At 71.9% G+C, this 56,358-nt stretch carries 52 protein-coding genes (2 of these 52 running past the window's edge); 22 read left to right on the top strand and 30 right to left on the bottom strand.

Going from position 1 to position 56,358, the window contains the following annotated elements; translation table 11 throughout:
* The 4 genes from ACBR40_RS15550 to ACBR40_RS15535 form a co-directional block, all read right to left on the bottom strand.
* A protein-coding gene (locus ACBR40_RS15550) for an acyl-CoA dehydrogenase family protein (RefSeq protein WP_371249149.1) crosses the window boundary here: on the bottom strand, window positions 1-520 show its 5' portion. The gene continues 587 nt to the left of window position 1, outside the view; only the first 520 of its 1,107 coding nucleotides appear in the window; the start codon lies at window positions 518-520; its stop codon lies off the left edge, out of view.
* Window positions 517-1,557, bottom strand: a complete 1,041-nt coding sequence (locus tag ACBR40_RS15545; protein WP_371249148.1) for an acyl-CoA dehydrogenase family protein — start codon at window positions 1,555-1,557, stop codon at window positions 517-519. Before ACBR40_RS15545 ends, ACBR40_RS15550 begins: the two co-directional genes overlap by 4 nt.
* A gap of 263 nt (window positions 1,558-1,820) precedes the next feature.
* On the bottom strand, window positions 1,821-2,162 hold the full coding sequence (locus tag ACBR40_RS15540; protein WP_371249147.1) for an ATP-binding protein: 342 nt from the start codon (window positions 2,160-2,162) through the stop codon (window positions 1,821-1,823).
* A gap of 95 nt (window positions 2,163-2,257) precedes the next feature.
* On the bottom strand, window positions 2,258-3,163 hold the full coding sequence (locus tag ACBR40_RS15535; RefSeq protein ID WP_371249146.1) for a universal stress protein: 906 nt from the start codon (window positions 3,161-3,163) through the stop codon (window positions 2,258-2,260).
* A gap of 257 nt (window positions 3,164-3,420) precedes the next feature.
* On the opposite strand from ACBR40_RS15535, the gene nhaA reads away from it, so the two are divergent.
* Window positions 3,421-4,707: a Na+/H+ antiporter NhaA gene (nhaA, locus tag ACBR40_RS15530; protein ID WP_371249145.1), complete on the top strand. Its 1,287-nt coding sequence runs from the start codon at window positions 3,421-3,423 to the stop codon at window positions 4,705-4,707.
* Window positions 4,708-4,723: 16 nt separating this feature from the next.
* Here the strand turns inward: nhaA and ACBR40_RS15525 are convergent, their stop codons facing one another.
* A complete protein-coding gene (locus tag ACBR40_RS15525; protein WP_371249144.1) occupies window positions 4,724-5,206 on the bottom strand; it encodes a DUF2231 domain-containing protein in 483 nt (160 codons plus the stop codon).
* Between the two features lie 21 nt (window positions 5,207-5,227).
* Window positions 5,228-6,160 (bottom strand): ferritin family protein, encoded by a 933-nt coding sequence (locus tag ACBR40_RS15520; RefSeq protein WP_371249143.1) that lies wholly within the window; start codon window positions 6,158-6,160, stop codon window positions 5,228-5,230.
* A 143-nt stretch (window positions 6,161-6,303) separates the two neighbouring features.
* Between ACBR40_RS15520 and ACBR40_RS15515 the strand changes: the two genes are divergently transcribed.
* Entirely contained in the window at window positions 6,304-6,945 is a 642-nt protein-coding gene (locus ACBR40_RS15515; protein ID WP_371249142.1) for a DUF305 domain-containing protein, read from the top strand.
* A gap of 29 nt (window positions 6,946-6,974) precedes the next feature.
* Here ACBR40_RS15515 and ACBR40_RS15510 read toward each other — a convergent pair whose 3' ends face one another.
* The 13 genes from ACBR40_RS15510 to ACBR40_RS15450 all read right to left on the bottom strand — a co-directional run bounded on the left by ACBR40_RS15510 (window position 6,975) and on the right by ACBR40_RS15450 (window position 19,099).
* A complete protein-coding gene (locus ACBR40_RS15510) occupies window positions 6,975-7,853 on the bottom strand; it encodes a GerMN domain-containing protein (protein WP_371249141.1) in 879 nt (292 codons plus the stop codon).
* Window positions 7,854-7,973: 120 nt separating this feature from the next.
* A complete protein-coding gene (locus ACBR40_RS15505) occupies window positions 7,974-8,546 on the bottom strand; it encodes a rhodanese-like domain-containing protein (protein ID WP_371249140.1) in 573 nt (190 codons plus the stop codon).
* Between the two features lie 12 nt (window positions 8,547-8,558).
* Window positions 8,559-9,869, bottom strand: a complete 1,311-nt coding sequence (locus ACBR40_RS15500) for an MBL fold metallo-hydrolase (protein ID WP_371249139.1) — start codon at window positions 9,867-9,869, stop codon at window positions 8,559-8,561.
* A gap of 71 nt (window positions 9,870-9,940) precedes the next feature.
* Window positions 9,941-10,210: a metal-sensitive transcriptional regulator gene (locus tag ACBR40_RS15495; protein WP_344204074.1), complete on the bottom strand. Its 270-nt coding sequence runs from the start codon at window positions 10,208-10,210 to the stop codon at window positions 9,941-9,943.
* Between the two features lie 7 nt (window positions 10,211-10,217).
* Window positions 10,218-11,447: a cytochrome P450 gene (locus ACBR40_RS15490; protein WP_371249138.1), complete on the bottom strand. Its 1,230-nt coding sequence runs from the start codon at window positions 11,445-11,447 to the stop codon at window positions 10,218-10,220.
* Between the two features lie 63 nt (window positions 11,448-11,510).
* A complete protein-coding gene (locus tag ACBR40_RS15485; RefSeq protein WP_344204070.1) occupies window positions 11,511-12,275 on the bottom strand; it encodes an ABC transporter permease in 765 nt (254 codons plus the stop codon).
* 9 nt (window positions 12,276-12,284) lie between these two features.
* Window positions 12,285-13,049, bottom strand: a complete 765-nt coding sequence (locus ACBR40_RS15480; protein ID WP_371249137.1) for an ABC transporter ATP-binding protein — start codon at window positions 13,047-13,049, stop codon at window positions 12,285-12,287.
* A complete protein-coding gene (locus ACBR40_RS15475) occupies window positions 13,046-13,447 on the bottom strand; it encodes a DUF1048 domain-containing protein (RefSeq protein WP_371249136.1) in 402 nt (133 codons plus the stop codon). Before ACBR40_RS15475 ends, ACBR40_RS15480 begins: the two co-directional genes overlap by 4 nt.
* Complete coding sequence (locus ACBR40_RS15470) at window positions 13,444-13,779, bottom strand: PadR family transcriptional regulator (RefSeq protein WP_371249135.1); 336 nt, start codon at window positions 13,777-13,779, stop codon at window positions 13,444-13,446. The genes ACBR40_RS15475 and ACBR40_RS15470 overlap by 4 nt, the downstream gene beginning before the upstream one ends.
* A gap of 95 nt (window positions 13,780-13,874) precedes the next feature.
* The gene (locus ACBR40_RS15465) at window positions 13,875-14,099 is read right to left on the bottom strand and encodes a hypothetical protein (RefSeq protein WP_344204062.1); all 225 of its coding nucleotides are present in this window, start codon (window positions 14,097-14,099) and stop codon (window positions 13,875-13,877) included.
* A 10-nt stretch (window positions 14,100-14,109) separates the two neighbouring features.
* The gene (locus ACBR40_RS15460; protein WP_371249134.1) at window positions 14,110-16,233 is read right to left on the bottom strand and encodes a hypothetical protein; all 2,124 of its coding nucleotides are present in this window, start codon (window positions 16,231-16,233) and stop codon (window positions 14,110-14,112) included.
* Window positions 16,230-17,810: a peroxidase family protein gene (locus ACBR40_RS15455; RefSeq protein WP_371249133.1), complete on the bottom strand. Its 1,581-nt coding sequence runs from the start codon at window positions 17,808-17,810 to the stop codon at window positions 16,230-16,232. The genes ACBR40_RS15460 and ACBR40_RS15455 overlap by 4 nt, the downstream gene beginning before the upstream one ends.
* Window positions 17,811-17,812: 2 nt before the next feature.
* Window positions 17,813-19,099 (bottom strand): cytochrome P450, encoded by a 1,287-nt coding sequence (locus ACBR40_RS15450; protein ID WP_371249132.1) that lies wholly within the window; start codon window positions 19,097-19,099, stop codon window positions 17,813-17,815.
* A gap of 210 nt (window positions 19,100-19,309) precedes the next feature.
* Here ACBR40_RS15450 and ACBR40_RS15445 point away from each other — a divergent pair, with 210 nt between their 5' ends.
* Entirely contained in the window at window positions 19,310-20,287 is a 978-nt protein-coding gene (locus tag ACBR40_RS15445) for an acyl-CoA desaturase (RefSeq protein ID WP_371249131.1), read from the top strand.
* Between the two features lie 66 nt (window positions 20,288-20,353).
* Here the strand turns inward: ACBR40_RS15445 and ACBR40_RS15440 are convergent, their stop codons facing one another.
* Genes ACBR40_RS15440 through ACBR40_RS15425 form a run of 4 tightly spaced genes read right to left on the bottom strand, consistent with a single transcriptional unit; the run spans window position 20,354 to window position 25,652 of the window.
* Window positions 20,354-22,096 carry a CocE/NonD family hydrolase gene (locus tag ACBR40_RS15440; protein WP_371249130.1) on the bottom strand — a complete coding sequence of 581 codons (1,743 nt, stop codon included), beginning with the start codon at window positions 22,094-22,096 and terminating at the stop codon, window positions 20,354-20,356.
* Window positions 22,096-23,085 carry an ABC transporter permease gene (locus tag ACBR40_RS15435; RefSeq protein ID WP_371249129.1) on the bottom strand — a complete coding sequence of 330 codons (990 nt, stop codon included), beginning with the start codon at window positions 23,083-23,085 and terminating at the stop codon, window positions 22,096-22,098. The genes ACBR40_RS15440 and ACBR40_RS15435 overlap by 1 nt, the downstream gene beginning before the upstream one ends.
* Window positions 23,078-24,589: a sugar ABC transporter ATP-binding protein gene (locus tag ACBR40_RS15430; protein WP_371249128.1), complete on the bottom strand. Its 1,512-nt coding sequence runs from the start codon at window positions 24,587-24,589 to the stop codon at window positions 23,078-23,080. The genes ACBR40_RS15435 and ACBR40_RS15430 overlap by 8 nt, the downstream gene beginning before the upstream one ends.
* Window positions 24,579-25,652, bottom strand: a complete 1,074-nt coding sequence (locus ACBR40_RS15425; RefSeq protein ID WP_371249127.1) for a sugar ABC transporter substrate-binding protein — start codon at window positions 25,650-25,652, stop codon at window positions 24,579-24,581. The genes ACBR40_RS15430 and ACBR40_RS15425 overlap by 11 nt, the downstream gene beginning before the upstream one ends.
* Before the next feature lie 225 nt (window positions 25,653-25,877).
* On the opposite strand from ACBR40_RS15425, the gene ACBR40_RS15420 reads away from it, so the two are divergent.
* Together ACBR40_RS15420 and ACBR40_RS15415 are read left to right on the top strand one after the other, a co-directional pair.
* The gene (locus ACBR40_RS15420) at window positions 25,878-26,891 is read left to right on the top strand and encodes a LacI family DNA-binding transcriptional regulator (RefSeq protein ID WP_371249126.1); all 1,014 of its coding nucleotides are present in this window, start codon (window positions 25,878-25,880) and stop codon (window positions 26,889-26,891) included.
* Between the two features lie 38 nt (window positions 26,892-26,929).
* Window positions 26,930-27,250 carry a DUF6624 domain-containing protein gene (locus tag ACBR40_RS15415; RefSeq protein WP_371249125.1) on the top strand — a complete coding sequence of 107 codons (321 nt, stop codon included), beginning with the start codon at window positions 26,930-26,932 and terminating at the stop codon, window positions 27,248-27,250.
* A 24-nt stretch (window positions 27,251-27,274) separates the two neighbouring features.
* Here ACBR40_RS15415 and ACBR40_RS15410 read toward each other — a convergent pair whose 3' ends face one another.
* Window positions 27,275-27,805 carry a hypothetical protein gene (locus tag ACBR40_RS15410; RefSeq protein WP_371249124.1) on the bottom strand — a complete coding sequence of 177 codons (531 nt, stop codon included), beginning with the start codon at window positions 27,803-27,805 and terminating at the stop codon, window positions 27,275-27,277.
* A 459-nt stretch (window positions 27,806-28,264) separates the two neighbouring features.
* Between ACBR40_RS15410 and ACBR40_RS15405 the strand changes: the two genes are divergently transcribed.
* Entirely contained in the window at window positions 28,265-30,010 is a 1,746-nt protein-coding gene (locus tag ACBR40_RS15405) for an acetolactate synthase large subunit (RefSeq protein WP_371249123.1), read from the top strand.
* Window positions 30,011-30,015: 5 nt separating this feature from the next.
* Here ACBR40_RS15405 and ACBR40_RS15400 read toward each other — a convergent pair whose 3' ends face one another.
* Complete coding sequence (locus ACBR40_RS15400; protein ID WP_371249122.1) at window positions 30,016-30,765, bottom strand: DeoR/GlpR family DNA-binding transcription regulator; 750 nt, start codon at window positions 30,763-30,765, stop codon at window positions 30,016-30,018.
* Between the two features lie 100 nt (window positions 30,766-30,865).
* Here ACBR40_RS15400 and ACBR40_RS15395 point away from each other — a divergent pair, with 100 nt between their 5' ends.
* A complete protein-coding gene (locus tag ACBR40_RS15395) occupies window positions 30,866-31,543 on the top strand; it encodes an NUDIX domain-containing protein (protein ID WP_371249121.1) in 678 nt (225 codons plus the stop codon).
* Window positions 31,540-32,145, top strand: coding sequence for a GNAT family N-acetyltransferase (locus ACBR40_RS15390; protein WP_371249120.1), 606 nt, complete (start codon window positions 31,540-31,542; stop codon window positions 32,143-32,145). Before ACBR40_RS15395 ends, ACBR40_RS15390 begins: the two co-directional genes overlap by 4 nt.
* Here ACBR40_RS15390 and ACBR40_RS15385 read toward each other — a convergent pair.
* Window positions 32,131-32,808 (bottom strand): helix-turn-helix domain-containing protein, encoded by a 678-nt coding sequence (locus ACBR40_RS15385; protein ID WP_344219750.1) that lies wholly within the window; start codon window positions 32,806-32,808, stop codon window positions 32,131-32,133. The genes ACBR40_RS15390 and ACBR40_RS15385 overlap by 15 nt on opposite strands.
* Window positions 32,809-32,879: 71 nt before the next feature.
* Here ACBR40_RS15385 and ACBR40_RS15380 point away from each other — a divergent pair, with 71 nt between their 5' ends.
* Entirely contained in the window at window positions 32,880-34,202 is a 1,323-nt protein-coding gene (locus ACBR40_RS15380; RefSeq protein ID WP_371249119.1) for an aminoglycoside phosphotransferase family protein, read from the top strand.
* A 49-nt stretch (window positions 34,203-34,251) separates the two neighbouring features.
* Here ACBR40_RS15380 and ACBR40_RS15375 read toward each other — a convergent pair whose 3' ends face one another.
* Complete coding sequence (locus ACBR40_RS15375; RefSeq protein WP_371249118.1) at window positions 34,252-36,201, bottom strand: WD40 repeat domain-containing protein; 1,950 nt, start codon at window positions 36,199-36,201, stop codon at window positions 34,252-34,254.
* A gap of 740 nt (window positions 36,202-36,941) precedes the next feature.
* On the opposite strand from ACBR40_RS15375, the gene ACBR40_RS15370 reads away from it, so the two are divergent.
* Window positions 36,942-37,913, top strand: coding sequence for a helix-turn-helix domain-containing protein (locus ACBR40_RS15370; RefSeq protein ID WP_371249117.1), 972 nt, complete (start codon window positions 36,942-36,944; stop codon window positions 37,911-37,913).
* Between the two features lie 37 nt (window positions 37,914-37,950).
* Here the strand turns inward: ACBR40_RS15370 and ACBR40_RS15365 are convergent, their stop codons facing one another.
* Both ACBR40_RS15365 and ACBR40_RS15360 read right to left on the bottom strand, forming a co-directional pair.
* Entirely contained in the window at window positions 37,951-39,135 is a 1,185-nt protein-coding gene (locus tag ACBR40_RS15365) for a DUF2786 domain-containing protein (protein WP_371249116.1), read from the bottom strand.
* Window positions 39,136-39,279: 144 nt separating this feature from the next.
* On the bottom strand, window positions 39,280-40,971 hold the full coding sequence (locus tag ACBR40_RS15360; protein WP_371249115.1) for a carbohydrate binding domain-containing protein: 1,692 nt from the start codon (window positions 40,969-40,971) through the stop codon (window positions 39,280-39,282).
* Window positions 40,972-41,438: 467 nt separating this feature from the next.
* On the opposite strand from ACBR40_RS15360, the gene ACBR40_RS15355 reads away from it, so the two are divergent.
* The 11 genes from ACBR40_RS15355 (at window position 41,439) to ACBR40_RS15305 (ending at window position 54,682) form a co-directional block, all read left to right on the top strand.
* A complete protein-coding gene (locus tag ACBR40_RS15355; protein WP_371249114.1) occupies window positions 41,439-42,692 on the top strand; it encodes a hypothetical protein in 1,254 nt (417 codons plus the stop codon).
* Between the two features lie 202 nt (window positions 42,693-42,894).
* Entirely contained in the window at window positions 42,895-45,114 is a 2,220-nt protein-coding gene (locus ACBR40_RS15350) for a hypothetical protein (RefSeq protein ID WP_371249113.1), read from the top strand.
* A 102-nt stretch (window positions 45,115-45,216) separates the two neighbouring features.
* The gene (locus ACBR40_RS15345) at window positions 45,217-46,332 is read left to right on the top strand and encodes a GntR family transcriptional regulator (RefSeq protein ID WP_344219734.1); all 1,116 of its coding nucleotides are present in this window, start codon (window positions 45,217-45,219) and stop codon (window positions 46,330-46,332) included.
* A 56-nt stretch (window positions 46,333-46,388) separates the two neighbouring features.
* Window positions 46,389-47,681 carry an extracellular solute-binding protein gene (locus ACBR40_RS15340; RefSeq protein ID WP_371249112.1) on the top strand — a complete coding sequence of 431 codons (1,293 nt, stop codon included), beginning with the start codon at window positions 46,389-46,391 and terminating at the stop codon, window positions 47,679-47,681.
* On the top strand, window positions 47,678-48,610 hold the full coding sequence (locus ACBR40_RS15335; protein WP_344219730.1) for a sugar ABC transporter permease: 933 nt from the start codon (window positions 47,678-47,680) through the stop codon (window positions 48,608-48,610). The genes ACBR40_RS15340 and ACBR40_RS15335 overlap by 4 nt, the downstream gene beginning before the upstream one ends.
* On the top strand, window positions 48,603-49,415 hold the full coding sequence (locus ACBR40_RS15330; RefSeq protein ID WP_329581483.1) for a carbohydrate ABC transporter permease: 813 nt from the start codon (window positions 48,603-48,605) through the stop codon (window positions 49,413-49,415). Before ACBR40_RS15335 ends, ACBR40_RS15330 begins: the two co-directional genes overlap by 8 nt.
* A 29-nt stretch (window positions 49,416-49,444) precedes the next feature.
* Window positions 49,445-50,452 (top strand): Gfo/Idh/MocA family oxidoreductase, encoded by a 1,008-nt coding sequence (locus tag ACBR40_RS15325; RefSeq protein ID WP_344219726.1) that lies wholly within the window; start codon window positions 49,445-49,447, stop codon window positions 50,450-50,452.
* Window positions 50,449-51,219, top strand: a complete 771-nt coding sequence (locus ACBR40_RS15320; RefSeq protein ID WP_371249111.1) for a sugar phosphate isomerase/epimerase family protein — start codon at window positions 50,449-50,451, stop codon at window positions 51,217-51,219. The genes ACBR40_RS15325 and ACBR40_RS15320 overlap by 4 nt, the downstream gene beginning before the upstream one ends.
* Window positions 51,216-52,661: a beta-N-acetylhexosaminidase gene (locus ACBR40_RS15315; protein WP_371249110.1), complete on the top strand. Its 1,446-nt coding sequence runs from the start codon at window positions 51,216-51,218 to the stop codon at window positions 52,659-52,661. Before ACBR40_RS15320 ends, ACBR40_RS15315 begins: the two co-directional genes overlap by 4 nt.
* Window positions 52,648-53,673, top strand: a complete 1,026-nt coding sequence (locus ACBR40_RS15310) for an NAD-dependent epimerase/dehydratase family protein (protein ID WP_371249109.1) — start codon at window positions 52,648-52,650, stop codon at window positions 53,671-53,673. The genes ACBR40_RS15315 and ACBR40_RS15310 overlap by 14 nt, the downstream gene beginning before the upstream one ends.
* 1 nt (window position 53,674) lies before the next feature.
* Window positions 53,675-54,682, top strand: coding sequence for a dihydrodipicolinate synthase family protein (locus ACBR40_RS15305; protein WP_344219718.1), 1,008 nt, complete (start codon window positions 53,675-53,677; stop codon window positions 54,680-54,682).
* Between the two features lie 46 nt (window positions 54,683-54,728).
* On the opposite strand, the gene ACBR40_RS15300 is transcribed toward ACBR40_RS15305, so the two are convergent.
* On the bottom strand, window positions 54,729-55,874 hold the full coding sequence (locus ACBR40_RS15300) for a mandelate racemase/muconate lactonizing enzyme family protein (RefSeq protein ID WP_371249108.1): 1,146 nt from the start codon (window positions 55,872-55,874) through the stop codon (window positions 54,729-54,731).
* Between the two features lie 179 nt (window positions 55,875-56,053).
* Between ACBR40_RS15300 and ACBR40_RS15295 the strand changes: the two genes are divergently transcribed.
* A protein-coding gene (locus tag ACBR40_RS15295) for a DUF1707 domain-containing protein (protein ID WP_371249107.1) crosses the window boundary here: on the top strand, window positions 56,054-56,358 show its 5' portion. It continues 292 nt past the right edge of the window; 305 of the gene's 597 nt are visible here — the first part of the coding sequence; the start codon lies at window positions 56,054-56,056; its stop codon lies beyond the right edge, outside the window.

The raw sequence follows: 56,358 nt of genomic DNA, 5'->3' as shown, positions 1-56,358 counted from the left end.
GCGGCCTCGCCTCCGGATCGGTGCGGACGTACAGCGCGCACCACCGGGCCTCGTCCGCCTGCGTCGTCCACACCTTCTGCCCGTTGACGGTGAACACCCCGTCGGCGAGCGTCGCCGTCGTGCGCAGCGCGGCCAGGTCCGACCCGGCGCCGGGCTCCGACATGCCGAGCGCCCACCACTCGTCCCCGCGCGTCGCCGGCCGCAGCAGCCGCTCCCGCTGGGCGGCGGTGCCGTACGACCTGATGGCCGGCGCCGCGACCCCGGCGCCCTGGATGTTCATCAGCCGCGGCACCCGGCGGCGCGCGCCGGCGAGCTTGACGGCCAGCGCGTCGGGGACGCTCAGGCCGCGCCCGCCCTCACCCCGGTCCCATTCGGGGACCAGCCAGCCCGCGTCGAACGCGGCGGCCTGGTACTCGGTGCGGAGCCGCACGTCGCGGCGGTAGCGCCGGTAGTTCTCCGCGTAGTCCGCGGGCAGGAAGCCGTCGAGGAACGCCTCGAACTCGGAGGTCACGTCCGTCATCGGGAGATCCGCCTTTCGATCCGCGCCGCCGCCAGATAGAGGGCGTCCGGCTCCCCGAGCAGGCCGGCCGTCTGGTGGGCGCGCCGCAGGAACAGGTGACAGTCGGCCTCGAAGGTGACCCCCATGGCACCCATGAGCTGGGTGTACAGCGAGGTGACCCGCACGGCCGTCTCGGCCGCGACCGCGTTGGCCAGCAGACAGTCCTTGGCGGCGAGGCTCAGGGCCGCACCGTAGACGAGACCGCGCGCCCGCTCCACCGCCGTGTAGGCGTCCGCGAGCTGATGCTTGACCGCCTGGAAGCCGCCGACGGCCCGCCCGAACTGCCTGCGCTGGAGCACATGCTCGACGGCCCCGTCCAGAGCGCCCGCGGCGGTCCCGACCAGGTCGGCGGCGACACAGACCCGAGCCCCCGACAGCACCCGCTCCAGATCCCCGAGCGCCAGCTCCCGCCACTCTGCGGCGGCCACGCCCGTCTCGTGCCCGAGCCGGAAGGCCGGGAACGGCCGGGAGGGATCGATCAGGGTCTCCTGCCCCACCGCCTCGACCCCCTCGGCCCCCGGATCGACCACGACGACCCACACCTGCTCCGGACCCTTCACGACCAGGGTGAACGCGGCGGCGCCATGCCCGCCCAGAACGTGCACCCGCTCGACACGGCACCGGCCGCCCCCGTCGACCACCCCCTCGGCGATCCCGAACCCCGCGGGCGCCCGCCGGAAGTCCTCCCGGTGCACGCCGGCCGCGACCTGCGTACGGAACGCCAGCGCCGACGCCAGCAGGGGAGCGGTGAGCAGGGCGCGCCCGGCTTCTTCGAGCATGACGACCAGGTCGATCACCCGGCCGATCCCGCCGAGCTCCTCGGGTATCCCGATGTCGGCGTAGCCGCCGTCCGCGACCGTCTCCCACCCGCCCGGATCGCCGCCGTGGAGCGCGGCCCGCATGACCGCCGGGCCACGCAGCGATCGGAACTGGGCGCGGGCGGTGTCGGCGAGGGCGAGGCTGTCCTCGTCCGGGGCTAGAAGCTGCCAGTCCGTCATCTTTGTCCGGGTTCTCCTCGCTGGAGTGGGATCGCCGTCACGGCCGATCGTACCGGATTTTCGCCTTTACCTGCATATGATTTAGATGTTAAACGCGACGCAGCCCCGCCTCGCGAACCTTGCGGCTGCCGATCAACCGGGAGCGCCCCCAGCCACTTCATGGGATCGGTCGTCCTCGCCCCCGGCCCGGAGCCGGCGCCGAACCGCTCCCAGTGGATCAACGAGCTGCGCCTGATCAACAAGTTCCAGCAGGGCGAACTGCGCTACCAGCTCCTGCCCATGCGAGGCGACCGAGCGGCGTTCAAAGCGGGCGTGGACGGCGCAGTCACATTTTGCCCTCTCCTCGGGGCTCGCGTCCGGTCAGCCGGAACCACACCGTTCCGCGGTTGTCGTCGTCCAGGGTTGGGGGCCCGTACTGCGGGGGTGGTGGTGGACGAGCCGGCGTCGGCCACCTCAACCTGGACGGCCGTACCGATGCGGGCGATCTGGACTGTCACCATGCCGATGGGGGCGCGACTGGAGTCGGAGTGGGTGACGGCGTTGGTGACGACTTCGCTGAGCAGGAGGAACACGTCGTCGAGTACGGGGCACGAGGAACCTGTCACGCTCCGACACGCGGCCCTCCTGCCCGGCCGGCCATCCGTTCCACCGGCGCCGACGGTCCCCGGTTCCTCGCTCCTGGCCGCTCGCTCGGCGGAGGTCAGTCCGGCGGGATCCTCGGTCGCAGGACGGACGCCGGGGTCACCGCGACCGGGCAGCCGGCTTCGGCCAGTGCGCTCTGCGTGACCGGCCCCAGGAGCAGGCACGGACGGGACTCGTTCCCCCGGTTGCCGAGGACGAGCAGCGCGGCGTCCTCGGCGGCGGCGAGCAGCGCGCGCTGCGGGCGTTCCGGCACGAACTCGGTGGTCACCGGCACGCCCGGGCGACGACCGGCCAGGCGCGCCACGACCTCGCGGAAGCGGTCCTCGGCTCCTCTGCGCAGCGCGTGGGAGTCCACGAAGGGCAGCGGATCCGGCCAGGACGACGATCCGCACTCCGTCCAGCAGCACAGCGCCGTCACGGTGCCGAGGCGCAGCGCGGCCTCGTCCAGGGCGAAGTCCAGGGCCGTACGGCAGGCGGGCGAGCCGTCCAGGCCGGCCACGACCCGGACGGCGCCGGCGGCGGGCGGCCGGAGCTCCGGGCGTACGACGACGACCGGGGTGACGCAGTGGGCGGGCACCTGGACGGCCGCCGATCCCACCCGCAGGTCGTCGAACCCGCCCTGCCCGCGCGATCCCAGCACCGTCAGCTCCGCCTCCCGCCCGACCTCCAGGAGCACCGCGGCGGGGGTGCCTCGCGTGAGGAGCCCCCGTACGTCCACCTCGGGGGCGAGCTCGCGCGCACGGTGGACGCCCTCGTCCACGACCCCCTGCGCCACCTGCTCGATCTGCGCCATCATCTCGGCGGAGACGGGCTTGGTGGCGTACGGCCAGTGCAGGGCATGACAGACCAGCACGGGCAGCCTCCGTAGCCGCGCCTCCTCGACCGCCCAGCGCAGCGCGTGCCGGCTCTCGGTCGAGTCGTCGTAGCCGACCAGGACGGGCCGGCCGGCCTGGCCGTCGTTCACCGCCACCTCCGGGAAGGAACCCTCTGGTCCTGCCTGCCCCGGGGCCGGTGGGACCAGCCCACGGGAGGGCAAAGGCTCGGCCCGCCGCGCTGGTATCTGAGCCTGGTGCGCCGGGAAGCCCACGGCGGGCCCGCGTCCGCGTAGCCACGGCACCCGCCGAACCTCGTTGTTTGCCCGTTTTGATACGTTGTTACCAGGTGTGCCGGGAAGTCTGGTCGGCAGGTGATCGACCCGTACCCTCTCACGAGCGGAGACCCATGCCCGGCACCCCGACCCGTAACGCGCCACGCCTGCTCCGCCGGAGCAGCTGGCCCGAGGCGCGCCGCATCGCCGACATCCTGCGCAAGGAGACCATCGGCGGCGCGCTGTTGCTGGCCGCCGCGCTGGCCGCGCTCATCTGGGCCAACTCGCCGTGGGCGCAGACGTACCAGGAGCTGCGGGCGATCGAGGTCGGGCCCGCCGCGCTGCACCTGAACCTCGATCTGGCCACCTGGGCCGCGGACGGCCTGCTGGCGATCTTCTTCTTCGTGGCGGGGCTGGAGCTGAAACGCGAGTTCGTCGCCGGCGACCTGCGCGACCCGTGGCGGGCCGCGGTGCCGGTGGCGGCGGCCTTCGGCGGGGTCGTCGTGCCCGCCCTGGTGTATCTGGCGATCGCGGGTCCGGCCGGGGCGGGAGAGGGGTGGGCGATCCCCACGGCCACCGACATCGCGTTCGCGCTGGCGGTGCTGGCGGTGATCGGCCGCTCCCTGCCGGACGCGCTGCGTACCTTCCTGCTGACCCTGGCCGTGGTGGACGACCTCATCGCCATCGTCGTCATCGCCGTTTTCTACACCTCGCACCTGGCGGTGCTGCCGCTGCTGGGCGCCCTCGTCCCGCTCGCGGTCTTTGGCGCGCTGGTCCAGCGGGGAGTGCGGGCGTGGTGGCTGCTACTGCCGCCGGCGCTCGCCACCTGGGGGCTGGTGCACGCCTCTGGCGTGCACGCCACCGTGGCCGGGGTGCTGCTGGCGCTGACCGTCCCCGTCCTGTCGCGGAAGAACGGACACGGGGCCGGGCCGGCCGAGCACTTCGAACACCGGTTCCGGCCGATCTCGGCGGGGATCGCCGTCCCCGTCTTCGCGTTCTTCTCGGCCGGGGTCGCGCTCGGCGGGCTGAGCGGCCTGGCCGGGACCCTGACTGAGCCGGTCGCCGCCGGGATCGTGGCCGGGCTGCTCGTGGGCAAACCGCTCGGCATCCTGGCCGCGACCTGGCTGGTGGCCCGCTTCACCCGCGCCACCCTGGCCGAGGGCCTGGCCTGGATCGACCTGCTGGGACTGGCCGTCCTGGGCGGCATCGGATTCACCGTGTCGCTGCTGATCGGGGAGCTGGCGTTCGGCGCGGCCGGCGCGGAGCCGGTCAAGGTCGCCGTACTGGCCGGATCGCTCGCCGCCGCGCTCTTCGCGACGGTGATCCTGCGGCTGCGGGCCCGCGCCCACCGGCGCGTCCACGAGGCGGAGAGCGCCGACGCCGACGGCGACGGCGTCCCCGACCTCTACCAGACCTCCTGAACGCCGGCGCGGAGCCTCACTTGGTCCAGACGGACTGGGCTCCGCTGTGGCCCGCCCGCACGATGGCGACGGTGCCGCCCACCCCGCCGACCAGGGCCAGGAGCGCCAGAACGATGATCGCGCCGGCGTGCCACCGCGGTCGCGCGACGGCCCCGTCGGGGGCTGCCGAGCGCCCGCGGTGTCCCCTGAACCGGGTCGCCAGAGAGAGGCCCAGCGCGGCCAGCCAGAGCACGACGACGAACGGCAGCACCTGCTCGCCCTGCTCCTCGTGGGCCTCGATGAGCTCGTTCTCCCCGACCGTGTCCGCCAGCGTCTCGCCGCTGCTGATCGCCAGCGGTACGGCGATCAGCGCGATGGTGGCGACGAACAGCACCGCCGGCCACAGCCGGCGGGCCGCCGCGGGCCAGAACGCCATCATGATGGTGCCGAGCGCCGCGAGCGGCAGGCAGACCACGGCGGCGTGCACGACCAGCGGGTGCAAGGGCAGTCCGAAGAACATGTTCCGTTTCCTGTGGAGTGATCAGGACAGTTCGTCCAGCGCCTGCTGGAAGGCGCGGGCGTGTCCGGCCTCGTCCTCGGCGTCGTTCGAGAAGCGCTCGGCCGCCTGGGTGTCGCCCGCCGCCTCGGCGCGCTTGGCGAAGGTCGGGTACATGGTCTCGGACTCGTAGCGTTCGCCGGCGACGGCCTTGGTGAGGTTGGCGCGCGTGTCGCCGACCAGCCCGGCGAGCTTGGCCTCACCGGCGAAGTGCTCGTGCAGCTCCACGTCGGCGGTGCCGCGGAACAGTTTCGCCACGGCCGGGTTCTCGGCGTGCTCGGCGTACTGCCGGTACTTGGCGTACGCGAAGGCCTCGCCGTGCAGCGCCTTGTCCAGGGCGGTCCTGGTCCGCTGCGCGCGGACCTCGGGTGGCCCCTGCGGGACCTGCTCCGCCTCGGCCTTCGGCGGTTTCGGCAGCGTGCCCTTGCCGGACTCGACGGCGCGCAGCGCGGCGCCGAACGCCCGCGCGTGCCTGCCTTCGTCGCGGGCGACCTCGGAGAAGCGTGCGGCCGCCCGGCTGTCGCTCCCTGCCTTGGCCTCCTTGGCGAAGCCGGGATACATGGTGCGGGACTCGTAGATCTCCCCGGCCTGCGCGGCGCGCAGGTTCTCGGCGTCGCCGTGCACGAGGCCGGCCAGCTCGGCCGATTCCCTGAAGTGCTCGCCCAGCTCGACGTCGGCGGTGCGCTCGAACAGCCGGGCCACCGACGGCAAGTTCTCCCGCTCGGCCTGGGCCGCGTACAGACGGTAGGAGGCGTTGGCGAACGCCTCACCGCGCATCGACTGGTCGAGATCCTTCTGGGTCTGTGGACTGGGCGGGTCCACCGGTGAGGCGGACGCGGTCAGTGCGCCGCCCATGGGCGTGCTCAGTGCGATGGTGAAAGCGCCGGTGATGAGGGCGCGTGCGGACAAGGTGATCATTTCGACCTCCCCGGCCGGGTACGGATACCTACGGCCATCAGGGGAGGGCTTGCCTGGACCGGGTAGTCGATAACGGTCGATACGGCAAAACCAAGTGAAGGATGAGGGCCCGGGCAGGTGGGGGATCGGCGTCAGGGGGACGCATGAAGCGACGCTGTACGAAGACCGCGATGGCCGCCGGAGCAGTCCTGGCCGCCGTCGCCGTGGGTCCCGGGGGCACGGCGACGGCCCAGGCTCCTTCGTGCCAACCTACCTGCCCGGGAGCCGGGCAGCCGCATCCCGTCACCAGCGAGTACGACTACCTGTCGCGGATGGTGCCGCACCACGAGGACGCCATCACGGCGGCCCGTCAGTTGCGGCGTTCCGAGCGGCCCGAGATGCGGCAGCTCGGGCAGTCCATCGTCACGACGCAGACCGCCGAGGTCGGCAACATGAAGGGCTGGCTGGAGCGGTGGTATCCGGGAAGCCCCGCGCCGAGCCCGCGCGCGACCACGATGCCCGATCTGTCAGGGCTTTCCGGGGATCAGCTCGACCAGACGTTCCTGCGGCACATGATCCCGCACCACATGATGGCGATCATGATGTCGCAGCAGCTCCTCATGCACGGCGAGGCGCAGCATGCCGAGGTCGCCGGCTTCGCCCGCAAGGTGCGCGACGACCAGCGGGCGGAGGTCCGGACGATGTGGCGGTACCTGACCCAGTGGTTCGGGGAGCAGAGCCTGCCCTGCTTCCCGCGAGGGCCCGGAATGCCCGATATGACACCGGGGTCGCGCGGGCCGGACTGACCTGTCGTCCCAGGCCGTGGCCTGCGCGGTCACGGCTCCAGGGACTGCGGGACGGAGTCCGTCGGGCCGTCCGGCTGCTGCGTCGTGCCCGCCGCGTCGTAGATCTTCACCCACTTGACGGACGGGAACTGCTTGAGCGTCGGCCTGATCTGGTCGGCCACCGTGAACGCCGCTCCGCCGCCGGTGACCCGGCCCGTCAGGTAGACCCTGGCGATGCCGTTCCTGATGGTGAGCTTGCTGAAGCCGGTGGCCTTGGAGCTGACGAAACGCAGCCCCTGCGCCTTCTCCGCCTGCGTCGGGCCGGCGAACAGCCGTTGCAGCGCGCCGTACGCGGTGGCGGGCGCGGCGACCGGACGTGACACGGCCGTGGCGTGGCGGCCGGCGTTCATGAAGTAGGCGCGGACCGGCACCGTACGGTAGGGGGTCGCGAGGTCGATGACGACGCGGCTCGGCCCGGTCAGCGTGTGGACCCGGAAGGGCACGCGCCTGGCCAGCCCGGCCCCGAAGGTGAGCGTCGCCTCGAAGTCGCCGGTGTTGACCACCTGGACGACGCCGGGCAGCGCGTACGTCCGGCGCACCGGCCCGTACGTCACGTCGCCGCGCCGGTCGTGGCCGGCGGCCTGACCGAAGCGGATCTGCAGCAGCGCGTTTCCCGCGGCGGTCACGGGCTTCCCGGATCCGTCGGCGATCAGCTCGGACACGTACCGGATGTCACGCTGGGCGGGCACGCGGCCCCGGAACTCGAAGACCAGCCGATCCACGCCGTCGTGGTGTGAGGCGCGGACGCCCACCAGGACGGGTGTGGCTGCCGGCCGCTGGACGGCCTGCGCGGGCGCGGCAAGCAGACCCGTGGAGGCGGCGACCATCGCGGTGGCGATGAGGGGGCGGACCGGGAGCATGGCGATCATCTCTTTCCCCGTGAGTGCTCCTGATCTCAGGGTGCACCAAGACGTCACAGGAAGATACCGGCAAATATCAGCCAGGGCGTGCTGCACCAGGTGACCCGCCCGGTCGCGGCGGGCGAGCACTCAACCGCCCGCCCGAGAGGCGCCCAGACGGCTGAGCACGGCGTCGACGTCCACCCCGCCGGCCCGGTTGTAGGGCAGCCTGGCCAGCAGCAGCCCCATGGCGCAGGTGTCGGTGACCGCCGCGAACGTCAGACCCGCCCCGATGAACCCGGCGACCAGCACCATGGCCGGGATCCAGAAACTCGCCACGACCGAGGCGAGCACGATGCTCCCGGCGACGAGCCGGACCTGGCGCTCCAGGGGCCAGCGGGCCCGGCCCCGGTCGACGGGCAAGCCGGAGGCGATCCAGGCGTTCATGCCGCCGTCCAGGACCACGGCGCCGGGCAGCCCGGCGTCGCTGAGCGTCGCGCGGGCACGTTCGGCGCGCCGGCCGGACTGGCAGACGAGCAGCAGCCGGCCGCCCGCGTCGGCGACGATCCGCCGCAGATGCGCGTCGATCTGGTCGAGCGGCAGGTTGACGGCGCCGTCGATGTGCGCCGTGCCGTACTCGGCAGGGGTGCGCACGTCCACGACGAGGACGTCAGGGTCGGCCGCGATCAGCGCGCGAGCGGCGGCGGCGTCAATAGAGGACATCGGTGTTCTCTCCTATTTGATCTTCTCAAGGGCGTCGGCGACGCCCGCCCCGGTGAGCGCGACCGGCCGGTAGCCCTCGCCGGCGAGGTACGCGGCGGCGATGGCGGCGCGGCGGCCGGAGGCGCAGGCGACGAGCACCGGCCGCTCCTGGTCGAGCGCGGCGGGGACGCCCCGGGTGAACAGGTCGGGCAGGAAACGCTCGACCGCGCCCGGCAGTCGTGCCTGCTCCCACTCGCTGGGCATCCGCACGTCCAGGAACTGGGCGTCCGGCCGGCGCAGGAGCCGGACGAAGGCGTCGAGGTCCACGAGCCGGTAGGTCTGTGTGGCGTTCTCGCCCAGATCCCGTACGACGCCCTGGACGGTGTCGACGCCGATCCGGGCGAGCTGGGTGACGGCCTCGGCGATCTCCTGGCCGGGCTCGGCGACCAGCGTGATCGGCTCGCCGCGGGGGAGCAGCCAGCCGGTCCAGCTGCCGAAGTCGTCGTCCATCTCGATGCCGTACGAGCCGGGCAGCATGCCCTCGGCCTGGACGTGACGCGGGCGGAGGTCCACGACCCGGCCGGCGGGCTCGCTGAGCTCGGGCACGCCGGTGGGCGGCATGGGCGGGACGCCGAGCGTGTTGGCCGGGCCCATGTGCCGGTAGAAGGCCGGGACGGGCATCGGATCGGACAGCAGGGCGTCGGCGAACTCCTCCGGATCGTCGATGGCCAGCAGCGGGTTGTCCGTCAGCTCCGTACCGATGGTGGAGGTCAGTCGGCCCGCGCCGGTCGCCGTGCAGAAGGAGCCTTGGCCGTGGGTGGGGTAGAGGGCGGTGCCGGGCGGCAGCGCGGCCAGCCGGCGCAGCGAGAGGTGCTGCAGGCGGGCCAGGGAACGGGCGCGCTCGGGCCCGAGCAGGTCGGGCCGTCCGGCCGAGGCGACCAGCAGGCTGCCGCCGGAGAACAGCGCGACCGGCGCGCCGTCGATGAGCACCAGGTAGCTGGTGTGCTCCGGGGTGTGGCCGGGCGTGTGCACGGGCCGTACGGTCAGGCCGCCGCCGCCGTCGAGGTCCTCCAGGTGGAAGGCGGGCGTGTGCGGGTAGGCGGGGGCCGCGGCGGCGGGCAGCACCAGCTCGGCTCCGGTGCGCTCGGCGGCCTGCCCGGCGCCGGAGACGTAGTCGTTGTGCAGGTGGGTCTCCAGCACGAACCGCAGCTCGACGTCCCGCTCGGCGGCGTCGAGGAAGCGGCCGATGTCGCGCTGCGGATCGACGAGCACCCCGCGGCCGTCGTGGATCAGCAGGTAGGTCTGGTCGCCCAGACCGGGCGTACGGAACGACAGGACGTCCATGGTGTGAAATACCCCCTGGGGTATATGAAGGTCAAAAGGATGCGGCCACGGCATTCCGTGGCCGCGGGGTGTCAGGCGAGCGCCAGGAAGAGCTTCTCCAGCTCCGCGACGCTCATGGGCGGCTCGTCGCCGCGCCGCTCGCTGTCCTGGCAGTGCCTCAGGCCGGTGGCGACGATCTTGAAGCCGGCCCGGTCGAGCGCCTTGGAGACGGCCGCGAGCTGGGTGAGGACCTTCGTGCAGTCCTCGCCCGCCTCGATCATCGCGATGACCCCGGCCAGCTGGCCGTGCGCCCGCTTGAGGCGGGTCAGCGCGTCGCCCACCGTGCTCTCGTTCAGCTCCATGCGCCCACTATACCCCCGGGGGTACCTTGGCCACGTCCCAGGTGACCGGGAGGCTCTTGACCCCGTAGATGTCCGCAACCTCCGGGCGCAGGGGCACCTCCTCGGCCGGCACGGCCAGGCGGAGCGTGGGGAAGCGGTCGAACAGCGCGGGGAAGGCGACGCGCATCTCGACCCGGGCCAGCTGCTGGCCCAGGCACTGGTGGACGCCGTGGCTGAAGGCCAGGTGGCCGCCGTCCCGCCGGCGCAGGTCGAGGGCGTGGGGGTCGGGGAAGCGCTCGGGGTCGCGGTTGGCGGTGTTGAGGGACAGGATGACCATCGTGCCCGCCTCGATGGTCTGGCCGGCCAGCTCGACGTCCTCCAGGGCGACCCGGAAGAACTGCTTGGCGACGGACAGGTAGCGCAGCAGTTCTTCGACGGCCTGGTCGGTGAGGGCGGGGTCGTCGCGGAGGGCGGCGAGCTGGTCGGGGTTCTGGAGCAGGGCGAAGGTGCCCAGGGCCAGCATGTTGGCGGTGGTGTCGAACCCGGCCGACAGCAGGATCAGGGCCATGCCCTGCAGCTCCTCGTCGGTCAGGTCGCTGTCGAGCAGGTCGCTGAGCACGTCGTCGGTCGGGTCGGCGCGCTTGGCGGCCACCAGCTCGGCGAGATATCGCTGAGTGGCGAGGTAGGCGGCCATCACCTCCTCGTCACTGGCCTCGCCGCCGAGGAACTTGTCGACGTTCTCCTGGAAGAAGGCCCGGTCCTCGTACGGCACGCCGAGCAGCTCGCAGATGACGACGGCGGGGATGGGCTTGGCGAAGGCGGTCACCAGGTCGGCCGCCGGTCCGGCCTGCTCCATGGCGTCCAGGTGCTCGGCGGTGATCTGCTCGACGCGCTCGGTCAGCAGCCGCATCCGGCGGACGGTGAACTTGCCGACCAGGGGCTTGCGGTAGCGGCTGTGCTGCGGCTCGTCCATGAGCAGGAACTCGCCGGGCGGGGCCGGGGGGACCTCGATGTCGCCGAAGTCGATGATCGGGTGGTGTTTCATGAGCTCCCTGCGGGAGCTGAACCGGGGGTCGGCCAGGATCGCGCGGGTCAGGTCGTAGCCGGTGACCAGCCAGCCCTGGTGCCCGTCCGGGAAGGGGAAGCGGCTGATCGGGCTCCGCGCGCGGGCCTCGATCAGCTCCTCGGGCGGGTCGAAGGGGCAGCCGGGCCGGCGCGTGGTGGGCATCGCGGCGAGGGTGTGGGGGAAGTCGGCCATGATCTCTCCTCGTTCAAGATATGTCGCGTCTGAGGGCATGCGGGTCCTGCGTCGACGGACGTCTCAGGCGATCCTGCGGCGGTAGGTCCTCATGGCGAAGCCGTACGCGACGGCGAGGATGCCGACGCACCAGGCCAGCGCGACCCAGATGTCGTCGCCCACCGGCTGCCCGGCGAACAGGGCGCGGATGGCGTTGACGATCGAGGTCACCGGCTGGTTCTCGGCGAAGACGCGCAGCGGGCCGGGCATGGTGCCGGTGGGCACGAAGGCCGAGCTGAGGAAGGGCAGGAAGATGAGCGGGTAGGAGAACGCGCTCGCGCCCTCCAGGGACTTGGCGGTGAGGCCGGGGATGACGGCGATCCAGGTCAGCGCCAGGGTGAACAGCGTCAGGATGCCCGCCACCGCCAGCCACGCGAGCACTCCCGCCCCCGAGCGGAAGCCCATGAGCAGGGCCACGAGCATCACGACCACGAGCGAGACCAGGTTGGCGACCAGCGAGGTCAGCACGTGCGCCCACAGCACCGACGATCGCGCGGTCGGCATGGACTGGAAGCGCTCGAAGATGCCGCCCCGCAGGTCCATGAAGAGCCGGTACGCGGTGTAGGCGATGCCGGAGGCGACCGTGATGAGCAGGATGCCGGGCAGCATGTAGTTCACATACGGGGTGCCCGACCCCGTGCTGATCGCGCCGCCGAACACGTAGACGAACATCAGCATCATGGCGACCGGCATGATCGCGGTGGTGATGATGGTGTCGGGGCTGCGCGTGATGTGGCGCAGGGACCGCCCCAGCAGGACGGTGGTGTCGCCGAAGAAATGCCTGGCCATCGTGGCTCCTTATGCCTTCGTGCCGACGAGGGAGAGGAAGACGTCCTCAAGGGTCGGCTGCTTTTCGACGTATTCGACCTTGGCAGGCGGCAGCAGCCGCTTGAGCTCGTCGAGGGTGCCGTTGACGATGATGCGGCCCTCGTGCAGGATCGCGATCCGGTCGGCGAGCTGTTCGGCCTCGTCGAGGTGCTGCGTGGTCAGCAGCACCGTGGTGCCGCCCGCGGCCAGGTCCTTGACGGCCTGCCAGACCTCGATGCGGGCCTGCGGGTCGAGACCCGTGGTGGGCTCGTCGAGGAAGATGACCGGCGGGTCGCCGATCAGGCTCATCGCGATGTCGAGGCGGCGCCGCATGCCACCGGAGTACGTCGCCACCCTCCGCCCGCCCGCCTCCGTCAGCGAGAACCGGCGGAGCAGCTCGTCGGCGATCCCGCCCGGGTCCTTGAGGTGCCGCAGGCGGGCGACCAGCACGAGGTTCTCCCGCCCGCTGAGGATCTCGTCCACGGCGGCGAACTGCCCGGTGAGGCTGATCGACTCGCGCACGTCGGCGGCCTGGGCGACCACGTCGAAGCCGTTGACGCGGGCGGTGCCGGCGTCCGGCTTGAGCAGCGTGGACAGGATCTTCACGGCGGTGGTCTTGCCCGCCCCGTTGGAGCCGAGCAGGGCGAAGATGCTGCCCCGCGCCACGTCGAAGTCGACGCCGCGCAGCACGTGCAGGTCCTTGTAGGACTTCTCCAGGCCGTGCACCTGGATGGCGGGGGGTTGCCGGGTGGTCATCGCTGTGTCCTGTCCTGTTCTGCGGCGCGGTCGACGGCGCTGGTGAAGCGCTCGCGCTCGCGTCTCCTGTACTGGCCGAGGGGGTAGTTGGCCATGAACGCCTCGGCGAACTCGACGGGGTCGTCGCCGAAGAGGTCGCGGATCGGGGTGCCGTCGGCCGCGCCCTGCTCGAACAGGTCGGCCGCGTCCTCGTACATCGTCATCGCGCCGGCCCCGTCGGCCGGTCCGAAGTGCATCAGGTAGCGCTCCAGGGCCTCGACCGCGACGCGGTAGTTGTCGGGCAGCTGCTTGACCCGCGCCTTGTACTGCCGCCAGCGCTTCTTCTCCTCCAGCGATCCGGTGAGGATCTCCAGGTAGTGCAGGTAGCGGCTCTTGGGCTCGCCGGGTTCCGCGGTCATGTCTGCGGGCCTTCCTTGTGAAGTTGTTCGAGCCGTCCGGCGAGGAAGCTCCAGGTCTGCCAGAACTCCTCCAGGTACTCCCGTCCCTGGGCGTTGAGGGAGTAGACCTTGCGCGGCGGCCCCTTCTCCGACGGGGCCTTCCGTACGTCGACCAGGCCGCGCTGCTCGACGCGGACCAGCAGGGCGTAGATGGTGCCCTCGGCGATGTCGGAGAAGCCCTGGTCGCGCAGCCAGGCCGTGATCTCGTAGCCGTAGGCGGGCCGGCGGCCCAGGATCGCCAGGACGATGCCCTCCAGCGTTCCCTTGAGCATCTCCGTCACGAGCTTGCCCACGGAACACCTCCTTCCGGCTACTCGGTATTGCTGACTACTGGTACAAAGTAACACTGACTACCAGTACCTAGCAACACCGAATAGCCGGACCGGGGTCAGGCGCTCGCGTAGCGGCGCAGGTGCTCCGCGGCGGTCTCCAGGTCGGCGGCGGCGGCCGCGCAGGCCGCGAGGTGGGCGGTCACCGACGCGTGCAGCCAGTCCGGCGCCACGCCGGCGGCCCGCAGTCCCGCCTCGATCGCGCGCAGGCGTTCGGCGCAGGCGGCGAGGGCGCGGGCGTCCGCACGCAGGACTTCGGCGTGCGCGGCGATCTCGGCGGACATGGCTCCTCCGTCAGCGCGGCGGCACCGGGACGGCGGCGTCCCGGAGCGCCTGGCGGGTGGTGGCGGACAGGCACAGCAGCGGTCGGGCGCCGTCGAGCCCCAGCTCGCGGAGCCGGTCGGCCAGCGGGTGTGCCGAGCGCGGCGCGACGGCCAGCCGCAGCGACGGCGCCGCGTGCAGCCGGGCCCGGCCGCGGGTCCGTACGCAGGACCGCAGTACGGCGCCGGCCTCGCGGGCGTAGCCGACCAGGCCGGGATCGTTCAGTGGCAGTCCGGGCCCGAGCCGCCCGCGCAGGGTGAGGATCGCATCGGCGGTGACGTGGGCGGCCCGGGCGCCGAGCCGGAGCTCCAGGGGTGTCAGGTACGTCTCGCCGCCCCACAGCCGGGGAGCGAGGGCGTGGACGACCGGGGTGTCGACGGCGGAGCCGACGAGGAAGCTGCCGGAGCGGCGCAGGTCCGCCGCCCGCAGCAGGTCGAAACCGGCCGGGGAACGGCGGAACGGGCCGGGCACGACGACGCCGACCTGCAGCTCCGCGTAGCCGCCCGCCGTGGTGTGCCGGTTCGCGGCGGCGTGCACGGCGACCAGCGCGCGGCCCGCCACCCGTACGGCGGGCCCGAGCCCGGCGCCCTCCAGCAGCCCGGCCGCCACGGCCGGGTGCGCGGCGAAGTACGCCGTGAGCGCGTCGCCGTCACGGCACCTGATCGGCAGCTCGACGGCCCCTTCGGGACCGTCCACGGCGCGGGTGGGCACGGTCAGGAAGGGGAACCCCTCCGGATCGGGCGCGCGGTCGAACAGCAGGTAAGCCTGGGACCGCACGACCCGCCCCCGGAACGGCGTGAGCCGCTCGTCGATGTGCTCGCGAGCCTCGGGCAGGTCGTCGGCGAGGTTGGCGCGGTAGTGGTCGATGCCGTGGCAGAGCGGGAACAGGTGGGTGGCGTCGCCGTAGTCGACGACGTACCAGTCGGGGTGCAGGTCGAAGCAGGTGCCGGCGCCCTGCCCGTCGAGGGTGGGGATGATGTCGTGCTGATTGGTGACGCTGGCCACCCAGGTGCGCGGGTCGGCGGGGCGCTTGAAGTCGACGGGCGAGCCGACGGCGACGGCGTGGGTGACGGTGTGACGGGCGCAGAAGCCGGGGTCCTGCGCCAGGTTCATGATCGCCGCCCCGCCCGCGCTGTGCCCGACGAGCGCCAGCTCCGCGCCCGCGGGCAGCCCGTAGTCGGCGACGGCCTCGGCCAGGGCGCGGCTGTAGGGACTGCCGGCCAGGACGGCGCTGCTGAACGCGCCCAGCAGGTCCTGGGGCGACTCGCCGTCGGGATGTCCCACGCGCATGCCGGGCGCCTGGAGGACGTGCCGGATCACCCCGTCGGGCCCTTCGACGCTCTGGATGAGGGCCCGCCCGTTGGTGCCGAGCACGCTGATGTTGCCGAGGAAGCCGAGCAGCGACCCCCGCGCGCACAGCCGGGCCGACTCGGCCGCGGTCAGCTCGATCCGGCGCGCGGCCCCTTCGCCGGTGTCGAGGACCGCGATGGCCCGGTTGCTCATCCCCGTGATCGGATCGGCGGTGGCGAAGCCCTTGCCGGTCGCGATGAGCCAGGCGGCGGCGTCGTTGAGCGGGTTCTCGTCCAGCAGCGCGCGCAGCGCGAGGACCTCGCCGAAGACCGGGGCGAGCTGGCTGAGCGCGCGCACCGCGCCACGGTCCTTGAGCAGGGCGCGCAGGGCCCGGACGGCCTCCAGGTCCCGGTCGGCGGCGGCCGCGTCGATGAGCCGGGCGATCATGGGGTCGCCGGTCAGCTCGGGGTGGGCGAGCGCCACGGCCGCCACGCGCAGCCGCAGCGACGTGGCCAGCACGCGTACGGCCAGGCTCTCGGCCCCCAGCATCGCGCCGGCCTTGGCGGCCGCGGTTGGCAGCCGGCCGCCGCCGGCGAACGCGCATCCGAGGCCCTGGCTGTTCGTCGTGGCCCGCAGCAGCGCGCGGTAGGCGGGCCGGGCCGCCGAGGGCGCGTGCGGCAGGGCGCGCAGCAGCGCGCCGTCGGTGAGCGCGGCGGTGGCGTGGGCCGCCGCGTCCTGGATGGTGAGCGCGACGTCGACCAGCTCGCGGGCCGCGGCGCGCAACCGCCTGGCGTCCTGCCCGGTCACGGCCGGGTCCGCCGGGACATGCTGACCAGACGGGGGGCCGGGTCCTCCGGCGTGTTGCGGCGCAGCACGTCCGACAGCGTGCGCGTGGCGGCGATGACCCGCATGCCCGTGGGGGAGAACGTGGCGGCGTTGAAGATCCGGGGAGCCAGCAGCGGGTTGGTGAGCGCCTGGGAGAAGGCGTCGATGGCGATGATCTTGGTCAGCAGCGGGGGCAGGATCGCGGCGGGGGAGCCGGGTTCCTCGGCGAACAGCCCGACGTACAGGTCGACGTCGTCCACGCCGCGGTAGAGCTCGCGCAGCGCGCCGCTGACCCGCCGGTCGCCGGAGATCTGCTCGAACGTCCGCACGCGGGGGAAGCGGCAGTGCTCGCGGTAGCTGTTGTACGGGGCCAGGTCGAGCGCCCGCGAGTCGGCGATGCTGGCCACGTCGATCTCGCGCAGGACCGGGTCGGTGTTGAACAGGCCGATGCGGCCGGCCCGCTGGCAGGAGGCGTCCTCGAACAGCCGCCCGAGGCCGGGGCCGGGGATCAGCGCGCTGCCGAAGAAGGTCTCGGCCATCGGCAGCTCGCGCCCGCCCACCGCCAGGTAGGACGGGATGAGGCTGTGCCAGCGGTAGACGAGGTTGAACTCCACCGAGGCCCAGTTCTGCCGGTGCCAGGGCGAGCGGTCCAGCCGCGCCGGCAGCTTCGGGTCCAGGGTGAAGCGGAAGTGGTAGGGGGTGATGTGGTTGATGTACTCCTCGACGACCAGTTTGATCAGCAGCACGATGAGGATGTTGCGGGCCGTCTGGAACAGCCGCTCGTCGTCCCAGCGCGGATGTTCCCGGGCGAGCAGCCGCGCCACCCGGTTGTGCTCGCGCAGGAACAGCACCGTGAGCATGGTGAAGCCGATCTGGCCGTTGCCCCGGTCGCTGCCGGTGGCGAACAGCGTGTCGCGCTGGGCGCCGGAGAGCCGGTCGAAGCGGATGACGCTCAGCGGGGCGAACTCCGGCTTGATCGCGCCGTTCTCGCACAGGTAGGGCGGGAACTCGCCGCCGTTGATCAGCTGGCTCTTGAGCAGCCCGCCCTCGAACGTGCGCAGCGCGGCCGTCGCCGCCTCGTTGAGCCCGTACAGCTGGTTGAGGTCGATGTGGTGGTTGGAGCTGTTCTTGCGCGGGTCGCGCGGGACGTTGGTGTCGCCGCGCAGGAAACCGTCGGTGAACCACTGGGCGAAGTACGCGAAGAGCACCGTCGAGCGCGGGCAGGGGATCATGGACTCGCCACGGGCGAACAGGCCGCCCGCGATCTCGGGAGAGGGCCGGTTCCCCTCGCGGCCGGGGACCGGAGGCAGGTGCCTGCCGCTGTAGGTGCGATCGGTCAGCGAGGCCCACGAGGTGTAGCCGGCCATCGTGCTCAGCGGCTCGGGGCGCGGCGGCATCTCGCGGACCGCGGTGTCGATCAGCGAGGCGTTGATCCGGCTCCGGAGCCCCCGGCTGGTCTGCAGGAGCTCCCACAACGGCCGGCCGTTGGTCAGGGCCAGGAACCTGAGCCGGTTGGCCAGGCCGTCCGTGGCGATGCTGCGTGCTCGGCTGCGCGCCATCGTCAGTCTTCCCGCCCCTCGGCCCCGAGCCCGAGCTCGAAGGCGTCGGGGAAGATCCCGAGCGTCCGTTCGACGCGGCCCGCCGGACGGATGCCGGGGCGTAGCAGCAGCCGGCGTACGGTCTCGGCGATCACCGGCAGGGCCACGTGCACGCCGAGACAGGCGTGATGCCCGGAGCCGAAGAACAGCTGATGGTGGCGGGGGCGGTCGAGGCGGAACTCCTCGGGCTCCGGCACCACGTCCGCGTCGAACATGGCGGAGGCCGGCGCCGCGAGCACGAACGTGCCCGCGGGGATCATCGTGCTGCGCGGGGTCCCGGCGGCCAGGATGTGGTCGCGCTCGCACAGCCGGGGGATCAGCTTGAAGAACGGGCTGAACCGCAGGGCCTCCCAGACGTACGGATCGAACCGCTCGGGGTCCCCGGCGGCGGCCGTGGCCTCGGCGAGCACGTACGGGCGCAGCAGCTGCTCGACCGCCTCGACCATGGCCCCCGGCGCGCTCTCCACGAAGCCCAGCGGCAGCCCCGCCATGTTGGTCACGATGCGGTCGTCGGTCACGCCGGCCCCGGGCGGCAGGGCGGAGCGGACGAGGCGGGCGAAGACGTCGTCGGGAAGGTCACGTCCGTCCCGCAGCGCGGTCCGCTGCTCCGCGAGGCGGTCACGCAGATGGGCGACCAGCTCGGCGCCCGCCGCGACGGACGCGGCCTGGAGGTCGGGATCGCCGAGGAAGTTGGCGAAGCCGTCGGCGACGACGGCCCGCGTCCACCGGCCCAGGGTCTGCGGATCGGGGCCGGGAACGCCGAAGTAGCGCGCGCACACGCCGAGGGCGACGGGACGGAACAGCCCGTGCACCGCTTCGATCCGCCCGTCCGGCCAGGCTGCGTCGAGCAGCTCGTCGGCGAGGCGGCCGGCCAGCTCGCGAACGTCGCCCGCGTCCCGCGGGTCGAGCATGAGCTGCATCAGGCCCTTCTCCCGCCAGTTCATCGGCGTGGCGTCCCTGGCCAGCATGAACGGGGCGCCCAGCGCGGCGTCGAGGCGCGGGCCGAAGGCGCGTACCGAGAAGACCTGCTCGTGGGAGAGCACCTCGACGACGTCGGCGAAGCGGGTCACCACCGTGAAGGCGGGGGTGACGAAGACGGGACGCCGCTCGCGCAGCTCGGCGAACAGGCTCCGCCAGTCGGTGCGCATCCACTCCCGGACCAGGCCGAACGCGGCCATCGGGTCCCTGGCCAGCGCCTCCTCGTATCTCTCCAGATGGCCGCCCGTGGTCGCCTGCTCGACAGAACCCATTCCGTGGACCTTTCCGCCTGGTTTCGGAGCGTACCGTGATGATCACGTTGTGCAATCACAATCTAGATCACCCCTTTTCTTCATGGCAGCCGAGTCCACGGTTTTGCTTCCTCACGGTAATCATCCCGTTACTCTCAGGGCATTGCCGCACGCCATGGGCGTCGCCGTTGAATAAGGAGCCCGCTCGTCCTGAACCGCCCGGGAGGAAACGTGACCTCACCCATGCCGCGGCCGGCCACGGCGGAGACGGTGACGGTCACCACCGGCCGCCGCCTCGCCTATCTGGTCGTCCTGGTGCTCCTGCCCGTGGTGCTGCTGGCCCTCGCGGTGCCGGCCGCCTGGGGCTGGGGCGTCGGCCCTCGCGACCTGGTCATCGCGGTCGTGATGTACCTGGTGAGCATCTTCGGGATCGCCATCGGCTACCACCGCCTCTTCACCCACCGCGCCTTCAAGGCCAACCGGGCGCTCAGGATCGCGCTCATGCTGGCCGGCGGCCTGGCCGTCGAGGGCCCGCTCACGCTGTGGGCCGCCGAGCACCGCCGCCACCACAAGTACGCCGACCGCGAAGGCGACCCGCACTCGCCGTGGCGCTACGGCGACAGCGGCCTCGCGCTGCTGCGCGGCATGCTGCACGCCCACATCGGCTGGTTCTACACGGCCCAGCGCCGCTCCAGCCGCCGGCACTGGGTGCCCGACCTGCTGAACGACCCCGACGTGCGGCGTTTCGACGGCGCCTACCCGGCGGTCGTCCTCCTGTCGTTCGCGCTCCCGGCCGCCGCCGGCGGGCTGTGGTCGATGTCGTGGGCGGGCGCGTGGAGCGCGCTCCTGTGGGGCGGCCTGATCCGCTACGCCGTGGTGCACCACGTCACCTGGTCGGTCAACTCGATCGCCCACACCTTCGGCGACCGCCCGTTCCGCACCAGGGACCGTTCGTCGAACGTGTGGTGGGTGGCGATGCTGACGCTCGGCGAGGGCTGGCACAACTGGCACCACGTGGAGCCGACCTGCGCCCGGCACGGCGTGCTCAGGGGCCAGCTCGACCCCAGCGCGCGGCTGATCCGCTGGTTCGAGCGGGCGGGCTGGGCCCACGGCGTACGCTGGCCGAGCGCCGACCGCCTGACGACCCTCCGCGCCGGCCGCGCTCCCGGCGTCCCGGAGGCGGCCCCGCCGCCGGGCGCCTGGCCGTGACAACCCCGAGCGCGCCTTCTTCCTGGGGTTGCTGCGCGGCCGAGCAGGTGACCGGCTCGACCGGCGTCAGGACTCGATGACGGGCAGGATGAGGCGGCTGGCGCGCAGGCCGTCGTGGAAGACGGTCTGCCGGGCCGGGCGCAGGTCCTCCTCGCGGGCGGTCGCGGGCGGCGTCCACCGCTGGGGGTTGCGGTCGAAACGGGGGAAGTTGGAGCTGGCCACCTGCAGCCGGATGCGGTGACCGGCCTTGAAGACCTGGCTGGTCGAGCCGAGCGGGAAGCGGAAGAGCTCGGGGTCGCCGGGGGTGAGCGGCACCTGCCGGTCGGTGCCGTGCCGGTAGCGGGCGCGCAGAATGCCGTCCACCACGCCGTAGGCGGTGCCGTCGGGGTGGACGTCCACCAGGCGGGCGGTCCAGTCGCAGTCCTCGGCGCTGGAGGCGGCGTGCAGCTCGATCACCACCTCGCCGGTCACCTCCAGGTCGGACTCCAGCGGCGCGCTGGTGTAGACGAGCACGTCCTGACGGCGCTCGACGGCTGACTGCTCCTTCTGTCCGGAGTTGCGGCCGAACAGCACGCCGGGCAGGAACGTCGCGCCGCCCGCCGTCGGCACCGGGTCGGCCGGGTCGGCGAGATAGTGGTCGGCGGGCTCGTCCGGGGACGGCGCGGCGCGGTCGAGGCGGCCGTCGCCGGCGGCCGAGTTCGCGCCGCCGCCGCTGCGCAGGTAGAAGGCGGTGTCCTTGGCGCGGGACAGCGGCCACTCCATCTCCTCGCGCCACGCGTTCGCGCCCATGACGAAGATCTTCACGGGCGGCAGCTCGGCCGGGCGGCCCTCGGCGGCGGCGCGGAAGAACTCCAGGTGCGTGGCGGTCAGGTCGAGCGCGGCCGAGGCGCCGCCGTAGCCGTACCACAGGTCGCCCTGGTAGTCGCCGAGGTTGCCGTGCGCCCAGGGGCCGACGATGAGGTGCTGGTTCTGGCGGGCCCACTCCGACGGCGCCTGGGAGCGGAGGCCCGCGTAGTTGCGCAGGGTGCCGGGCAGGAAGATGTCGTGCCAGCCGCCGATGTGCAGCCCGGCCACGTTCATCCTCCCGTGCGCGCCGCTCGGGTCGATGAGCTGCCAGAACACGTCCCTGTCGGGGTGGCTGAGCCACTCGCGGTAGTACGGAGCCAGCTCGGCCAGCTCGTCGCGGTCCAGCGGCAGCCGGGTGTAGGCGGCGTGCGGGTCGCGCAGGATCTCCAGCAGCGTGGCCTGCGCCCGGTCGCGTTCCGGGCCGGCCGGGCGGCGCAGCAGATCCACCGGGGCCAGCGACTCGGCGATCCACAGCAGCAGGAAGCCGAGCTGGAGGGCGCCGCCGGAGTAGGACCACACGTCGTGGTACTCGGCGGCGGTGAGCTGCGGGGCGATCGCGATCAAACCCTCGGGCGCGGCGCGGGCGGCCAGGAGCTGGGTGGCGCCGATGTAGGAGGCGCCGTACATGCCGACCTGGCCGTCGGAGAACGGCTGCGAACGCACCCAGGCGATGGTGTCCAGGCCGTCCTCGGTCTCGTCGAGGTAGGGGTTGAAGCCGCCGCCCGAGCTGTAGCGGCCCCGGGTGTCCTGGACGACGACGGCGAAGCCGGCCTCGACGGCCTGCAGCGGTTCCAGCCCGACGATGTGCTGGGCCATGAACGACGACGACTTGTCGTACGGCAGCCGCTGCAGCAGCGTCGGCCACGGCCCGCCCTCGGCCGGATGCCACACGTCGGCACGCAGCACCGTGCCGTCGCGCATCGGTACGGCGACCCCGCGCTCGACCCGTACCCCGAAGCTCATCAGCCGTTCCTCCTCATGTACGTCTGGCGCAGGCGGTCCACGGCCACGGCCAGGATGAGCAGCACGCCGGTCGCGACCTGCTGCCAGGACGAGTCCACGTTCAGCAGCGTCAGCCCGTTGCTGAGCACGCCCACGATGAGCAGGCCCACCACCGTGCCGCCGATGGTGCCGGTGCCGCCGGACAGGCTGGTGCCGCCCAGGATGACCGCGGTGACCACGGCCAGCTCCAGGCCCACGCCGGTGTTGGCGGAGCTGGAGCCGAGCTGGGAGGTGACCATCAGCCCGGCCAGCGCCATGCACGCCCCCGACAGCAGGAACCCGGCGAACAGCACCCGGTTGACGCGGATGCCCACCAGCCGGGCCGCGACCGGGTTGGCGCCGATCGCGTAGACTTTGCGGCCGAAGACGGTGAAGCGCATGAGCACGAAGAACACCGCGACGACCACGACCAGCACGATGGCCGGCATCGGGATGCCGAGGAAGGGCCGCGCCGTCGCCCAGTCGAAGCCCTCGATGAAGATGCTCTGCCCCTTGCCGATGACGAGCGTGAGGCCGCGGAAGATGCCGAGCATGCCCAGCGTCGTGATCAGCGCGTTGACCCCGACCACGGTGACGAGGAAACCGTTGAGCAGCCCGATGCCGAGCCCGGCCAGCACCGCCAGCCCCAGCGCCGGCCAGATGCCGAGCACCGGCGCGGCCTGCACCAGCACGATCCCGACGAACGCCACGCCGGACCCGACCGACAGGTCGAACTGGCCGCCGACCATCACCAGCGTGCCGGCCATCGCGAGCACGCCGGTGATCGACACGGCGGTCAGGATGTTCCCCCAGTTGTCCCAGTTCAGGAAATAGGGGGACTTCACGGAGAAGAAGATGACCTCCGCCACGAGGAAGACCAGCAGCGCGAGCGTCTCGGGCGCCCGCCGCCTGGTCTTCGGCCTGGCCGCCTCCGGCGCCGGGGCGGCCTGCGCGGTCAGCGTCTCACTCATCGATCACTCCTCCTGCCGCCCCGGTCAGGGCCTCCACCCCGATGGCGGCTCCGGTGAACTCGGCCACGGTTCTGCCGCGTACCATGACGACCGCGCGGTCCGCCAGCTCGACGACGTCCTCGTAGTCGGAGGTCGCCACCATCACCGCGCTGCCCTGCTCGGCGAGGGCGCGCACGGCCCGGTAGATCTCCTGCCGGGCGCCCACGTCCACGCCCCTGGTCGGCTCGACCAGGACCATGACCTTCGATCCGTGCTCCAGCCAGCGGCCGAGCACCACCTTCTGCTGGTTGCCGCCCGACAGCGTCCAGATCTGCTGGCCGGGGTCGCTGGTGGAGCGGATGCGCAGCTTGTCGTGCCAGCGCCGGTAGGCCGACGCCTCACGGCCGCTGCTCAGGAGACCCGCGCGGGCCAGGCCGCGCCAGCTCGGGGCGGCCAGGTTCTCGGCCACCGAGCGGGAGCGGAACATCGCCTCCCGCTGCCGGTCGCCCGGCAGGCAGCCCACGCCGGCGGCGATGGCGTCGGCCGGGTGGCGGAAGCGGACGGTACGGCCGCCGACGTCCAGCGTGCCCGCCTCCAGCGACCGCATGCCGAAGACGGTCTCGGCCACCTCCGAGGCGCCCGAGCCGACCTTGCCGTACAGGGCGACGATCTCGCCGGGGCGTACGGCGAGGTCGACGCCCTGGTACGCGCCACCGCTCGCCGCGCCCCGCAGGGACACCAGAGGCTCGCCGGCGGGAGCCTCGCGCTCCTCGCCGCGGGTCTGGTGCTGCACGGCGCGGCCGACCATCGCCTCGATGACCAGGTCCTTGCTCACGTCGGCGACCCGCTCGTGCAGCGTGATGTGGCCGTCGCGCAGCACGGCCACCTCGTCGGCGATGCGGAACACCTCGTCCAGCCGGTGGGTGATGTACATGATCGCGACTCCGCGCCGGCGCAGCCCGTCGATCACCTCGAACAGCCGCTCGGTCTCGGCGTCCGACAGCGCCGCGGTGGGCTCGTCGAAGATCAGGCAGCGGCCCTGCCCGGTGAGCGCGCGGGCGATCTCGACGAGCTGCCGCTCGCCGAGCCGCAGGGTGCCCACGGCGGCCTCCAGCGGCAGGTCCACGCCCAGCATGTCGAGCACGTCGCGGGCGCGGGCCCGGCTCTCGCGGCTCCTGACGAGGCCGCCGCGGGCGGGCCAGGCCCCGAGGACGATGTTCTCCGCCACGCTCAGCGGGGGAGCGTCGCTGATCTCCTGGTAGATGAGCTTGATGCCGAGGGCGCGGGCGGCCGCGACGTCCTTGATGCCGGTGGGCGTTCCGTCCAGGGCGATCTCGCCGGCGTCGGCCTGCAGGTCGCCGGCGATGATGCGCACCAGGGTGGACTTGCCCGCGCCGTTCTCGCCGAGCAGCGCCAGCACCGTGCCGGGGGCGACGGCGAGGTCCACTCCGTGCAGGACCTCGACCGCGCCGAACGACTTGCGGATGCCGCGCGCCCGCAGGAAGGGGGGCTGCTCAGCAGGCATAGTCGGGGTAGTTCTGCTTGGCGTTGGCCTTGTTGATCACCAGGTGCGGGACGAGGAGCTGCGCCGGGAGCTTCTCGCCCTTGACGGCCTTGATCAGGTTGGGGACCAGGATCTCGCCGTAACGCTCGGGGAAGTAGGCGACGCTGCCGATCCAGTTGGGGTGCTGGTAGATGACGCAGTTCTTGGGGTTGAAGTTCTGCACGCCCAGGTAGAGGTCGTTCGTACGGTTCTGGGCGCGGGCCGCGGCCAGCGCGCCGAGGATGCCGTCCTCGTTGATGCCGACCAGGATGATGTGGTGCTGGCCGGGCAGCGCCGTGAGGGTGTCGGTCATGAGCTTCTGCGCGACGTCACCGCCCGCGCCGCCGGCGTCCAGCTTGCGCAGGTTCCGCACCTCGCCGCAGACGCTCGCGAAGCCCTGCCGGATGCCGCCCATGCGCTGCTCGTTGACCTCGCCGACCTGCAGCGCCTCCAGCGAGACGAAGGCGTCGTACTTGCAGTCGAACTTCTCCTTGAAGTGCTTGCCGAGCTCGTAGCCGATCAGCTGGCCCGCGTAGGCGTTGGCGGCGCCGACGAACGACGTCTCGCACGGCTTCTGCGAGATGTCCACCGCGAGCACCGGCACGGCCGGTCCCGCGGCGCAGATGCGGGGAGCGGCGTTGGTGTCCGCTTGAAACGTTATGAGACCCTGGGCGCCGCGGGTCTTGAACAGGTTGGCACAGTCCAGAGCCTTCGCCGCGTCCATCTTGGAGTCACAGGTGATCAGCTCCGCGCCGGCCCGTTTCGCCTGCTCCTCGACGCCCTTCTGCACGTCCTGGGGGAACCCGGAGGCGAGCGAGAGCTGGGTGAAGCCGATCGTGATGCCCTTGCCGCTGCCCGGCTCCGCCTGCTGGAACTCCACCACTCCGGCCGGGGGGCTGGGAGGTGCGGCGGTGGTCGTCCCGGTGCCGGCCGACGCGGGCTGTTCCGGGGTGCTCGTGGCGTTGTCGCCGCAGGCGAGAGCCCCGGCGAGGACGAGGGCGAGGGCCGCGCCGAAGCGGCCGGCTCGCTTCCAAGAGCCGTTCACTGTGCCTCCTCAGGCGGCTGGGGGTATGAAACGTTTTAAACCGCCTGGCAGGAGAGGCTAGATTTGCCGTGAAGAGCGCGTCAAGGGTTACAGGAGGATTTCCAGGTCACGAAGAAGTTGCGGGGGGCTGAGGGTCGTTATTACGTTTCAAAGCATCGGCAAGGCGTGTAGTAGGCTTCTGCCGCTCAAGATCCTGTGTTGTCCGATGCGCAGCTGTGAGGGGCCGTGGCGATAGCGAGCATCAAGGAGGTCGCACAGCTGGCCAGCGTGTCGATCGGCACGGTCAGCAACGTGCTGAACCGGCCGCACGCGGTCGCGCCGGCCACCCGGCAGCGGGTGCTCAGCGCCATGAACGAGCTCGGCTTCGTCCGCAACGAGTCCGCCCGCGCGCTGCGCTCCGGCCGCACCCGGACGATGGGGCTCGTCGTCCCCGACGTCACCAACCCCTTCTGCACCGACGTCGCGGCAGGGGTGCAGACCGTGGCCGAGGCCAACGGCATGATGGTCACCCTGTGCAACAGCGACCACGACGGCCCGCGCGAGCGCCGCTACCTCGACCATCTGGAGGAACAACGCGTCCAGGGCATCCTGATCACGCCCGTGGACGGGGAGAACGACCGGCTCGACCAGCTCATCGAGCGCGGCACCCCCGCGGTGCTGCTCGCCCACGTCTCCGCCAACCTGCACCGCTGCGCGGCCGCGGTGGACGACCACCTGGGCGGCAGGATGGCCGCCGAGCACCTGCTCGGGCAGGGACACCGGAAGCTCGCCTTCGTCGGCGGTCCCGGCGGCAGCAGCCAGGTGACCGGACGGCACAAGGGAGCCGCCGCGGCCGTGGCGGACGCCGGCGACGGCGCGACGCTGGAGCTGATCCAGGTGCCCTCGCTCAGCTTCGCCTCGGGGCGGCACGCCGCCGAACACCTGGCCGCCCTGCCCCGGCGCGCCAGGCCCACCGCCCTGTTCTGCGCCAACGACACCCTCGCCCTCGGCATGATGCAGGGCCTGTCCACGCTCGGCCTGCGCGTCCCGGACGACATCGCCCTCATCGGCTACGACGACATCGACTACGCGGCGGCCGCCACCGTACCGCTCAGCTCGATCCGGCAGCCGCGCCGGGAGCTGGGGCGGGTGGCCGCCGAACTCCTGCTTGAGGAGATCGACATCGGCGAACAGCACCGGCACCGGCAGGTGCTGTTCGCCCCGGAGGTGATCGTGCGGGCCTCCACCGTACGCGGCTGATCCGAGAGGAGAGGATGTGCTCGACCCGGAGTTACGCGATGAGCTGCTGGCGCGGCACCGCGTTCCTCAAGCGGGTCATCGACGCGCACGGCTGGCCCGGACACGACCTCGTCGGTGAGCGCGACGCCGTCGCCCGGGGGCAGGCGGCTCCGCGGCACCTCGCGTACCTGGTCGACCGCGTCCGCGTGGGCGAGGGGCGTCCTCAGGTGTACGGCACGCAGTACCGGCAGACCGCCGAAGGCGGGTTCGGCCCGCACCCCGTCGAGGATCCCGGGCACCCTGACGAGCGCCGCGCCGAGGTGGGGATTGAGCCGCACGCCGAGTACGACCGGCACATGCGCCGGTACGAGCAGGGCTGAGAACAGCCGGCGGGGCATGGCGGCTCAGGCGATGGTGAGCGTCGTCAGCCCGGTCGCCCTGGTGAAGCCGGTGGTGAGGCACTGCAGCAACCCCGGCTGCACGAGCGTGACCGTCTGCACCGCGGACGCGCCCTGGAAGCGGCCCTGCGCGACGGTGCCGGTGAACGTGGTGACGACCTGGCCGGCCGCGGCGGTGCTGCTGCCGGTGCCTTCGATGACGCTGCTGTCACCGGTGTTCCACTCGACGACCCGCTGCCCCTCGAACCCGTCGAAGAGGTCGGTGCAGCCGACGAAGATGGTGAACTGCTCCCCGTACGTCCCGCTCGTCACCTGGCCCGTGCCGCCGAGACAGGAGCTGAACCGGCCGCTCACCGTGATCTCGATGTTCTGCGGCGTGAAGGTGACCCCCGGGCTGTACGTGACGGTCTCGCTTCCCTGGCACTGCGTGGGCACGGCTGCTTGGGCGGGACGGACGACCATGACGAGGGCGGCGACGGCCAGGAGGGCCGTCAGGACGCGGATGCTTCGGCTCTGCCGAGAGGAACGTGAGGTCACCGGGGCTCTCCCTGCCGGGGGATGAACGGAACCATTGCGGCTACGAAGACATGACAGCCTTCAACGTCGGCTCCTCGATATGGCCATGAAGGTTGCAGATTCGTACCTTGTCAACACGCTGAGTGATATCTACTGTCTTGGTGGGGGTCCGGGGAGAACCGATGCTTCAGCTGCTCGATCGGCGGGACCAACACCCTGGCCTTCTCGCCGAAGCTGCCGGTTCGACGGCCGTCTCGACGTGGATGCGGGTGGTTGACCCCCAAGCTGTGCTTATGCCATGACGCAGTTGACGTTGAGGCGTTCGGAGCGGCTATGGTGTGGGCCATGCTTCGCAGTGAACTCCTCGTAGTACTTCGCCGGCGCACAGGCCGATAGCGAAGCACGACGACCTGCGCGCCGCCCCAGGCCCACCGCTCCGGTGGGACGGGGCTTTTTTTATGCCCGCGATCGAGCAGCCACTTGAGGAACGAGTCGATGACTGAACGGATGACAGGTGCACAGGCCCTGGTCAGGGCTTTGGAACAGATGGGAGTGGACACCGTGTTCGGGATCCCCGGCGGCAACATCCTGCCCGCCTACGATCCCCTCTACGACTCGGTCAAGGTGCGGCACGTGCTCGTCAGGCACGAGCAGGGCGCCGGGCACGCGGCCGAAGGTTACGCGCAGGCCACCGGCAAGGTCGGCGTGTGCATGGCGACCAGCGGCCCCGGCGCAACGAACCTGGTGACGCCCATCGCCGACGCCTTCATGGACTCGGTGCCGATCGTGGCGATCACGGGGCAGGTGGCCGCGCCGATGATCGGCACGGACTCCTTCCAGGAGGCCGACATCTCCGGCATCACGCTGCCGATCACCAAGCACAACTTCCTGGTGACCGATCCCGGTGACATCGCCCGTACGATCATGGAGGCGTTCCACATCGCCTCCACCGGCCGCCCCGGCCCCGTCCTGGTGGACATCACCAAGGACGCGTTACAGTCCGAGACGGTCTTCTCGTGGCCGCCGGTCATGCGGTTGCCCGGCTACCGGCCGGTCACCAAGCCGCACATCAGGCAGATCCGCGAGGCGGCCAAGCTGATCGCCGAGTCGCGGCGGCCGGTCCTCTACGTGGGCGGCGGTGTCCACAAGGCGCGGGCCTCGGCCGAGTTGCTGCGGTTCGCCGAGCTGACGAACATCCCGGTCGTGACCACGCTGATGGCCCGTGGCACGTTCCCCGACGGGCATCCGCAGCACATGGGCATGCCCGGCATGCACGGCAGTGTCGCGGCCGTGGGCGCGCTTCAGCAGTCCGATCTGATCATCGGCTTGGGTGTGCGGTTCGACGAGCGGGTCACCGGTGACCTGTCGTCGTTCGCGCCGTACGCGAAGGTCGTGCACGCCGACATCGACCCGGCCGAGATCTCCAAGAACCGCCACGCCGACGTGCCGATCGTGGGCGACTGCAAGGAGGTCCTGATCGACCTCATCGCGGCCGTCCAGACAGGCGACTATGACGAGTGGTGGCGGCTGCTCAACGGCTACAAGGAGACCTACCCGCTGGGTTATGAGACGTTCGAGGACGGCTCGCTGGCCCCGCAGTACGTGATGGAGCGGCTGAGCGCGATCGTCGGGCCTGACGCCTACTACGTGGCCGGCGTCGGCCAGCACCAGATGTGGGCCTCGCAGTTCATCGACTACGAGAACCCCGGCACGTTCATCAACTCCGGCGGCGCCGGCACGATGGGCTTCGCCGTCCCGGCCGCGATGGGCGCGAAGATGGGCCGCCCGGAGAGCACGGTCTGGGCCATCGACGGCGACGGCTGCTTCCAGATGACCAACCAGGAGCTCGCCACCTGCGCCCTGGAAGGTGTGCCGATCAAGGTCGCCGTCATCAACAACGGCAACCTCGGCATGGTCCGCCAGTGGCAGACGCTCTTCTACGACCAGCGTTACTCCAACACCGACCTGCGGGCGACGCGCCGCATCCCGGACTTCGTCAAACTGGCGGACGCCTTCGGCTGTGTGGGCCTGCGGTGCGAGCGGCCGGAGGACGTGGACGACGTGATCAGGAAGGCCATGGAGATCAACGACGTCCCCGTCGTGATCGACTTCGTCGTCCACCAGGACGCCCTGGTGTGGCCGATGGTCCCGGCAGGCACCAGCAACGACGACATCAAGATCGCCCGGGACATGGCGCCGAAGTGGGAGAACGACGAGGACGGCTGAGTCGGTCAGGTGGCCTGGATGACCGGCACGCCGAGCGCCCGCACGGCGGCGTTGCCCGGGTCGGCGTCGGTGACGACGCCGGCCACCTCCGTCAGCGGCAGGACGGCGAACCGGGACGCCGCGCCGATCTTCTCCGAGCTGGCCAGCACATAGGTGTCGGCGGCCTGCCGCGCGAGGGCGCGCTTCATCGCGGCCTCGTCGGCGTCGTCCGTGGTCAGCCCGGTCTCGGGATGTACGCCCGTCACGCCGAGCAGGAAGAGGTCGGCGTTGACCGCGCGGGCCGCCTCCACCGCCGCCGCCCCGCAGGCCACCATCGAGTGCTTGAACAAGCGCCCGCCGATCAGGTAGACCTCCACGTCGTGGTGGCCGGCCAGGGCGCCGGCCACCGTCGGGCTGTGGGTGACGACGGTGGCGCGCAGGTCGAGCGGGAGCGCTCGGGCGACCGCGAGGGCCGTGGTGCCGCCGTCCAGGATCGCGGTGCTGCCGGGCTCGACGAGCGTGGCCGCGGCCGCGGCCACGCGCTGCTTGCCGGGAACCTCGACGCCCTGGCGGGTGGCGTAGTCGGCGATCGCGGGGGAGGCGGGCAGCGCGCCGCCGTACACGCGCTGGCACAGACCGGCGGCGGCCAGGTCGCGCAGGTCACGACGGATGCTGTCCTCCGACAGGCCGAGCTCGGCGGCGAGGTCCTTGGCGATGATCCGGCCGTCCCTCTGGAGGCGTGTCAGCAGCAGGTCCCTGCGTTGCGCGGCCAGCATGCACGTTTCTCCTTGTTCATTCCGATTTTTTCCCATTATAGTTCTGCCACGTGATGATTCCTATCGCAAGCCCTCGGTACGTCCCCCTCGGCGTGGCATCGTGACCGCGGGACTCGACACACCGGACCGGCGCGGCCGCACCGGCCTGGACCAGGTGGGACGCGACCTCACCGGCAACCCCCGGGTCCGGGTGCGCGACGTGCGGCTGCTGTCCTGCAACTGGTACGTGCTGCGCACCACCACCTTCGACTACCGGCACGCCGACGGCCGCTGGAGCACGCAGGAACGGGAGACCTACGATCGCGGCAACGGCGCGACGGTCCTGCTGTACGACGTCAGCCGCCGCACCGTCCTGCTGACCCGCCAGTTCCGCTACCCCGCCTACGTCAACGGGCACGCCGACGGCATGCTGCTGGAGACCGCCGCCGGACTGCTCGACGACGAGAGCCCGGAGGAGGCGATCCGCCGCGAGGCCGCGGAGGAGACCGGCCACGCGATCGGCGAGGTCGAGCACGTCTTCACCGTCTACATGAGCCCCGGCTCGGTCACCGAGCGCCTGCACTTCTACGCCGCCCCCTACGACTCCACCACCCGCGCCTCGCGCGGCGGCGGGATCGCCGAGGAGGGCGAGGACATCGAGGTCGTCGAGCTCGGCTTCGACCACGCGCTCCGCCTCGTCCGCGACGGCGGCATCGCCGACGCCAAGACCATCATGCTGCTGCAGTGGGCCGCGCTGCACGGCCCCTTCTCCCCTGAGACGGAGGATCTGTCCCGGTGAACCTTCCCACCCTCCTGCCGCCGGCCGAGCTGCGCACCGAGCGGCTGCTGCTGCGTCCCTGGCGCCCGTCCGACCTGGAGCCCTTCGCCGCGCTCAACGCCGACCCGTCCGTCATGGAACACTTCCCCGCCACGCTCAGCCGCGCCGAGAGCGACGCGTTCGCGGCCGCCAGTGGCGACGCGGTCGCCCGTCAGGGCTGGGGACGCTGGGCGCTGGAGCTCCAGGAGACCGGCGAGTTCATCGGCTTCACCGGGCTGCACCGGCCCGCGTTCGAGGCGCCGTTCCTGCCGGCCGTCGAGATCGCCTGGCGCCTGAGCCGCCGGGCCTGGGGCCACGGGTACGCCACCGAAGCCGCCACCGCCGCGCTCGACTTCGCCTTCGACCGGCTCGGCCTGGAGGAGGTCGTCTCCTTCACCGCGACGGTCAACACGCGCTCCAGCGCCGTCATGGAACGCCTCGGCATGATCCACGACACCGCCGGCGACTTCGACCATCCGGTCCTGCCGCCCGGTCACCGGCTCCGCCGCCATGTGCTGTACCGCCTGAGCGCGGCCCGCTGGCGCGACCGCCGGCCGTACCCGCCTGGTTCAGCGGGGCGGTGACGGCTTCGCCGGGGCCGGCCGCGTGTTCGGCGGAGGAGGGGGGAGGGTGAGGACCGCGCGGACGGCGGTGCGCAGGCGTTCACGGCAGTCCTCCGTGACCACGGGCCTGCCGTCGGCGGTCGGGGCGGTCAGTGCACGGCGGAACAGCGCCGTCGGGAGGTCGACCACGCACACGGTGATCACCTCGACGCCGGCCCCGTCGGCGCGGCCCCAGAGCCCCTGCGACAGGCGGATCAGCAGCGCCACCAGCCGTTTGTCCAGGGCGAACATCGCCTCGGTCAGCTCCTCGGGCACCTCGGGACCGAGGAGCTGGTCGCGGCGTACCGAGATGAGCATGCGGGCCGCGGCGGGCCGGCGGTCGGCGAACACCGCGGGCGTCCCCGCCGCGGCCACCACCGCCTCGGTCGCCGCGCCGGGGCCGCCGGCTTCGTACGCGGCGTCGGCGAGCTCGGTCTGCAGGTCGAGGAACTCTCCCGCGGCCCTCAGCCACAGCCGCCCGAGCAGCACGGGCAGGGAGCCGAACGCGTGATAGATGGCTCCGTTCGACACTCCCGAGGCGGCCGCGAGCCCTCGCACGGTGAACCGCTCGGGGCCGTGGTCGGCCACCAGCCGCTCGGCGACGTCCAGCAACTGATCGAGATCATGGGTGCGCGGCCGGGCCATCCTCGGAGCTTAGCAGAGCACATGCTCCGCAACGCTGCCCCGTACGGCCCCCGACACTGGGAGGGTTGTTCATGTCGTCCGAATCCGTGGAAGTCGTGCTGGTCGTCGTCGACCAGGACGGTGCCGTGCTGTGCGACATGGCCGGCGGCGATCCGGCGCTGCCCCGGGTGCGCTTCGACGCCAGGTGGCCGCCCATGGACAGCGAGCTGACCGATCTCGTCCGTCGCGAGCTCGGGCTGAGCACGGTGGTCCTGGAGCCGTTGGACTTCACGACAGTGGTGCTGCTGGCGGCGGGCGGGGCACGCCCGGCCTGCGCCGACGGGTTCGCCTGGCACGGGCAGGACGCGGTCACCGGGCAGAGCCTCGTCCTCGATCGCCGGGCGGCGCGATCTCGGCCGCCGGTCTCCGACTGGTTCCAGCCGGGGTGGTTCGAGCGAGCCGAGTCCTACATCGACGAGGAGCTCAAGGCCGCCGGTCGCGCCCGGCTCGGTCCGAGCCGGCAGATCAAGCACTGGAGCATGTCCGCCGTGCTCCGCACGCCGACCGACCGTGGGGACCTCTACCTGAAGGCGGTCCTGCCGAGGCTGGCCCGCGAACCGGACATCACGCGCTACCTGGCGTCCTTGCGCATCGCGCCGTTCGCCACCATCACCGCGATGTCACGCGATGATCGCTGGTGGCTCGCCGAGGACTTCGGCGGCGTGGACGGCTGGGCGGTCTCCGTGGAGAAGCGTCGTGCCTGCCTGGCGCAGCTGGCCATGGTGCAGAAAGAGACCATCGGCCGCGTGGACGAGCTGACCGACGCGGGATGTTCCCGGCTCACCCCGGCTGCGCTGGCCGACGCTGTGCGGTCGACCTTGGCCCGTGACGACCTCTGGCGGGCGCCCAAGCGGCCGAGAAATCTGGGCCGGGCGCTGAGCGGCGAGGAGGCCGATCGGCTTCAGGCGCTGACGCCGTATCTCGTCGAGTGCGCCGAGCGCCTGGACGAGGCGGCCGTTCCGGCGACGATCGTCCACCGCGACTTCCACCCGGGCAATGTGGTCGTACGCGAGGACGAGATCCTGTTGCACGACTGGAGCTTCGCCACCATCACGAACCCGTTGTTCGATCTGGCCTCGTGGCTGCTGGACACGTCCGAGCCGGACGCCGCGAGCTACCTCGACGCCTACTTCGCCGCCTGGTCCGGCGCCGTCGCCCCGGAACGGATGCGCAGCGCGTGGCACGTGGCCAAGCCGCTCGCCGCCGTGGTGGAGATGATGAAGCTGATCGAGCTGGCCGGCATCGTCGGACCGGATCACGACTTCAACTGGCTGCCCATGACCTACGGTTGGGCCCGGCGGCTGCTGAACGCGGCCACCGACCCGAGCCTGACCACCAACGGGTGGCAGAAGTAGGGCTCATCGGCCCGGCCTCTGCGATGGGATCGCAACGCGGCGCGAAGTTCTACGCGACATCTTCCGGCTCTCTCTCCGCCGCCAAGGGCCGAAGCGCCAGGACCGCCAGGTCGTCACCGAACGCGACGATCAGCCGGCCGTCCGACGACGCTGCGGCCACGTGCGACACCGCGCCCGGGAGATCCGCCCGCCGCAGCTGCCGGCCACTGTCCAGGTCCCACACTCGGGCCGTGTGATCCTCACCGCCGCTCACCACGACGGGGTGGCCGGCAAATTCCGTCGCCGTCAGGGCCAGCACTGGCGCCGTATGCCCGACGAAGGGCTGCCTGACCGGCTGTCCGCTGTCCAGGTCCCACACGCGGACAGTACGGTCCGTGCCGCCGGTGACCACGACGGGGACGCCGTCGAGTGCGCTGATCGCGATGGCGTTCACCGTTCCGCTGTGACCGGTCTCCGGTCGGCAGACCGGGCGGCCGCTGGACAGCCACCACGCCCGTATCTCGGGCGCGCCGAACCCGTGTCCGGCGGTGACCGCCACGGCGCGGCCTCGAAGCGAGCCGATGACGGCGGCGGTGACGCCGGCGTGCTCATCGCCGCGCCCGGTGATGGCTGTGCCCAGGGAGCCGTCGTCCATGAACCACACCCGCGCTTCGTTGGAGCGTCCGCCCGTCACCACCACGGGACGGCCGCCCAGGTGGCCGGTGACCACCGCGGTGATGCGGCCGTGATGGTCCTGCTCGTAGTGCGGCGTGCTGAAGGCGACGTCCCTGGCCTGACCGCCGGGCAGGCGCAGCAGCCGCGGAGCCGATCGTCGGTTGCGGTTGATCACCGCTACGGGATCGCCGTCGAGGTCGGCCAGGGCGAGCCGGATCTGTCCCGGTCCGGTGGGGATGGGGGGACCCAGGAACGTGCCGTCGGCCAGGTCGATGACGCACAGATGCCCTTCGCCCCGCCCGGGATCATCCTTGTCGCAGGCGTCGTGGTGCGCCGTGACGACGACCTCGCGGCCGCCGACCTCGCCGACGACCAAGCCCGTGACCTCGCCCGGCAGGCGGCGCGGTCGCCCGGCGGCAGGCGCCGCACATGCGGCGGTCAGGTCCCAGGCCCGCACCACCGACGACTGCAGGCCACTGGTGACCGCGACGACACGGCCGTCGGCCTCGGCCACGCTGACCGCGTCAGGTTTCGCGCGGCCCGGTGGCAAGGGCACGCACAGCGGCTCGCCGGTGGCCGCGTCCAGCACACGCACGCGCCCAGCGCGGTCGACCGCGGCCAGGATCGGGCGGCCGCCGAGTTCCCCGTACGCGAGCGATCGGCTGCCGCTCGTCAGGAGGCCCCGCGGCAGCAGCTCGCGGAGGAGCGTCCCGTCGCGCAGATCCCGGACCTCGACCGGACCGTCGTGGCCCCCGCAGACCACGACGGGACGACCGTTGAGGGACAAGGCGAGCAGGCTTTCCGGCTTGCCGGATGTCGTGATCGAGGCCGCGACCTTGCTTGCGGAGAGGGGATCCCACACGTGCAAGCGGCCGTCGTCGTCACCGATGATCGCGATCGACCGGCCGTCCAGGGTCGTCGTGGTGATCGAGACCGCCCTCGTACCGAGGTGCGCCTCGAACGGGGTGCCCAATGGATGACCGTCAAGCAGGTCCCACGCTCTCACCGCCGATCCGCCGGAGATCACGATCGGACGGCCCTCCACCGTGGTGACGGCCAGAGGATCGCTCACGTGCCCGGTGACGATCCGTGCGCCGACGCGCTGCCCGGAGTCGAGGTCCATCACCCACACACTCGCCCGCAGGAGGTCGTCGACGATGCTGTATCCACTGATGACAAGCGATCGGCGACCGTCCAGCACCACGATCTCCAGGGCGTGGACCCCGCCGTCGCCGAACACCGGTCTGCCGACACATCTGCCCGATCCCAGGTCCCAGACCCAGCCCTCACGCCCGCGGGACGCGACGGTCACCACGTCATGACCCGGCGAGCCGCCGGTGGCCATCGCCCGGACCGTCGCCGGCCCCAGTCTTACGTGGCACGGCAGCTCGGCCGACCACAGCAGCGCGCTGTCCAACGACGTGCCCGTCGCCCACTCGACGCGGAACGGAGCCTCCGCGCCGTGCTCGTCCGGCACCTCGGCGAGCCGGTGACCAAGGTCGCCGGCCTGCCATCGGGCGGCGTCCACGGCCAGAACCTGGCGTCGCGCACCGGGCCTCAGTCCACGGTGCCAACCAGCGGACGTACGGTAGACCGCCGCCACCGACCGCGCCTCGGCCCCCTCCGCCCGGGACGCGAGGGCCAGCACCTCGTCCGGGTCGGCATGGATGAGGAAATGCGCGTCGCCCAATACCTCCTCGATGAGATGCCGCCCGCCGCCACGGCCAGGCGAGTGGTGCTCAACCAACGGTGGACCTCTCCGGCAGGCGTGTGCTGCCTCTCACGTGACGGTTCCTGTCATCCGGGCGTGGTGGGCCTCTCAAATGCGTGTTGCCCCACGTGCGATGCCGCTTGTCGCGGAGAATTCCATTGCTGAGAGCGCCGGTCCTGATCTCCGCGCCCTGCTCATGAATCCTCCTGGTCGGGAAGTGACTGGACGGCGAGCACCTACTCCTTCCGACTTGTGCGAAGATCGGGCTCTTCGGCCTTTAATCGCAAGCATCGTATAAGCGGAATAGCCAGCGTTTATTGACTGTCAGTGCGTAGTTCTTGTCGTGGAGCGCAATCGCATGAGGAGGGTGCGGTGTGATCGAGTTGCGCAGCGCGGACGTCCCAGCCGCCGAACGGTTCGGCTGGTGGTGCGACCTGACCGCCCGGCAGCTGATCCCCACCGAGATCAGCAGCGACCACACCGCCGACTTCCACGCCTCGGTGTCGCTCCTGCCGCTCGGGGCCGCCCTGGTGGCGTCACCGCGCTGCGACGGCATGCGGTCGACGCGCACCGCCCGGCTCGTCCGGCGCTCCGATCCGGAGCTGTGGATGCTGACGCTGGTGCGCACAGGGACGATGTGGCTCGAACAGGGCCGTGACCACGCACCGCTGGCGGCCGGCGACATGGTGCTCCACGACACCTCCCGGCCGTTCGACTGCCAGATCCTGCACCGGGCCGGCCAGGCGCGCGTGATCACGCTGTACCTGCCGCAGACGGCGGTGCCGCTGCCCGAGCGGCTGCTGCGCGCCCGGACGGCCCGGCCGTTCTCCTCCCGGCGGGGTCCGGCGGCGCTGCTCGGCCGGTTCCTGGAACAGCTCATGAAGCAGGGGCCGGCCCTGGAACCCGCCGACCGCGCCCGGCTGGAGACGGTCGCGATCGACCTGTCGGCCGTCTTCCTGGCCACGGTGGCCGACGCGGGCCGCACGGTGCCGGCGCAGACCCGCCGGCGGGCGCTGGCGCGGCAGATCAAGGTCTTCGTGCAACGCCACCTCGACCGTCCCGATCTGTCGCCGGCCTCGATCGCCGCGGCCCACCACATCTCGGTGCGCTACCTGCACCACATCTTCCGGCAGGAGGAACAGACCATCGGTGGCTACATCCGCGCGCAACGCCTGGAGCGCTGCCGCGCCGACCTGACCGACGGCCGCCACGCCGGCCGCAGCGTCACCGAGATCGCCGCACGATGGGGATTCGCGGACGCCGCGGCGTTCAACCGGGCATTCCGCTCCGCCTATGGAATGCCGCCGGGCGAATATCGACGACACGCAGCGACCGGAAGCACCTGACGGCGGCCGCCACCGGACGATCACCTCATCCGGCGCGTCATCGCTCCCGCGCCTCAAGGCTGGCCTGGTCGGCGGCGGTACGGCCCGCCGCCCAGCCCTCCCGGTCCCAGGACGTGCGGATCGCGTGCGAGACCAGGTTAGGGAACAGGCGCTCGACCGCCTGCTCCACCTCCTGCTCGCGCGCCGCCAGCACCGGCACCAGGTCGGTGCCACGGCTGGCGCTCTCCCGCGCGACCGCGTCCGCCGTGGCCTCGGCGAGCCGCTCCCCGATCCTGGAGGCGAACGCCGAGAGGAACGACTGGCGGAACGTCTTGTTCCGCGACCGGCCGTTGCCGTGCTTCTTGGTGCCCGAGTTCACCAGCGAGGTCTGCGCCTGCACCAGCAGCGAGGTGAACAGCATCTCCACCCAGGACAGATCCGCCCGGAACCCCATCACGGTGGCGAACCCCAGCTCCTGCGACCAGATCACCCGGCACCGGTTGGCCTCGGCGACCAGGTTGAGCAGCACGGCCTTGGGCTGCTCGTACGGCGCGTCGATGCCGATCCGGATGCCCGCCGGGGCGTCACCGTCGCCCGGCTGCGCGTCCAGCATCGCCGCGTCGATGCTGTACTTGGCCATCAAGCTCTGCGCCGCCGACATGAACGTCTCCGCCTCGGCCTCGTACGCGGTCGACTCCGCCTTGGCGAGCAGCGCCCGCACCCGCGTGAGCGTCTTCTCGCTGACCGCGTGCGCGCGTGCCTGGACCGTACGGCGGGCGGCCCCGGGCGGCGGGCTCAACGTCTCCAGCCGGGGCAGCCCGGTCAGCAAGGCCAGCAGTTCCAGCACGCCGGAGACGGTCACCAGCCGGCCGGCCCGGTCGCGCGCCTGCCGCGCCGCCAGGTAGCCGCCCTTCCACCACACCGCGGCCTCCAGGCGGGCAAGCTGGTCGCGCCAGCGCTCGTCCACGGTGGCCGGCGCGTAGGCCCGCATCTCCCAGGCGATGAGGTCGGCCGCCGCCCGCCCGTGCCAGTCGGTCAGCCGCCTGGCCGCGACCCTGACCACGTCGGCCGGCTGCCAGCCGTTGCGCCACAGCGTCGAGATCGCCCCGGTCACGGCCTCCACCAGCACGCGATCGGCGTCGTCGCGGTCGGCCAGGAAGGCGGCGGCGGCGTCGAAGGCCGCCTGATCCTCGGCGGCAAGAGCCTCCATCGCCGCGCCGATCAGCTCATTGGCCTTGCTCACACGTGCCGCCCACCTCGAAGAAAGTCCGCCAGGACTCTACCGCGACGGAGCCGATGCCGAGGGCGGAGCGGGCGGTCGTACGCCTCGAAGGCGTCGCCGTCCCGCCCGTTGTGGAACAGGCGGGACGGGGGGCAGCACGGGGGATCAGCTCCCGCAGGGGTTGGTCGCGTTGGCGGTGACGATGCCGTCCTTGACGGTGGAGGTGCCGGTGCTGAGGGTGTAGTCGTTGCCGTTGTTGTTGTCCCAGGTGCCTGAGCCGTTGTTGAAGGCGGCCTTGAGGCTGGTGGCGTTGGCGAGGGTGATGGTCTTCTTCTTCCAGCCGGTGCAGGCCGTTTCCATGGGCACTCCTGGGACGGTGGTCCAGGTGCCGTTGATGCCGTAGTGGATGTTGGCCGTGGCCCAGCCCGTCCTGTAGTAGACGGTGGCTTGCTTGTCGTTCGGCCGGGGGGTCGAGCCGGTGTGGAGGGCGACCGCGCTCTTGGCGGGCACGGTGACCGTCGCCCTGCCGCTGGAGTCCACCGTCACGGTGCCGGCGCCCGCCACGTTCGGGTACGTGCCGGCGGGCAGGCCGGTGGTGAAGGCCTGGGTGACGGCGCCGCCCTCGTTGTTGATGGCGACCCAGCCCTTGTCGCCGCGGCTGAAGGCGATCAGGTTGTTCCCGTTGTCGGTCCAGTTGGCGACGCCGGCGCCCTTGACGGCGTTGTAGAAGCCCACCATGCCGGAGACCTGCCGGTCGAAGCAGGTCCACTGACCGTTGGAGCAGTTGACGTCGGTGACGTACCCGCCGCCCGCCGAGGGCGGGCCCGCCTCGCTGTTGTTCCAGGTGTAGGAGGCGTACACCTGAGGGGTGCCGAACGGCCAGGCGAGCATGAAGAGGTTGGCCAGCCTGTACGTGTCGCCGCTCTTGTAGGTGAGCGTGGAGCCGCCCCGCTCGGTGTCGTGGTTGTCGACGAACACCACGGCCTTGTCGCTGGGCACCGACAGACCCCAGCTCTCCCCGAACGTGCGGAGGTTCTTGATCTGGGCGGTGAACTGTTCCCGCAGCTTACGGCCGTAGACGAACTCGTCGACGTCGCCGACGCCGGTGTACTGGCTCGGCTGGACGGCCTCCTGGTCGCCTTGGATGACCTCCTGGTGGATGTAGGGCGACCCGACGAGCTTGGCCTTGATGGCGGCCAGGTCGCCGGGGTTGATGTGCTTGGCGGCGTCGATGCGGAAGCCGGACACGCCGAGCGAGGTCAGCTTGTTCATGTAGCCGGCGATCTTGCCCCGGACGTACTCGGACCCGGTGTTCAGATCCGACAGGCTCACCAGCTCGCAGTTCTGGACCCGCCAGGCGTCGTTGCGGTAGTCGCCCTGGTTGATCTGGCAGGTGGGCTGGTGGAAGTCCTGGGAGGAGTAGAGACCCGGGTAGTCGTACTTGCTGAAGGTGTAGCCGCCGTAGCTGGTGGCGCCCTGGCCGGTCATGTGGTTGATGACCGTGTCCACCTGGACCTTCACGCCGGCGCCTCTGCAGGTGTCGACCATGCGCCTGAACGCGGCCTCGTCGCCGAACTTGCTGGTCAGCTCGTAGCGGGCGGGCTGGTAGATGTCCCACCAGACCGTGCCGCCCTTGGTCATCGAGTCCTGGGGCGGTGACACCTGCACCGCGCCGTACCCGGCCGGGCCGAGCACTTCGGTGCACTCCCTGGCCACCGAGTTCCAGTTCCAGTTCCACAGGTTGGCGATCACGCCGATGTCGGAGGCGGCGTGGGCGGGGGCTTGGTTCAGTACGGGCACGGCGATGCCGCTCGCCGCCGTTAATGCGGCGGCGACGATTGCTTTGTAGAGTTTCATACGGGGATCTCCAGAAACGTGAGGATGGGGTCCCATCAACGGGCTGGGTGGGCCAACACCCGGCCCGTTCTGCTTTCGAGGCTGCTCGTGGCCGTGCCGGCGGCGCTCTGGCATCACGGTGGGGGAGGGGCACCATCAGAACCTCCGCGTTCGGATTTCCTCGGTGTTGCCTGGAAGTTACTCGGCGAGCAAGGGTCGTGCAATACTTTGCAGCCTTTTGCGGGGTAAATGTCGGGGTATGCGTACAATATGGCGATTTATCCTGATATCGCGCTGTAGTTCTTGCGGGCACTTTCCTGGCTCCGAAGGCACGGGAGCAAGGCCGACCTCGCTTCGCTGAGTGAAAGCGGCTTTGCAAGCTTTCAGAATATTGCGCAACGAATACGGTCATGTTGACGGCGCCGGGTCGGCATGTTGTGATCCATCCATGCGTATTTCGTACGCATTTAGTAGGAAATGAGGTGGTTATGGGGTTACTTCAGCGTGCCGCCGCGGTAGTCATGCTCCTGGCGAGCGCGGGAGGCATCCAGGCCGTGCAGAGCGGGCCGGCGCAGGCGGCTCTGCCCACCGCCGCCGTCGTGCTCGGTGACAGCTTCGTCAGCGGGGAGGGGGCGGGGGACTACCTGCCCGTCGTCGACGCCTCCGGCACGGCGCAGGCCTTCCCCGGCTGGTCGGCGGCCAACAGCAACGCCTACTTCTGTCACCGGTCGGCGAACGCCTCGGTGTTCACGGCGTCGCTCCCGGGCATCCAGCAACGTTTCAACCTCGCGTGCTCCGGCGCCCAGCCCGCCGACATCGCCGCCCCCTCCAGCGCCCGGGCCGAGGGCCGCGCCGTCGCCTCGCAGCTCGACCAGCTGCGCGCCGTCGCCCAGACGCACGACATCGACGTCGTGCTCGTCGGCCTCGGCTCCAACAACACCCAGTTCACCTTCGGCGACGTGGCCACGCTGTGCGCCAACCGCTTCATCGCCGACGCCTGGACGGGCTGGTGGGAGTTCTGGGCCTATCTGAAGGGCGAGGTGCCGCAGCAGCCCTGCACCGCCGCGGACCTGGCCACCGACGCCGAGGTCGCCGCCGCCACCGCCGAGACCACCGCGGCCCTGCGCCAGATCCTCGACACCCTCGCCCAGATCGACGCCGACGGCGCCCACCAGGTGATCCTGCAGACCTACACCAACCCGCTGCCGCCCGAGCTCGCCCAGCAGTACCACGAGGAGGACGGCCGCGCCGACACCCGCGACAAGTTCCGCGCCCTCGGCGCCGAGCGCTACGCCGCCGGGTGCCCGATCCACCGGGCGAGCCTCGCCCCCGGGCACGTGTTCTCCCAGAACCTCGGCTCCCTGGTCAGGAACGCGTACACCACGCTGGCAGCCGAACGCCCGGCCGCCGACCTGCGCGTGCTGGACGTCCAGCGGGCTTTCGACGGGGCCAGGCTCTGCGAGAACCCCGGCAGCCCGGCGGGTGCGCTCGCCACGCCGGTCCGGGTGCAGGACGGGCCGTCCGGCACGTTCATCACCAGCCTGTCCGGCTGGGACAAGATCGGCATCCAGCGGGCGGCGAACACCTGCGTCACCTACTTCCAGACCTGCCAGGAGTCGTGGCACCCCAACGCCGCGGGCCACACGGTCCTCGGCCAGTGCCTGGCCGGCGCGGTCGCCGCGGCGCCGCGCACGATCGTCACGTGCGCCCGTAACGCGAACGGCACGCTCACCATCTCCTGACGTCTCCGCGGCTTCGCGTCCGGCTGTACGGAGCCGGACGCGAAGCGGGGCAGGCGGTCGGCTCGGGCTCGTCCCTGCGGGGACGGAATACATGCCATTTTTCCCCAACACTTTCGGGGCTATCGTTTCGGCCATCTCGTGAATCGGGTGCCGGGAACAGGCGGTTTTCGGCACCAATTCATTCCCAAAGGAGGTGGCTTCCGTGCCCGCTGCGTTGTGGAGAACCGCCGGCGCGCTCGTGCTCGCCGTGCCGCTCGCCGTGCCGCTCGTCGGGGCCGTCCCGGGCGCCGCCCGCGCGGCCGACCCGCCGTCGGTGACCATCGACTCCTCGGAGTCGGGGCCCGGCGTCGTACGGCTGGCCGGGCGCTTCACCGGCGCGTACGACGTGTCCCTCGTGGTGAACGGGGAGCGGATCGAGCGGGCCAGGGTCAGCGACCCGGACGCCGACGACACCGGGACCTGGACCCACGACCTCGACGTCGGCGAGATGAACGGCGAGATCGAGCTCTACGCGAAGGCGACGGTCGCGCAGACGCGGTACGGCACCTGGTCGCAGCCGCTCACCCTGCGCGTGGACAACCCCCGGGCCGCGAAGCCGGAGGTGGAGATCACCGAGCCGGCCGACGGGGCGCGCCTCACCCGGCCCACGCCCGTCCGGGTGCGCGTCGCAGGGAAGGACGTGCGCTCGGTACGGGTCCGCGTCAACGGCGGCCCCTGGCAGCGCGCCGCCGGGGCCGCGGGCCGCTACGTCACGCTGGTGAACCCCGCCAGGTACGGCGACGTCATGGCGAGCCTGGAGGCGGAGGCCACCGACGCGCGCGGCCACGTCACCAGGTCGGCCACCCGGTACGTCGCCCTCGGCGCGGCGAAGAAGCGCCGTCCGGAGCCGCACCGGCAGGACCGGGCGATGTGGATCTGGGAGAAGGCGAGCTACAACCTGGTGCTCAACCCGGGCTCGCGCCGCCTGCTGGAGACGGTCCTCCCGCCCGGTTCGACCATGTACCTGGGCGTGGACACGTACATGGGACGGGACATGATCGAGGACGCGCGTCCTGAGCTGCGCGACCTCGTGGCCTGGGCGCACGGCCGGGGCATGAAGGTGCACGCCACCGTGGCCGGCGGGACGCGCCCGCCCTATCTGGGGACGCTCTCCCGCTACCGCGACCGCGCCGTGGGGGAGATGGAGCGCGTCCTCGACTACAACCTGTCGTCGAAGCCGGCCGAGCGGTTCGACGGGATCAACGTCGACATCGAGCCGTACATCCTGCCGTGGTTCACCAGCTCCAAGCCCGACCTGCAGATCCAGTGGCTGGACACGCTCCACGCGATGATCGCGCGGCGCGACGCGTCGGGGCAGCCCCTGCTGTTCGGCCCCGCCGTGCCACGCTGGCTGGACACCTCCGCCTGCTGCACGGACATCACGTACGGCGGGACCACCCGCACCCTGGCCGAGCACGTCCAGGACCTCAGCGACTACATCGCGATCATGGACTACCGCGACCAGGCGGACGGCAGCGCCGGCATCATCGCCCAGGCGGCCGGCGAGCTGGCCTACGCCGAGCGGATCGGCAAGCCGCTCTCCGTGGTCGTCGGGGTGGAGACCCTCGACATCGCGACGAGCGGCGACCCGGCCACCATCACCTTCCGCGAGGAGGGCAGGGACGCGCTGGAGGCGGAGCTGGCGAAGGTCGGCCAGGCGTTCTCGGGCAGCCCGGCCTTCGCCGGGATCGCGCTGCACCACTACGACTCCTACCGCGAGCTGCCCACGGTCTGGGGCCCCTCGGCCCGCTGGCCCGAGCCGCCCGCCGACTCCCGGCCGCCCACGGGCGTGGCCTCGCCGCCGGAGGCGGTCGCGTTCGACCACGCCACGGTCGATCTGACGTACGGGCGGGCGTACGACGACACCGAGGTCGACTTCTACGAGGTGCACCGGTCGACCGAACCCGGCTTCACCCCCGGCCCCGGCACGCTCGCGGGGAAGGCGCGCGGGCTCAGCCACACCGACACCGGCCTGCTGCCCGGCACCACCTACCGGTATCGGATCGTGCCCGTGGACGTGGCCGGGCACCGCGGGCCCGCCTCCGATCCGGTGACCGTGACGACCGCGGCCACCGACCTGCGTCCCATGGTCGTGGAGTCGATGGCGGTGACGCTGGAGGCGGGCGCGGCCAAGGTGCGGCTGCGCGTCGTGGACAAGGAGAGCGGGCAGCCGGTGGCCGCCACCGTGCGCGGGCGCTTCACCTTCTCCGCCGGCCGGTACGTGACGGTGACCGCGGGCGCCGACGGCTGGGCCATCGCGACCTCGGAGGCGCTGAAGCTGCCGACCGGCGAGGTCGGCTTCGCCGGTCACCGCCTCACCGCCCCCGGCCACTACTGGGCCGCCGCCTACGACCGCGACAAGGCCGTCACCGCCCGCTGGTAAGCGGGAATTCATTCCTAATATGACGTGAATAGCGGAGTGAATTCAGGGTTGACATTGCTGCAATATGCCAAGAAGAATCCGGTCATGGAGCCACCTGAAGGAATGAATTCCCTCCCAAGGGGTCGGCGATTCCGCACCCTCGCGGCCCGCCTGCGGCAGGAGATCGTGCAGGGCCGCTATCCGGTCGGAGCCCGGCTGCCGACCGAGTCCGAGCTGGCGCAGACCTACTCGGTCGGGGTCAACACCGTCCGCCGCGCCGTCGACCTCCTGGTCGAGGAGGGGCTCGTCCGGCGCCGGCAGGGGTCGGGCACCTTCGTCACCAGCTCCGTCACCACGGGGGCCAGGCCGCGTCTCATCGGCGCGCTGGTCCCGTCGAACACCTACTACTTCCCGCAGGTCGTCCAGGGCATCGAGCGGGCGGCCTCCGCCGCCGGCGTGCGGCTCGTGCTGGCCTGCTCCAACTACGACCCCGACGTCGAGGCCGGGCAGATCCAGCAGCTCGTCGACGTCGGCGTGGCCGGCCTGCTGCTGGTGCCCAACCTGCACCTCGCCGCCGACCCCGACGCCCACCTGGCCCGCCTGCGCGAGCTGCCCGTGCCGTACGTCCTGGTGGAGCGCCGCCCGGCCGACCCCCGCCCGGCCGACCCGACCTCCTACGTCTGCACCGACGTGCACGGCGGCGGCTACGCGGCCGTCCAGCACCTCAGCGGGCTCGGCCGGGTCCGGATCGGCTACCTCGGCAGGATCGGCACCGCCAGCTCCGAACAGGTCTTCGCCGGATACCGGCAGGCCGTCGCCGACCTCGGGCTTCCGGAGATCCCGGAGGCCGTGGCCCGGCAGCCCGTCTGGACCGGCCCCGACATGCTGGCCTACGCCAACGCGCTGGTCGCCGAGAAGGTGCGCGCGGTGGTGTGCCTCGGCGACCGCGAGGCCACCGCCCTCCTGCCCTACCTGCGCAGGGTCGGCCTCACGGTGCCCGACGACATCGCCGTGGTGGCCTACGACGACGAGGTCGCCGACCTGTCGGAGGTGCCGCTGACCGCGGTCTCGCCGCCGAAGGCCGAGGTGGGCCGCATGGCGACCGAGCTGCTGCTGCGCCGGATCGAGCTCGGCCCTGCCGCGCCGGTCTGCCGGGTCGTCCTGCAGCCCCGCCTGGCCGTGCGCGCCTCCTGCGGAGCCGCCTCCGGCAGCCTGGTCGAGGTCCGCGTCCCTTCCTGACGCCGCCGGGCGTCCCCCTCCCCCCCTCCCCCCTCTCCGTTCCTTTGGAGGACCCAATGAGAGTGCGCGTGCTCGCCGCTGCCGCGGTGGCCGTCCTCACCGTGGCCGGCACGACGTCGTGCGGCGGCTCGGCCGACGACTCCGGCGCCGTCACCCTGAAACTCGGCTTCTACGCCGCCGCCGGCGACCCGGCCGACACGACCATGCGGCAGCTCGTCAAGGAGTTCGAGGCCGCCAACCCGTCGATCAAGGTGCAGCTCGAGGTCGCGCCGTACGTCAAGTTCTTCGAACGGCTCCGCACCCAGATCGCCGGCAACCAGGCGCCGCAGGTGTGGCTGTCGGACGGCGTGCTCGTGCAGGAGTTCGCCGCCCGGGGCGCGCTCGCCGACCTGAGCGACCGGGTGAAGAGCGTCAACGCCGCCGACTACTCCGGCATCGAGCTGAACCGCGACGCCCAGGGCCGGGTCTTCGGCTTCCCGCAGGGCGCCCAGACCCCGGTGCTCTTCTACAACAAGAAGATGTTCGCCGAGGCCAAGGTCGCCGAGCCGACGGCCGAGTGGACCTACGACGACCTCGCCGCGGCGGCCAAGAAGCTGACCAAGGACACCAACGGCGACGGCAAGCCCGACGTCTACGGCTTCCGCGCGTACTCGCCGGGCTTCACCGAGAGCTGGTGGCCCATCGTCAAGGCGTTCGGCGGCGACGTCGTCACCGACGGGGGACGCAAGGTCGTCATCGACAGCCCGCAGTCCACGGCCGGGCTCGACTGGATGCTGCGCGCCATGGGCAAGGACGGCTTCGCCCCCGACTACGTCACCACCGAGGCCATGGGCAAGGGCGTCGTGCACACGCTCTTCGCCACCGGCCGGGTCGCGATGTCGTACGGCATCTACGCCCGCACGCTGCCCGCGCAGAGCGCCGGCGTCGACTTCGGCGTGGCGCCCCTGCCGAAGGGCCCGGCCGGTCGCGGCAACGTCGCGATCGTGAACTCGTGGGTGGTCAGCAAGGCCGCCTCCCCGGCGCAGAACGACGCGGCCTGGAAGTGGATCACCTTCTTCTCCGGCGAGGGCCCGCAGCGCAAGTGGGCCGAGCTCGGCGAGGCGATCCCGATCAACAAGAAGGTCGCCACCACGGCCCTGGCCCCCGACCGCGGCCCGGTCTTCCTGGAGTCGCTCGACGCGGCCACCGACCTCGGCACCAACGCCGTGTGGTCGGAGTACACCGAGGCGCTGGCCAAGCGCATGAACGAGGCGCTGTCGGGCGCGACGCCCGTCGCCGCCGCCCTCCAGTCCGGGCAGAAGGAGGCCCAGGAGGTCATCGACCGCTTCTACGCCGGGAAGACGCAGTGACGCTGCTCGCCAGGCGTACCGAGCGGACGGCCGCCGCCGAGCGGCCGCCCGCCCGGAAGCGGCACGCGGGGGAGCGGCTCTGGGCCTTCGCGTTCGCCTCGCCCTACCTCCTCCACCTGGTCGCGCTGGCCGCCTGGCCGCTGCTGGCCTCGCTGTTCTTCAGCATGACCGAGTACGACCTGATGTCCCCGCCGAGGTTCGTCGGGTTCGGCAACTTCACCCGGCTCTTCGAGGACCCGGTCTTCTGGCGCACGCTCGGCAACACGGCGTACTTCGCGGTGCTGTTCGTGCCCGTCCAGACGGCCCTGGCGCTGGCGCTGGCGATCGCGCTCAACCAGCGGCTGCGCGGCATGGCCCTGTTCCGCGCGGCCTACTTCGTCCCGGTCGTCTCCTCGTGGGTCGTCGTCGCCTACGTCGCCGACGCGGTCTTCAACCCGCAGACGGGCATCGCCAACCAGGTGCTCGGCCTCTTCGGGCTGCCCGCCGAGAACTGGCTGCAGGATCCCGCGCTGGTGATCCCCACGCTCGCGGCGGTCGCGGTGTGGAAGGGCGTCGGCTACATGATGGTGCTCTTCCTGGCGGGCCTGCAGGCCATCCCGGAGGAGCGCTACGAGGCCGCGAAGATCGACGGCGCGTCGGCCTGGAACCGGTTCCGGTACATCACGCTGCCGGGCATCTCCGGCACCACGTTCCTGGTGCTGGTGCTCACCTCCATCGAGACGCTGCAGTCGTTCGAGCAGGTCTTCGTGATGACCGAGGGCGGGCCGCACGGCGCGAGCGAGCTGACCGTGCTCTACCTCTACCGCCAGGGTTTCCAGTTCTTCCAGATGGGCTACGCCTCGGCCATCGCGTGGGTGCTGTTCGTGCTGGTGCTCGCGCTCACCCTGGTGCAGTTCCGGCTCCAGCGCAGGTGGGTGCACTATGCGTAAGACCGTCTCGTACGTCCTGGTCCTCGCGGGCGCCGCGGTCATGCTGCTGCCCTTCGTCGCGGCGCTCGGGAACTCGCTCAAGAGCTTCGCCCAGTACATCCAGGTCCCGCCCGTGTGGATCCCCGACCCCGTCCAGTGGGACAACTACGCGGAGGTGTGGCGGCGCGCCCCGTTCGGGCTCTACCTGGTCAACAGCGTCGTGATCGCCGTGCTCGCGGTCGTCGGGAACGTGCTCACCAGCGCCATGGTCGGGCACGCGCTGGCCAGGATGCGCCTGCCGGGCAAGCAGGCGCTGCTCACCATGGCGCTCGGCACCATGATGCTGCCGACCGTCATCACGATCGTCCCGAACTTCCTGCTGTTCCGCTCGCTGGGCTGGCTGGACTCGCTGCTGCCGCTCATCGTGCCGTACTGGCTGGCCACTCCCATCGGGATCTTCCTGATGCGGCAGACGTTCCTCGGCATCCCCAAGGACTTCGAGGAGGCGGCGGGCCTCGACGGGGCCAACCCCTGGCAGGTGTTCTGGCGCATCCACCTTCCGCTGGCCAAGCCCGCCCTGGCCACGCTCGCGGTCTTCACCTTCACCACGTCGTGGAAGGCCGTGCTGGAGCCCACGATCTACCTCACCTCACCCGAGAACTACACGCTGCCGGTCGGCGTCCTCAGCCTCAAGGGGCAGTTCGTCGGCAACGACCAGCTCGTGACGGCGGCGGCGATGATGAGCCTGCTGCCGATGCTGATCGTGTTCGTGCTGGCCCAGCGTTACTTCGTCCGCGGAACCATGTCCGCGGGTCTCAAGGGCTGACAGGCCCCCTCCCCGTCAGAAAGGAAATCGTGACCACAACATCCGGGCTGCGCCTGGGCGTCATCGGCGCGGGCACCATCGCGGAGTTCCACGTGGCCGCCGCCCGCCAGAGCGCCGGGCAGGTGAAGGTCACCGCGGTGTGCGACGTACGGGCCGAGGCGGCCGAGAAGCTGGCCGCGGAAGCCGGCGCCCGCGTCTTCACCGACCACCGGTCGATGATCGACGCCGGCGGCCTCGACGCGGTCGTGATCACCGTCCCGCACGCGCTGCACGCCCCGATCACCCTCGACGCCGCCGCGGCCGGGCTGCACGTGCTCGTGGAGAAGCCGATCGCCACCACGCGCGAGGACGCCCTCCGCATGATCGAGGCGTGCCGCGCGGCCGGCGTCGTGTTCGCGGTCGGGCACGTCCTGCGCTTCGTCCCGACGCTGCGCGCCGCGGCCGGGTTCCTCGCCTCGGGCGAGCTGGGCCAGGTCGTGGTGGCCTCCGAACGGCGCACCGCCGACTACGGCGACCCCTCGCGTCCCCGCTGGTTCCTCGACGCCGGCATGGCGGGCGGCGGCATCGTGCTCAACGTCGGCACCCACAGCATCGACAAGCTGCAGATGCTCGTCGGCTCGCCGATCGTCGAGGTCACCGCGCACGTCGCCGGGCCCGCCGGCGAGTCGGTGGAGACCGAGGCGGTCGCCCTGGCCCGGCACGCCGACGGCACCCGTTCGACGATCTCCGTCACCGGGACCGGCCTGCCGTTCACCGACGAGGCCGAGATCGTGTGCGGCGAGGGCGCGCTGCGCATCAGCCGCGGCGAGGGCGTCTGGTCCTTCCGCGGCGGCGTGGCCACCCAGGTCGCCGCGCCCGGCAGCGGCGAGATGGCCACGGCGTTCGCCGCGCAGCTCGCCGACTTCGCGCGCGCCTGCGCCGCCCGCACCGCCCCCGAGGTCACCGCCGAGTACGCCCTGTCGGTCCTCGACGTCGCCCTGGCCGTCTACGAGTCCGCCCGCCTGGGCTCCACCGTCACCGTGAAGGGACAGTCATGAACCCGCTCGCGTTCAGCACGCTCGGCATGCCGGGCGCCCCGGCCGAGGAGGTCATCGAAACCGCCTCCCGGTACGGCTGCGCCGCCGTCGAGCTGCGCTGCGCGCAAGGCGAGATCGTCGCGCCGGACACCCCCGCCGCCGAGCTGCGCTCGATCGCCCGGACGTTCGCCGGCGCCGGGATCGAGATCGTCGCCGTGTGCTCCTACACCCGCGTGGCCAGGCCGGACGGCGATCCGGTGGCCGAGGTGCTGCGCCACGTCGAGATCGCCGAAGCGCTCGGCTCGCCGTACGTGCGGGTCTTCGGCGGCGTCGAAGGGCAGGACGACCCGGCCGCCGCCGCGACTCGGAGGCTCGCGGACGTGGCCGGACGGCTGCCGGACAACGGCGTGGACGTGCTGCTGGAGACGCACGACGTGTTCCTGACGGGCGAGGCGATCGCCGGCGTGCTCGCCGGGGTGGGCTCGCCGCGCGTGGGCGCGCTGTGGGACGTGGTCAACCCGTGGCGGGCGGGCGAGAGCGCCGCCGCGACCGCGGACGCGCTGGCGCCGTACCTGCGGCACGTGCAGATCAAGGACGCGGCCTCGCCCGCCGACCTGGCGCCGGTGCTGCCCGGCCAGGGCGCGGTGGGGGTGCCCGGCGTGCTCGCCGAGCTCGGCCGCATCGGGTACGCCGGCCACCTGGCGCTGGAATGGGAGCTCGCCTGGTATCCCGACGCGCCGCCGATCGGCGAGGCCCTGACCGCCTTCCGCAAGGTGCTCGGGCGATGATCCCCCTGGTCGCATCGGCGGCTACGGACCAGGGGCGGTTCCCGCTGGGCCCGGGCACCCGGGTGAGCGGCCCGCGCGCCGATCTCGCACGGGACCTGCTCGGCCTGGACACCCGCGGCGACGGCCTCGGCGAGGTCGTGCTCAAACTGGTGGCCGACCCGTCGCTCGGCGCGGAGGGATACACCCTCACCGTCACCCCGGACCGGGCGGTGATCGCCGCGGCGGGCGCCGCCGGGCTCGGCTGGGGCGTGCAGACGCTGCGCCAGCTCGACGCGCCCGGCGGCGTGCCCTGCGGCACCGTCCGCGACGTGCCCAGGTACGCCTGGCGCGGCGTGATGATCGACGTGGCCCGCTGGTGGCGTCCGGTGTCGTTCCTGCGCGCGTACGTCGACCTGCTGGCGCTGCACAAGTTCAACGTCCTGCACCTGCATCTCACCGACGACCAGGGCTGGCGGTTCGAGGTGCGCGCCCACCCGCGCCTGACCGAGGTCGGGGCCCGTCGCGCCGAGTCCCCGGCCGGGCACGCGCGGGAGGGCAGGTCCGACGGCACCCCGCACGGCGGCTTCTACACCCAGCGGGAGCTGCGCGACCTGGTGGAGTACGCCGCGGCGCGCGGCGTCACCGTGGTCCCCGAGATCGAGTTCCCCGGGCACTCGCAGGCCGCCATCGCGGCCTGCCCGTGGCTCGGCCACCCGTCCGCGGAGCCCGTCCAGGTGCGGACCACGTGGGGCATCTCCTCGCACGTGCTCAACGTGAGCGACCGCGCCGCCGCGTTCGCCCGCGACGTGCTCGACGAGCTGAGCGAGGTCTTCCCCTCCCCGTACGTGCACATCGGCGGGGACGAGGTCCGCGGCGACGCCTGGGCGACCAGCCCGGAGGCGGCGCGGCGGGTGGCCGGCGCCGGGCTCGACGGGCCGGAGGCGCTGCTCGGCTGGTGGGGCCGGCTGCTCGCCGACCACCTGCGCGGGCTCGGCCGCCGCGCCGTGGCCTGGGACGACATGCTCGACCACGACCCGCCCGAGGACATGGTGATCATGGCGTGGCGCGGCGTGGACCGGATCGAGGCGGCCGCGCGGGCGGGCCACGACGTCGTCGCCGCCCCGCACACGCACACCTACCTCGACTACGCCGAGTCCGACGCCCCCGGCGAGCCGGTCAGCATCTCGGGGCCGCTGCCGCTGGAGACCGTGTACGGCTTCGACGCGGGCGACGCCGTCCTCGGCCTGCAGGCGCAGCTCTGGGGCGAGTACCTGCCCACGAAGGAACGCTTCGACTACAACGCCTTCCCCCGGCTGTGCGCCGTCGCCGAGGCGGCCTGGTCCTCCGGCCGGGACCTCGGAGACTTCACCCGGCGGCTGACCGCCCACCTGCCGCTCCTCGACCGGCTGGGTGTGGCGTACCGGCGGCCGTACGACCAAGGAGCGGCACGTGTTCACCTCTGAACGGGAGCTCGACGACCGGCTGGCCACCCCCTCGGCCGCGCTGGTCGCCGACGCCGGCGCGCTGGACGGCGACCTCGTCGTGCTCGGCGCGGGCGGCAAGATGGGGCCGAGCCTGGTCAGGCTGGCCAGGCGCGCGCTGGACGCGGCGGGCCGGGGCTCGGCCCGCGTGTACGCCGTGTCCCGCTGGACCGACGGCCGCGCGGCCCGGGCGCTGGCGGAGGAGGGCGTGGACGTGGTCGCCCACGACCTGAGCGCCGGCGACGACCTCGACGGGCTGCCCGACGCGGCGAACGTCGTGTTCATGGTGGGGGCCAAGTTCGGCACGTCGGCCGCGCCCTACCAGGCGTGGGCGGTCAACGCGGCGCTGCCGGCCGCCGTCGCCCGGCGCTACCGGGACTCGTCGGTCGCGGTGTTCTCCACCGGCAACGTCTACCCGCTGGTGGACGTGGCCTCCGGCGGCAGCGCCGAGGACGACCGGCCGGAACCGGTCGGCGAGTACGCGATGAGCTGCCTCGGCAGGGAACGCGTCTTCGAGCACGCCGCCGCCGCGTACGGCACCCGGGTCTCGATCCTGCGCCTCAACTACGCGGTGGACCTGCGCTACGGCGTGCTCGCCGACCTCGCGGTCACGGTGGCGGCCGGCGAGCCGGTCGACGTCACCACCGGGCACGTCAACGTCGTGTGGCAGGGGTACGCCAACGAGGTCGCGCTGCGCTCGCTGCGGCACGCGCGCGCCCCTGAGCCGTTCACGATCAACCTGACCGGGCCGGAGACCGCGTCGGTCCGGCGCACGGCGACCCGGCTGGCGGCCGCGCTGGGGACCAAGGCGTCCTTCGCCGGCGGCGAGAGCGGCACCGCGCTGCTCAGCGACGCCTCGGTCTGCCACGGCCTGTTCGGCTACCCGGACGTGCCGCTGGACACGCTGATCGGCTGGCAGGCCGGCTGGTTGTCGCGCGGGCTGCCCCTGTCGGGCAAGCCCACCAAGTTCGCGGTACGCGACGGGAGGTTCTGACATGTCGATCGACCTGCTGCGGGAGGGCGCGGTCATCCCCGCCCACCCCCTGGCGCTGACCGCCGCCCGCACGTTCGACGAGCGCCGCCAGCGCGCGCTCACCCGCTACTACCTCGCCTCGGGAGCGGGCGGCGCGGCCGTGGCGGTGCACACGACGCAGTTCGCGATCCGCGAGGCGGGTCTGCTGCGGCCGGTGCTCGAACTCGCCGCCGAGGTCGTGGCCAAGGAGGCCGAGCGGCCCTTCGTCCTGGTCGCGGGGGCGTGCGGCGACACCGCGCAGGCCGTGGCGGAGGCCGAGCTCGCGGCCTCGCTGGGCTACCACGCGGTGCTGCTGTCGCCGAAGGTGCCGGGCGCGGGCGAGCCGGAGCTGCTGGCACGTGCCAGGGCGGTGGGCGAGGTGCTGCCGGTGGTCGGCTTCTACCTCCAGGAGGCGGTGGGCGGGCAGCGGCTCAGCCCGTCGTTCTGGAGGTCGCTGAGCGAGCAGGAGTCGGTGGTGGCGATCAAGATGGCGCCCTTCGACCGGTACCGCACCGTCGACGTGGTCAACGCGGTGGCGGCCTCGGGGCGGGGCGACGACATCGCGCTCTACACCGGCAACGACGACAACATCCTGGCCGACCTGCTCACCCCCGTCGCGGGCCGCCGCGTCGTCGGCGGGCTGCTCGGCCAGTGGGCGGTGTGGACGCGGGCGGCGGTGCTCATGTTCGAGGAGGTGCGCCGGGCCTGGGCCGGGGACGACGACGTCCTGCGGTCCCTGCTGGCCCGCGCCGCCGACCTCACCGACGCCAACGGCGCGGTGTTCGACGTGGCGGGCGGCTTCCACGGCTGCATCGCCGGGGTGCACGAGGTGCTGCGCGGCCAGGGGCTCATGGCCGGCACCTGGTGCCTCGACCCGGACGAGGGGCTGTCGCCGGGGCAGGCGGGGGAGATCGCGCGGGTGCGCGCGGCCTACCCGTGGCTGGTGGACGACGACTTCGTCGCCGCGCACCTGGACGACTGGCTCCGCTGAGCCGGCGAGCCCGGGGTGGGGGATTCCCCGCCCCGGGCTCGTGTTCTCAGATGGCCCAGTGGGCCGTGGACAGGGCGCGGACGGCGTCCTCGTCCACCTCGACGCCGAGGCCGGGCCCGGTGGGCACCAGGGCCGTCCCGCCCGTGACCTTCACCGTCTCGCCGCCGACGTACGCCGAGCGCACGAACTGGCGGCCGTTGAGATCGACCGGGGTGTCCACGCCGAAGGCGGCGAACAGGTGCAGCGAGGCGGCGAACCCCAGGTCGGTGTCCGTCAGCCCCGACCCCATGATGCGCAGCCCGGCGTCCTCGGCGAGCTGGCACAACCTGCGGGAGAGCGTGAGGCCGCCCGACCGCTGCACCTTGGCGATGGCGATGTCCACGGCGTCGAGCTTCACGAACGTGGCCAGGTCGGACGGATGGCGCAGGCTCTCGTCCAGCGCCACCGGCAGCGGGCTGTGGTCGCGCAGCCGGCGCAGCCCGGTGACGTCGTTGGCGGGCAGCGGCTGCTCGAACGCCGACACGTTCAGGTCCGCGAGCCGCCGCGCCATGCGCAGCGCGCCGTCCACCGTGTAGGCCTGGTTCGCGTCCACCCACAGGGGCGCGTCCGGGGCGGCCTCCCTGACCGCCGCGACGACGGACAGGTCCGTCGCCTCGTCGTGCAGGCCCACCTTGACCTTGTACGCGCCGTAGCCGTGCGCCCGCCCCTCCTCGACCGCCTGCCGCACCTCGTCGGCCGTCTGACCGGCCACGATCCAGCCGAGCGTGATCCGGTCGAGGCGGCGCTGGCCCCACAGCACGCCGACGGAGACGCCGAGGGCCCGGCCGAGCAGGTCGTGCAGCGCGATGTCGAGCGCCGACTTGGCGATGGGCGACCCGATCGTCAGCCCCCTGTTGATCACCTTCTCGTAGACCGCGCAGGCGCCGTCCAGGTCCCACGCGGGGCGTCCGACGAGGGCGGGGGCGAGATAGCGGGCGATCGTCGTCGAGATCGACTCCACGGTCTCGTAGGTCCAGGCCGGGGTCGGCGTCGCCTCTCCCCAGCCGGTCACCCCGCCGGCCGTCACCTTGACGAGAACCCGTTCGGCGGGCTTTCCCTCCGTGGTGACGTTTCCGCCGGAGATGCTGAACGACCGGATGGACGGCAGCTCCACGACGAATACCTCGATCCGCTCGACGACCAGCGATTCCATGTTTCTCCAAGCGGCAGGAATTCATGCTCTTTTTATATTTCCAGCATCCCGAATCTAGCACGCCGGAAATAATTCACGAATTAGCGGAATGAATTCATGCGCCCGCTTTCCAGGGCGCCCTGGCCGGCGACAGCCAGCCCGGACGGCCTGCTTTCCCCATATCTCCCTATCATTGGGGCATGAACGATGGGCTTCCGGAACCAGTCGGCCGTGCTGGGTGGCGCGTCTCGCACGACGAGCGTGAAGCGGTGGTGGAGCGGCTGAACACGGCGGCGGCCGAGGGCCGGCTCGACCTCAGCGAGCTGGACGCCCGCCTGGAGCAGGCGCTGAACGCCAAGACGTACGCCGACCTGGCGCCGCTCACCGCCGACCTGCCGCCGGACGTCCCGGTGAACCAGGAGCCGCTGGTCCTCAAGGGCGGCATGCACGGCCTGACCCGCTCGGGACGCTGGGACGTGCCGCCGCGCATCACCGTGTACGGCGG

This window comes from Nonomuraea sp. AD125B (genome assembly GCF_041402765.1).
Lineage (GTDB): Bacteria > Actinomycetota > Actinomycetes > Streptosporangiales > Streptosporangiaceae > Nonomuraea > Nonomuraea bangladeshensis.
The sequence above is the reverse complement of the archived record's forward strand: the minus strand, read 5'-3'. Positions and strand labels throughout refer to the sequence as shown.

What these genes read in the sequence shown, in the direction of transcription:
- ACBR40_RS15320 (WP_371249111.1), top strand. Translation starts at nt 50,449, where the DNA reads ATGAACCCGCTCGCGTTCAGCACGCTCGGCATGCCGGGCGCCCCGGCC.
- ACBR40_RS15455 (WP_371249133.1), bottom strand. Translation starts at nt 17,810, where the DNA reads ATGGCGCGCAGCCGAGCACGCAGCATCGCCACGGACGGCCTGGCCAAC.
- ACBR40_RS15480 (WP_371249137.1), bottom strand. Translation starts at nt 13,049, where the DNA reads ATGACCACCCGGCAACCCCCCGCCATCCAGGTGCACGGCCTGGAGAAG.
- ACBR40_RS15415 (WP_371249125.1), top strand. Translation starts at nt 26,930, where the DNA reads ATGAGCTGCTGGCGCGGCACCGCGTTCCTCAAGCGGGTCATCGACGCG.
- ACBR40_RS15500 (WP_371249139.1), bottom strand. Translation starts at nt 9,869, where the DNA reads ATGGACGTCCTGTCGTTCCGTACGCCCGGTCTGGGCGACCAGACCTAC.
- ACBR40_RS15450 (WP_371249132.1), bottom strand. Translation starts at nt 19,099, where the DNA reads ATGGGTTCTGTCGAGCAGGCGACCACGGGCGGCCATCTGGAGAGATAC.
- ACBR40_RS15330 (WP_329581483.1), top strand. Translation starts at nt 48,603, where the DNA reads ATGCGTAAGACCGTCTCGTACGTCCTGGTCCTCGCGGGCGCCGCGGTC.
- ACBR40_RS15360 (WP_371249115.1), bottom strand. Translation starts at nt 40,971, where the DNA reads ATGAAACTCTACAAAGCAATCGTCGCCGCCGCATTAACGGCGGCGAGC.
- ACBR40_RS15430 (WP_371249128.1), bottom strand. Translation starts at nt 24,589, where the DNA reads ATGCCTGCTGAGCAGCCCCCCTTCCTGCGGGCGCGCGGCATCCGCAAG.
- ACBR40_RS15315 (WP_371249110.1), top strand. Translation starts at nt 51,216, where the DNA reads ATGATCCCCCTGGTCGCATCGGCGGCTACGGACCAGGGGCGGTTCCCG.
- ACBR40_RS15340 (WP_371249112.1), top strand. Translation starts at nt 46,389, where the DNA reads ATGAGAGTGCGCGTGCTCGCCGCTGCCGCGGTGGCCGTCCTCACCGTG.
- ACBR40_RS15495 (WP_344204074.1), bottom strand. Translation starts at nt 10,210, where the DNA reads ATGGAGCTGAACGAGAGCACGGTGGGCGACGCGCTGACCCGCCTCAAG.
- ACBR40_RS15380 (WP_371249119.1), top strand. Translation starts at nt 32,880, where the DNA reads ATGTCGTCCGAATCCGTGGAAGTCGTGCTGGTCGTCGTCGACCAGGAC.
- ACBR40_RS15485 (WP_344204070.1), bottom strand. Translation starts at nt 12,275, where the DNA reads ATGGCCAGGCATTTCTTCGGCGACACCACCGTCCTGCTGGGGCGGTCC.
- ACBR40_RS15505 (WP_371249140.1), bottom strand. Translation starts at nt 8,546, where the DNA reads ATGTCCTCTATTGACGCCGCCGCCGCTCGCGCGCTGATCGCGGCCGAC.
- ACBR40_RS15515 (WP_371249142.1), top strand. Translation starts at nt 6,304, where the DNA reads ATGAAGCGACGCTGTACGAAGACCGCGATGGCCGCCGGAGCAGTCCTG.
- ACBR40_RS15385 (WP_344219750.1), bottom strand. Translation starts at nt 32,808, where the DNA reads ATGGCCCGGCCGCGCACCCATGATCTCGATCAGTTGCTGGACGTCGCC.
- ACBR40_RS15490 (WP_371249138.1), bottom strand. Translation starts at nt 11,447, where the DNA reads ATGGCCGACTTCCCCCACACCCTCGCCGCGATGCCCACCACGCGCCGG.
- ACBR40_RS15300 (WP_371249108.1), bottom strand. Translation starts at nt 55,874, where the DNA reads ATGGAATCGCTGGTCGTCGAGCGGATCGAGGTATTCGTCGTGGAGCTG.
- ACBR40_RS15440 (WP_371249130.1), bottom strand. Translation starts at nt 22,096, where the DNA reads ATGAGCTTCGGGGTACGGGTCGAGCGCGGGGTCGCCGTACCGATGCGC.
- ACBR40_RS15305 (WP_344219718.1), top strand. Translation starts at nt 53,675, where the DNA reads ATGTCGATCGACCTGCTGCGGGAGGGCGCGGTCATCCCCGCCCACCCC.
- ACBR40_RS15525 (WP_371249144.1), bottom strand. Translation starts at nt 5,206, where the DNA reads ATGTTCTTCGGACTGCCCTTGCACCCGCTGGTCGTGCACGCCGCCGTG.
- ACBR40_RS15345 (WP_344219734.1), top strand. Translation starts at nt 45,217, where the DNA reads ATGAATTCCCTCCCAAGGGGTCGGCGATTCCGCACCCTCGCGGCCCGC.
- ACBR40_RS15465 (WP_344204062.1), bottom strand. Translation starts at nt 14,099, where the DNA reads ATGTCCGCCGAGATCGCCGCGCACGCCGAAGTCCTGCGTGCGGACGCC.
- ACBR40_RS15400 (WP_371249122.1), bottom strand. Translation starts at nt 30,765, where the DNA reads ATGCTGGCCGCGCAACGCAGGGACCTGCTGCTGACACGCCTCCAGAGG.
- ACBR40_RS15510 (WP_371249141.1), bottom strand. Translation starts at nt 7,853, where the DNA reads ATGATCGCCATGCTCCCGGTCCGCCCCCTCATCGCCACCGCGATGGTC.
- nhaA (WP_371249145.1), top strand. Translation starts at nt 3,421, where the DNA reads ATGCCCGGCACCCCGACCCGTAACGCGCCACGCCTGCTCCGCCGGAGC.
- ACBR40_RS15375 (WP_371249118.1), bottom strand. Translation starts at nt 36,201, where the DNA reads ATGGCCACCGGCGGCTCGCCGGGTCATGACGTGGTGACCGTCGCGTCC.
- ACBR40_RS15355 (WP_371249114.1), top strand. Translation starts at nt 41,439, where the DNA reads ATGGGGTTACTTCAGCGTGCCGCCGCGGTAGTCATGCTCCTGGCGAGC.
- ACBR40_RS15545 (WP_371249148.1), bottom strand. Translation starts at nt 1,557, where the DNA reads ATGACGGACTGGCAGCTTCTAGCCCCGGACGAGGACAGCCTCGCCCTC.
- ACBR40_RS15475 (WP_371249136.1), bottom strand. Translation starts at nt 13,447, where the DNA reads ATGACCGCGGAACCCGGCGAGCCCAAGAGCCGCTACCTGCACTACCTG.
- ACBR40_RS15520 (WP_371249143.1), bottom strand. Translation starts at nt 6,160, where the DNA reads ATGATCACCTTGTCCGCACGCGCCCTCATCACCGGCGCTTTCACCATC.
- ACBR40_RS15435 (WP_371249129.1), bottom strand. Translation starts at nt 23,085, where the DNA reads ATGAGTGAGACGCTGACCGCGCAGGCCGCCCCGGCGCCGGAGGCGGCC.